The sequence below is a fragment of the Brachybacterium sp. genome, assembly GCF_052095815.1.
Taxonomy (GTDB): Bacteria; Actinomycetota; Actinomycetes; order Actinomycetales; family Dermabacteraceae; genus Brachybacterium.
Genome location: NZ_JBQDLF010000018.1, coordinates 1 through 55,833, shown reverse-complemented (window position 1 = coordinate 55,833; position 55,833 = coordinate 1). Strand labels below are relative to the sequence as shown.

The window sequence follows — 55,833 nt, the reverse complement described above, 5'->3', positions numbered from 1 at the left end:
GCGTACAGCACCCCGCCGGTGACGAGGATGTTCTCGTAGGACTCCCAATCGCGCGGGGTGAGCACCCGGGTGACGGTGCGGGTGCGCAGGTCGATCTCGGTGATCGTGGCGACCAGGAGCTTGCGCTCGGTGGAGGCCTCCGCCCAGGTGTCGCCCGCGGTATACGCGAAGTCGCCGTCCACCACGATGTTGCGCAGGTTCTGGTCGGGCACCAGGTCCCGGCGCACCTCGAACTCGCCGGTCGCGGGGTTGGCGAAGGTGAGCGCCCCGGTGAACAGGCCGTGCTTCGCGGTGGTGGCCACGATGATCTGCCCGCGACGATCGTCCGCCGCCATCGACAGCGGGCGCATCTGCTCATGGTCGATGACGCCCAGCTCCGTCGACTCATGAGTGTCCGGGTGGTAGGCGACCACCTGGGTCGAGGGGTAGATTCCGGCGACGACCGTGCCGTCGGCGAGCTCGGCCAGCGACTTCGGCTCGCCGTCGGCCTCCAGGCGATCCAGCTCCCGGCCGCCGCCGGTGCCACGATCACCGGGGAAGCGCGGCGTGTACGGGTGATGGACGGTCATCGCGAAGTGCCCGCCCACCCAGACGTCCCCGTTGGAGTGCAGCAGCACCGACTGCACCACCTCGGGGTAGCCGAAGTCGGTGGTCGCGGTCGAGGTCACGAGCGCCTCCCCACCGAGCGGGGAGCTCCACACGTGGCCCACACCGCTGACCCCCACCACCGTCTTGTCGTCGATCGCGAAGAAGCCCTGGTTCTCGACGTCCTGCCACGGCTGTCCGAGGTGCTCGAGACCGTCGGCCGTCACCTCGTAGTAGTTCGAGGTGAGCCGGGCCAGGGCGAGCACCCGGCCGTCCGGGGTGACGGTCAGCTTGTCGATGTACCGGTCCGCGGCAGGGATGTCCCGCACCACGCGTTCGCTGCCGTCGGGGCGCAGGGAGAGGACGAACCGTCCGCTGGAGACGTAGATCGTGCCGCCGGAGATCGCCACGTCGAGGATGCCGACGGGGGACTCGGTGAGGTGCTCGGTGAGATCGGCGAGCTCCTCACCGGCGGGGGAGTAGAGCTTCAGCGCACCCGGGGCGGCGGTGCCGGCGACCACGATCTCGTCGTCGGCGGCGACCGCGATGGCGTACTGCGAGGTGCCCACCCGGCCGCAGTCGACCACCTCGCCGGTGGCGAGGGTGACGCGCAGCAGGCGGCAGTCGGGATAGGTGCCGATCCACAGGTGCTCCCCATGCACCCTCATCCCGTAGGTCCAGGTGCCGGCGCCGCCCACCTCGACGAAGGGTTCGGCCGTCCCGGTGGTGGGGTCGTAGCGCCAGACATGGGAGTGCGCGGCCGGGCCGATGTATACGAAGTGATCATCAGCAGCCATCGCATTGCTGCCGGCGGTGGAGGGGATCTCGAGATCCTGCACCGCGATCTGCTCGCCGTTGAAGGGGTCGAAGGTGCCCAGGCGGATGATGCCCGGGGTGGGGTTGTGACGGGAGGCGATGTGGACGTGGCCGTCGAGGTATGCCGCGCCGCGCACGGCCGCGGTGAGCGCTGCGGGGCCGTGGAGGGTGGGACCGGGGAGTGCGGGCTCGGCACGAGCCGGGTCGACGACGGCGGCGGAGGTGGCGGCAGAGGCGGCCAGGGTGCCGCCGCCGATCAGGAGGGCGCGGCGGCTGGGGCGGGGCAGTGTGCGGTCGGACATGAGGAGGACCTCTCGTCAGTGCCGGGCGTCGATGCCCGGCGTGCCTCCGCCACGCTAGATAACGTTTGCTGACTCGTCAATGGGCGACGATCGACTGCCGCAGGAGGGGTCGCGACCTATCCGGGGTCGCGCGGCGGGCCCGGTGCTCGTTGAGGTCCCGTGTCGGTTCGATCTTCGCGGCGGTCATGACTCCCGCCCGTTCTCGATGTCGAGCAGTGCCTGGTCCATGTGGTGCAGCACCCGCAGGGTCGCCTCGAGCTCCGCGCCGGTGAGGTCGCCTCCCACGGAGGCCAGCAGCTCGTGCTCGCGGGCGGTGACGGCATCGATCGACCTCTCTCCCGCGGCGGTCAGGTGCACCAGGTGGGAGCGTTGATGCGCGGGGTTCGCCACCAGCTCGACCAGGCCGGCCTCTCGCGCCTCGTCGACCATGCGCTGGACGTACTGGCGACTGAGCTCCTGGGCGCCCGCCAGCTGCGGCACCGTCCGTTCACCGCTGCGGCGCAGCTGGTCCAATACATTGCGCACTCCGACGGACAGCCCACTGCGTCGGCCGTCCTGCTCCACGATCCGGGCCACCCGGCGGTAGACGGGGCCGAGGGCAAGGTAGACCTCGGCGAGGCGGTCGGCGAGTGCTGCGGGAGGCAGGGGGGCGATCATGTCCCGAGTATGACACCAAGGTTGTCAAGATTGCCCATCTATGACACCTTGGGTGTCATGATTCCTGAGACGATGTTCCTCGACCTCCCGGACCAGCGCATCGCCTACGTCGAGTCCGGACCGTCTGACGCCCTACCCCTCCTGCTTCTCCACGGTGGCGCGGTGGACAAGCGCAGCTGGCATCCCCAGCTCACCGCACACCCCGCGTATCGGGTGCTCGCGATCGACGCCCGTGGTCACGGCGAGTCCTCGGATGCCGAGCAGCCCTACCGCCTCGCCGACGACGTGATCGCCCTGATGGATTCCCTGCAAATCGACCGCGCAGTCCCCATCGGCGTATCGATGGGAGGCGGCACCGCAGTGGATCTCGCCCTCGAGCACCCTCAGCGCATCGCGGCTCTCGTGTGCAGCGGCACCGGCACCAGCGAACCCGTGTTCACCGACCCCTGGGTGCTCCAGACCTTCGCCGACTGGACAGCAGCCGAGCAGGGGAGCGACCTCGAGGCCTGGGTCGAGGTGCTGCAGCGCTTCACCTCCGGTCCGCGGCGCACCCGCGCCGACGTCGACCCTGCGGTGTGGGAGCTGATCGGCACCATGGCCCGGGACACTGTCACCCAGCATCTGCGCGTCGGCCCCGACGGTCTGCCGCTCCCGCCGCTCCCGCCGACACCCGTGACCGATACCTGGGCGCGGCTGTCGCAGATCCAGGTGCCCGTGCTCGCGATCGGCGGTGAGTTCGACAGCGACGACCACCGCGCCATGGGCTCGCGCCTCTCCGAGTCGGTCGGCGGCGAGGGGCGCTACGTCGAGATCGCGGGCAGCGCCCACTACCCGAACCTCGAGAACCCCGACGCTTTCGACGATGCGGTGAGGGAGCTTCTCAGCGACCTCTGAGCTTTCCCTCCTCGACGATCAGCCCGTGCACTTCGGCGAGCTCCGCGACGTCGAAGCGAGCTGCTGCGAGCGCCGGGTCGAGCGCTCGCCGGAAGGCCCGGTACGAGGCGGGCACCACTGCCCCGCGGTCACCCAGCACCCGCCGGGCGTACTCATCGCACAGGAACGCTGGCCGACGGAAGCAGTACAGGCTGATCGCATCTGCCGTCTCCTCGCCGACGCCCTCGACGCCGAGCAGCTCGATACGCAGCTGCTCGTCGCTCCGCCCGCCGGCCGACTCGGCGTGCTCCGTCCACCAGCGGGCGAGCGACTGGACGCGGCGCGGCTTGGTGCGCGGGAAACCTGCGGGCCGGACCAGCTCGCGCACCGTCTCCTCATCGGCCGTGGCGAGCGGCGCGGCCTCCAGGAGCCCCGCCCTGCGCAGCTCCGCGATCGCGGACGCGGCCTGCACCCAGCGGCTGCGCTGGACCAGCACCGCACCGAGCGCGATCTCGAAGGGCTCCTCGCCGGGCCACCACCAGCCCTGCGGGCCGTGCCGTTCGCGGAGCTCGCGGTGGAGTACGCGCAGATCGATCATGCCCGATAGGTTGTCACAGCCTCGGGCGGCACCTGAAGGCGCACCGGCATCCCGGGCTCGAGCCGTCGTGCGGCGACCTCCTGAGGGGGCAGATCCGCGGAGAGGTCCTCGGTACGAACCCGCACCAGATCTCCGCTGGGGGCGAGGGACTTCACCGTGCGGGGAATGCCGCCGGTATCCGCCAGTGTCACCCTTGCGGGACGGAAGGCGGCATGGACCTGACCGCCCGGGTGGTATGCGGCGTGAGCCGGCACTTGGGCGCCGTCCGCGAGCACCACCGCTCGGCCATCCCAGCGGCCGCTGACGAGGTTGAGCCCTGCGAAACGGGCGGTGAAGGCGGTGCGGGGCTGGGTCAGCAGCTCCTGCGTCGATCCCTGCTCGATGACCCGACCCTCCTCGAGCACGGCGATCCGGTCTGCGAGGGTCAGCGCATCGAGCACGTCATGGGTGACGATGATCGCCGTGCGCTCGGCCAGGAAGCGACGCAGCTGCTCGCGCAGCGCCGGGGCGACATCGATGTCGAGCGCCGCCATCGGCTCGTCCAGGAGCAGCAGGCGCGGCTCCGCGGCGAGCGCTCGGGCGATCGCCACCCGCTGCGCCTGTCCACCGGAGAGCTGGGACGGCCGACGGCCCGCGAGCTCGGGGACGCCGAGCTCCGCGAGCCAGCGCTCGGCCTCCTGCCGTGCGCGAGCCCGGCCCACGCCCTGTGAGCGCAGGGCGAACATGATGTTCCCGAGCGCCGTGAGGTGGGGGAACAGCACCGGATCCTGGGAGAGGGTGGTGACCTTCCGGTCATGCGGAGGGACCCAGCGGCGCTCGCCGGTCAGCCCCTGGTCGGTCAGCCCCTGGCCGGTCAGCACCCGACCATCCAGGACGATCTGCCCGCTCGCGGGCCGCAGGGCCCCGGCGATCAGTGACAGCAGGGTGGATTTCCCGGCACCGTTGGGGCCGATGATGGCGAGGGTCTCGCCGTCGGGGACCGTGAGCTCGAGGTCGATCCCGCGCTCAGGGACGGCGGCGCGAACGGAGAGGGTCATGAGGGCACCCGTCGACGAGCCACGGCGATCACCGCGACCGCGACGATCATCAGCACGAAGGAGAGCGCGACTGCAGCTTCCGGGTCGCTCTCCCGCTGCAGATAGATCTCCAGCGGCAACGTGCGCGTGGTTCCCTGCAGGGAGCCGGCGAAGGTGATCGTCGCACCGAACTCGCCGAGCGCACGGGCGAAGGAGAGCACCGTCCCGGAGAGCAGCGCCGGCATCACCAGCGGCAGCGTCACCCGCAGCAGGATCCGGGAGGGCCGCGCCCCGAGCGAGGCCGCCGCGGCCTCGTAGCGGGTGCCGGCGGTGCGCAGCGCACCCTCGAGGCTGATCACCAGGAACGGCAGGGCCACGAAGGTCTGGGCGAGCACCACAGCCGTCGTGGAGAAGGCGATCTGGAGGCCCAGCACCTCGAGATGCTGACCCAGCAGGCCCTGCCTGCCGAAGGTGTACAGCAGCGCGATGCCGCCCACCACCGGGGGCAGCACCAAGGGGATCAGCACCAGCGAACGCAGCAGCGAGAGGCCGCGGAACTCGGAGCGGGCCAGCAGCAGCGACATCGGCACCCCGCACAGCACGCAGAGGGCGGCGCTGGTCGCGGAGGTCTGCAGGCTCAGCCGCAGCGCCGCGAGCGAGGACTCGCTGGTGATCAGCTCCCCGAAGTCCGTCCACTGCACGCGCAGCGCCATCGCCACCAGCGGCAGCAGCACGAACAGCCCGCCGAGCAGGGCCGGGATCAGCATCCAGCGGGGGAGGGAGCTCATGGCCGAGCGAATCCGTATCCGGCCAGGAGCTGCTGGCCGGTCTCGCCGGTGACGAGGTCCACGAACTCCTGGCCCAGTGCGGCGTTCTCCGCGTCCTTCACCGTGGTGATCGGGTAGGTGTTCACGGCGCGTGCGGACTCGGGGAAGGCGATGCCCTCGACGGCGTCTCCCGCCTTCTGCACATCGGTGGCGTAGACCAGCCCGGCATCCGCCTCACCGCTGGTGACCTTGTTCAGCACATCGGTGACGGACTGCTCCTCGCTGACCGGCGCGAACTCGAGCCCGGCCACCTCCTCGACGGTCTCGGTGGCTGCGCCGCAGGGGACCTCAGGCGCGCAGACGACGAGGTTCAGGTCCGCCTCGGTGAGGGACTCCAGTGCGGTGACAGCAGCAGGGTTGCCGGCCGGGACCGCGATCATGAGCGTGTTGGCGGCGAAGGCCACCGGATCGGCGCCCTGGAGGCCCGAGGCGACGAGCTTGTCCATGGTCGCGGTGTCCGCCGAGGCGAAGACGTCCGCCGGAGCGCCCTGCCGGATCTGCTCCACCAGGGTCGAGGAGCCTGCGACGTTGAACTGCACGCTCACCCCCTCGTGCTCCGAGGCGAATTGATCGCCGAGCTCCTCGAAGGGCTCCTGGAGCGACGCGGCGGCGAAGACCTGCAGCGTGACGGTCTCCGCGGTGCTGGGTGTGCTGGTGGTGCTCTCAGTGCTCCCGCAGCCGGCGACCAGCAGGACGATCCCGGCCGCCGCAGCGGTGAGACGGGCGAGGCTCTTCACGACGCCTCGATCACGACCTGGGTGGCCTTCACGACGGCGGTCGCGATCTTCCCCGGCTCGAGCTGCAGCTCCCGTGCGGCTTCGCTGCTCATCAGGGAGACCACGCGGAAGGGGCCGCACTGCAGCTCGACCTGCGCCATCACGGTGTCCATGACGACATTCGTCACCAGGCCCACGAAGCGGTTGCGGGCGGAGGAGGTCGATGCCCCATGCAGCTCCGGCGTCACCGCCAGCTCGCGGGCGAGCCGCGCGACCTCGGTGCCCTCGAGGACCTTCCGTCCCGCATCATCGGAGCCCGCCACGAGGGATCCCTTCTCGATCCAGCGCCGGACGGTGTCCTCGCTGACACCGAGGAAGGTCGCGGCCTCTCGAACTCGCATCTGCGTCATGACGTCGATGATACAGCCGCAGCTGCGGGACTTCTGCGCCTCAGGTGGCCAGCAGCACCCCGGCCAGTGCGAGGGACGCGACCAGCAGGGTGGACAGAGCGGCGAGGGCGAGCGGGCGCGGGCCCACCTGGAGCAGGTGACGTACCTTCACGCCGGTGCCGAGTGCGAACATCGCTGCGGCGAGCAGGGTCGTCTGCAGCAGCGCGCCGATCTCGAGGATGCTCCCGGGCAGCGGGACGACGGAGCGCAGGAGCACCATCGCCAGGAATCCGAGCACGAACAGGGGCACCAGCGGCGGGCGCTTCCCGTCGGCCGCGCCCTCGCGCCGCTGCTGCAGGCTGAGCACGGCCATCACCGGCGCGAGCATCAGCACCCGGGCGAGCTTGACGACCACGGCGACGGTCAGCGCCGCGCCGCCCAGCGTCCCACCAGCGGCGACCACCTGCGCGACTTCATGGATCGATGCGCCCGCCCAGAGCCCGGCGGTCACCGAGTCCAGCTGCAGCAGCCGGGCCGCAGCAGGGACCACCGCGATCATCAGGGTCCCGCACAGCACCACCAGGGCGACCGCGGTGATGGTGCGCTCCTCATGCTCCTCCTCGGGGTCGGTGACGCCCGCAGCGGCCGCCACCGCAGCTGCTCCGCAGATCGAGAAGCCACAGGCCACCAGGATCGTCAGCCCCTTGTCGACCCCGAGCCCCCGGCCGATCAGGAGGGTCCCGAAGATCCCGCCGGAGACCACGATCGCGACCACCAGCAGCATCGGGACGCCGAGGTCAAGCAGATCGCCGAGCACCACCTGCAGGCCCAGCAGCACGATGCCCACCCGCAGCAGCTTCTTCGCCGCGAAGGACAGCCCCGGGGTGAGGCTCCGCGGCAGGGTGGTGAGATTCGCGGCGAGGATCCCGGCAGCGATCGCGATCACCAGTGCGCTGATACCCGGCAGCATCCTCGACACCAGGATCGACGCCGCCGCCACCACGAGGGCCAGCACGACCCCCGGCCAAGGGGAGAGTCGTGGGACCGGGGGAGCGGAGAGGGTGCTGAGGGACATGGGCTGAACCGTCCCATCCCGCGCCGCGAGCCGGTAGAGGGCAGTTCGCGACCCCGGCATATGATTCTGATATGCCTGATGCCCTCCCGAACCTGCAGGCCCTTGCGCTGTTCCTCGCCGTCGTCGACGAGGGCGGGCTCGGAGCAGGGGCCCGCCGGCTGGAGATGCACCAGCCCAACGCCAGCCGCATGATCGCTCAGCTCGAGGCGCAGGCCGGCACGGCGCTGCTGGACCGCGGCCCTCGCGGATCCCGTCCCACCTCGGCAGGGCTGCTCTATGCGGCCCACGCCCGGGAGCTGCTCGACGCGGCGGAGGAGTTCTCGGCCTGGCTGCGCCACAGCCGCGACGAGGACGCCCGCGAACTCCGAGTGGGCGTGAGCATGACGATCGCCGAGCACCTGATGCCGGCCTGGCTCACCGAGCTGCGTCGCCTGAGCCCGCGCGTGCGGGTGGACCTGGAGGTGCTGAACTCCACCCAGGTGCTCGCCGGCATCCACGACGGCCACCTGCAGCTGGGCTTCGTGGAGACTCCTCATGTTCCGCGCGGCGTGAATGCGATGACCCTGCGCGAGGACGAGCTGGTGGTGGTCGTCGCCCCCGATCATCGCTGGGCGCTCAGCGCAGAGCCGCTCGAGCCGGCGGAGCTCGCACAGACCCCGCTGGTGGTGCGCGAGGGCGGCTCCGGCACGCGGGACGCCTTCGAAGAGCTGCTGCCGGGCGCCTCTCGGACCCCGCCGGTGCAGGAGCTCGGCAGCAACGCCGCGGTGCGGATCGCGGTGGCCTCCGGAGCGGGACCGGCGGTGCTGAGCATGCTCGCGGTGAGGTCCTCCCTCGAGGCCGGTCAGCTGCACCGGGTGCCGCTGGCGGGCACGCGGCTGCGCCGCCTGCTCACGGCGGTGTGGAGCGGTCCCCGGCGGCTCAGCGGACCGGCCGCAGAGCTGGTCGAGGTCGCCTCCGCCCCCACGCGGGCGCTGCGGTGAGCGCGGCGGGTAGGTTCGGGGCATGCCGATCCTCACCAACACTGCCGAGCAGCCCGATGAGCCCCGCCGGGGCCCGGTCTGGTCCATCGCCGAGCCCGAGCGTGAACTGGACTCGAATCTGATCCGCCTGCCCGCCGGGGACAGCATCCCCGCCCACGTCGGGGCCGAGGTGGACACCCTCATCCATGTGGTGCGCGGCGACGGGACCCTGCTCACCGACGACGGTGAGGCGCCGCTGCGCCCGGGCGACGTCGCGCTGCTGCCGCGGCGAACCGTACGCGGCTTCCGCGCCGGCGCGGCGGGACTGGAGTACCTGACCGTCCACCGCCGTCGTCAGGCGCTGCGCATCCAGAGCCGCCCGGGCGCCGTCTGAGACATTCTCGCGAGCGCGCCCCGTCCGCCTCACCCCGCCGCAGAGGGCAGACTGGACCCATGGCAGATTCTCAGGATTCCCGCGTCGCCGTCTACCTGGACTTCGACAACATCGTCATGTCCTGGTACGACCGAGTGCATGGACGGCAGGCGTACAGCCGTGACCGTCAGCGCATCGCTGAGGATCCCACCGAGCCCGAGATCGCCGAGCGTCTCGCCAAGGCGACGGTCGACGTCGGCGCCGTGATCGACTACGCCGCCTCCTTCGGCTCGCTCATGCTCACCCGCGCCTACGCGGACTGGTCCTCCCCGGTCAACGCGATCTACCGCACCCAGCTGGTGGCCCGCGCCGTCGACCTCGTCCAGCTCTTCCCCGCCGCGGCCTATGCGAAGAACGGCGCGGACATCCGCCTGGCCGTGGACACGGTCGAGGACCTCTACCTGATGCCCGACCTCACTCACGTGGTGATCGTCGCTGGCGACTCCGACTACGTCCCGCTCGCCCAGCGCTGCCGGCGCCTGGGTCGCTATGTGATCGCGATGGGAGTGGCCGGTTCCACCGCGAAGTCACTGGCCGCAGCTTGCGACGAGTTCGAGTCCTACGAGAACCTGCCCGGGGTGGAGCGGCCGGCCGCACCGCAGCGCTCGCGGTCGCGGCGCGGGGGCGGGGTCGCCGCCTCGCAGAGCCCCGCCGACGGCGCCGGCAGCAGCGCCGACAGCGCCGACAGTGCCGGCGGCAGCGCCACTGCCAGCGGCAGCGGCAACCAGCGCACCCGATCCCGGCGCTCCGCCGACGCCGACGCCAAGGCCCGCGCCGCCGAGGCCGCCGCGGAGGAGGCCGCTGAAGCCGCCGAGGAAGCCGAGGACGACGAGCCCGGCGAGGATCCGCGCGAGGCCGCGACCCAGCTGCTCCAGCGCGCCCTCCAGCTCGGCGACCGCGGGGACAGCGACTGGCTGCACGCCTCGGCGGTGAAGTCCCATATGCGTCGCATGGACTCCTCCTTCAGCGAGAAGGCGATCGGCTTCAAGTCCTTCAACGACTTCCTCAAGGGCAATGCGGAGATCGCCGAGCTCGAGGAGAGCGGGCACGAGCGGCTGGTCCGGGCGAAGGACTGAGCCCTCCGCTGCGGCGTTTCGGTGACACGCGCCACGTCAACGGGGGATACTGGAGGTCCCCGACGAAGGAGGCACTCCCATGAACCTGCTGCTGTGGATTCTCGCCTTCGCGCTCGCCGCAGTCTTCCTCGGTGCGGGCGTCGCGAAGCTCGTCGACACGCGTGACCGGCAGATCGGCCGCACGCCCTATGTCGAGGACTTCCCGCAGATCGTGATCCGCGGGATCGGGGTGCTCGAGATCCTCGGCGCCCTGGGGCTGATCATTCCGGCGCTGACCGGGATCGCCACGGTGCTGGTCCCGCTGGCGGCGGCGGGCCTGGCGATCACGATGGTCTTCGCCGCGCTCGTGCACATCCGCCGCGGTGACGGTCCTCGCGCCGCACTGCCCTCGATCGTGCTCGCCCTCTGCTCGGTGTTCGTGGCCTGGTCGCGATTCGGCCCGTACCCGCTGTAGCCCGCTGCGCACCCGCTGCAGAGGTGACAGGCGGGCCGGGGGTGGGGTTGTCCGCGTGGCCGTTCACGAGGAGGATCGACCGATGACCCCTGATGACGTCATCCCCTGGCTCCTGGACACCGACCCGACTCTGCGCTGGCAGGTCGAGCGCGATCTGCTCGATGCCCCGGAGGAGACGTGGCAGGCCACCCGCTCCCGCATCCCCCAGGAGGGATTCGGCGCCGCGCTGCTCGCCCACCAGGACCCGGAGACCGGCATGTGGGCCGGCGGCGCGTTCTTCCCCGCTGGCTTCCTCGAGGACCCCGGGAACCAGGACCTGCCCGGCCAGCCGTGGACCGCGACCACCTGGTCGCTCACCACCCTGCGCGAGTGGGGCATGGACGCCGCACCCCTGAGGGCACGGGACACCGCCGCGAAGCTGTCCCGGAGCGCGCGATGGGAGTACGACCCGGCCCTGCCGTACTGGGGCGGGGAAGTGGACGTCTGCATCAATGCGATGACCCTCGCCAACGGTCTCTGGCTGGGCGCCGACGTCGAGGCGCTCGTGACCTGGTTCCTCGAGCACCAGATGGACGAGGGCGGATGGAACTGCGAGTGGGAGGACGGCTCGAGACGCGCGAGCTTCCACTCCACCCTCAACGCCCTGCGGGCCCTGCTGCTCCACGAGCAGGCCACCGGCGGCACCGAGGCGACCCGCGCGGCGCGGGCGGCGGGGGAGGAGTACCTGCTCGAGCGGAACCTGGCCCGGCGGCGCACCACGGGTGAGCTGGTCGGCCCCTGGGTGGACCACTTCCTGTATCCGCCGCGGCATATCTACTCCGCCCTGCGCGCCCTGGAGCACTTCCGGCTCGCCGAGCGGCGCGATCCGCGGATGCTGGAGGCGGCAGAGCTGGTCCAGGATGCTCAGCAGCCCGACGGCACCTGGCTGCAGCAGCACGCGCTCCCCGGAGCGGTGTGGTTCGAGGTCGACGTGCCCGTCGGCGATCCCTCGCCCTGGCTGACCCTGCAGGGGCTGCGGGTGCTGCGGTGGTGGAACGACGCCTGAGCGCCCCGGTCACGGTTGTCACGGTTCAGTCACGGGGGACGCCATGCCGGGCGGGGAGGTAGGTGCCGCGGCGGGACGCTGTTAGGTTGCAGAGATCCGGTGGTGCCCCACGTCACATGTGATGGCCCCCGTCCACGACGCCGTGACCCGCGCGGCGCCTCCCTCACCCCCAGGAGGATCCGATGTTCGATGCCGCATTCACCCCCAGACGCCGCGCCGTGCTGCTGTCGATGGCCGGTGTTCCCGTGCTGCTGACCGCCTGCGCCAAGACCACCGAGGACGGCGGCGGCTCCGGCGGCTCCGACGGCGGAGGCGGTGCCGACACCCTGACCGTCGGCACCACCGACAAGGTCACCGCACTGGACCCCGCGGCCGCCTACGACAACGGCTCCTCCACGGTGTGGACCCAGTGCTACTCCTACCTCCTGAACACCTCGATCGGCTCGGAGGACGGCAGGCCCGAGCCCGACCTCGCGGAGACCGCGGAGTTCACCAGCGACACGGTCTTCACCGTGAAGCTCCAGGAAGGCCTCACCTTCGCCAACGGCAACGAGCTGACCACCGAGGACGTCAAGCACAGCTTCGACCGTCAGCTCGCGATCGCAGACCCCAACGGCCCCTCGAGCCTGCTGGGAAACCTCGAGAAGGTCGAGATCATCGACGATCTCACCGTCGAGTTCCATCTCAAGGAACCCAATGACCAGACCTTCCCGTATGTGCTGACCAGCCCCGTGGGGCCGATCGTCGATGCCGAGGTGTTCCCCGCCGACGCCGCGCTGCCGGACAACGAGATCGTCGCCGCCGAAGCCTTCTCCGGCCCGTACAAGATCACCAGCTGGAAGATCAACGAGCTGGTCACCTTCGAGGCCTTCGCGGACTACAAGGGCCTGTTCGGCGCCCCCGCCACCTCGAGCGTGGTGATGTCGTACTACGCGGACCAGAACAACATGAAGCTGGACATCCAGGAGGGCAACATCGACTGCGTGTGGCGCTCGCTGTCCGCCACCGACATCGCCGATCTCCAGAGCGATGACGCGGTCGCCGTGCATGAGGGGCCCGGCGGCGAGATCCGCTACATCGTGTTCAACATGAACACCAACCCGTACGGTGAGGCGACCGAGGATCCGGACCCCGACAAGGCGAGAGCGGTGCGCCAGGCCGCAGCGGACCTGCTGGACCGCGCGGCGATCTCCGAGTCCGTCTACAACGGCACCTATACCCCGCTGTACTCGTACATCCCCGAGGGGCTGCCGGGCTCCGGCACCCAGTTCCAGGACCTCTACGGCGACGGTGCCGGCGGCCCCGATCCCGAGCGTGCCCGGAAGCGGCTCGAGGATGCGGGCGTCGAGATCCCGGTGCAGCTGAGCCTGCAGTACAACCCGGACCACTACGGCGCCTCCTCCGGTGACGAGTACGCCGCGGTGAAGGGGCAGCTGGAGGACGACGGGCTGTTCGCGGTAGACCTCAAGTCCACCGAGTGGGTCCAGTACTCCAAGGACCGCGTCGCGGACGTCTACCCGGCGTACCAGCTGGGCTGGTTCCCGGACTACTCGGATGCGGACAACTATCTCTCGCCGTTCTTCGCCACGGAGAACTTCCTGGCCAACCACTTCACGAACCCTGAGGTGGACGGGCTGATCTCGCAGCAGCGCGGCACCCAGGACCCGGCGGAGCGCGAGGAGCTGTTTGTGCAGATCCAGGATCTCGTGGCCGAGGAGATCTCCACCCTGCCGCTGCTGCAGGGCGCGCAGATCGCGGTCTCCACCGCGGAGGTCCAGGGCGTCACCCTGGACTCCTCGTTCAAGTTCCGCATCTCGCCGATCTCGAAGTGACCACCGCCCTCGAGCCCGAGGCCGAGAGCGCCTCCCGACGCCCGCGCCCGCGAGGGTCGGGGGGCGGCCTCGGCCGCTACATCCTGGTCCGCTTCCTCCTGATCATCCCCACCATCTTCATCCTGATGACGATGGTGTTCTTCCTGATGAGGATCACCGGGGATCCGCTCACGGCGGCCCTGGGCGGACGCCTCACCCCCGCACAGCTCGCCGAGCGACGCGCTGCTGCCGGATATGACCGGCCGCTGATCGTGCAGTACTTCGACTATCTCGGCGGGGTGCTGCGCGGAGACTTCGGCACCACCTATTCCGACAACACCCCGGTCTCCGAGGTGCTGACCACCTATGGGGCGGCCACCCTTGAGCTGGTCATGTACGCCCTCGTGGTGGCGCTGCTGCTGGGCGTGCCGCTGGGGATGGTCGCGGCCCGCACCCGGGACCGCTGGCCCGACGCGGTGCTGCGGATCATCGCGATCCTCGGCTATGCCACTCCCGTGTTCTTCGTGGGTCTGCTGCTGAAGCTCGTGTTCTCCGTGGGACTGGGCTGGCTGCCGGTGGCCGGGAGGCTGTCCACCGGCGGGCAGATCACCATGAGCAAGATCCTGAACCCCACTCCGCTCTACCTGCTGGACGCGCTGCGACTGGGTGACATGGAGCTGCTGGGCGATGTGGTCCGGCACGCGATCCTGCCGGCCGTGGCGCTGGGCATCCTCACCGGCGGCATCTTCCTGCGCCTGGTGCGCACGAACATGATCGGCACTCAGGAGATGCAGTACATCGAATCGGCACGCTCCCGCGGCGTGGCCGAGAGCCGGCTCACCACCCGGCATGCGCTGCGACCGGCGCTGATACCCATCATCACCGTGATGGGCATGCAGGTCGCGCTGATGCTCGGCGGTGCGGTGCTCACCGAGACCACCTTCGAGTGGAACGGCCTGGGCTACATGCTCGCCGAGTACATGAAGGCCCGCGACTACGTCGCCGTGCAGGGCATCGTCATGCTGCTCGCCGTGATCGTCGCGATCTCGAACTTCGTGGTCGACGTGATCGCCGCACTCATCGACCCCCGAGTGAGGTACTGAGATGAGTGGGGAACTGAGATGAGTGAGGAACTGCGATGACCCTCTCGAACCCCGAACCCGTCGGCGCCGGCGACCCCGGCGCATCAGCTCTGGCCGCCGAGGCCGCCGCTGTCACCGCCCGTCGCAGCACCCCCTGGTACCTGCGCCTGCCGATCATCAGCCACCTGCGCAGCAGCGTCGGCCTGCAGCGCGGCATGCTGCTCACCGGCGTCGTGCTGGTCGGCATCCTGCTGCTGACCGCCCTGCTGGCCCCTGTGCTCGCGCCCTACGGCTTCGCCGAGACCTCCGCGGACGGCACCGGCTTCGGCACCCAGCAGCCGCCGTCGGCCGCCCATCCGCTGGGCACCACCGTCACCGGTTTCGATGTGCTCTCCCGGGTGATCTGGGGGACCCGTACCGCCGTCGCGGTGATGGCCTGCGCGGTCGCCGCCTCGCTGTTCATCGGGGTCGCACTGGGGCTGCTCTCGGGATATGTCGGAGGGTGGCTGGACCGGCTGCTGGTGATGGTGGCCGACGCCGTCTACGCCTTCCCCTCCCTGCTGCTCGCGATCGTGATGTCCATCGTGATCTCCGGCGGGCAGTCCAACGCGTGGGGCGGGATCGCGGCCGCCGCGATCTCGATCACCGTGGTGTTCATCCCGCAGTACTTCCGGGTGATCCGCGCCGAGGTGGTTCGGCTGAAGGCCGAACCCTTCGTGGAAGCCGCGAAGGTGGTGGGCACCGGACACCGCCGCATCATGGGCACGCACCTGCTGCGCAACTCCACCCGCACCCTCCCGCTGATCTTCACGCTCAACGCCTCCGAGTCGATCCTCACCCTCGCCGCGCTGGGATTCCTGGGCTTCGGCATCGAGCCGACCAGCGCCTCCGAGTGGGGCTATGACCTGAACCGCGCGATGTCGGATGCGACCAGCGGGATCTGGTGGACCGGCATGTTCCCGGGCCTCGCGATCGCCCTGGCCGTGCTCGGCGTGACCCTCGTGGGCGAGTCCATCAACGACCTCAACGACCCGCGCCTGCGCACCCGTCGCAGGCGCCGCAAGCAGCGCAGGAATGTGCAGAAGCAGGTGAGGGCATGACCGCGACGCAGAACGAGGATCCGCGCCTGGCGATCCGCGATCTCGACGTCCACTTCGCCACCGATGCCGGTGACGTCCACGCGGTGGACGGGGTGAGCCTCGAGGTCGCCCCGGGGGAAATCCTCGCGATCGTCGGCGAGTCCGGGTCCGGGAAGTCCGTGACCGCGCGCGCCGTGCTGGGACTGCTCCCGGAGACGGCGGAGTCCTCCGGTGCGGTGATCGTCTCCGGCACCGATCTGGTGGGGCTGTCCGCGGCGCGCATGCGCGCCCTGCGCGGCGAGGACGTCTCGATGATCTTCCAGGAGCCCTCGAGCGCCCTGAACCCGGTCTTCCCCATCTGGTGGCAGCTCGGCGAGGGACTGCGCGCGCACCGAGAGAAGATCACCAAGAAGGAGATCCGTGCCGAGGCGGTGCGCGCCCTCGAATCGGTGGGGATCCCCGACGCCGCCGAGCGCATCGACCGCTACCCCCATGAGTTCTCCGGCGGGCAGAAGCAGCGCATCATGATCGCGATGGCGCTCGCACTGGGCGCCGAGCTGATCGTGGCGGATGAGCCCACCACGGCGCTGGATGTCACCGTGCAGGCCGAGATCCTCGGCCTGCTGCGCGACATCCGGGAGAGCCACGGGACCTCGATCATCGTCATCACCCACAACATGGGCGTGGTCGCGGATCTCGCCGACTCCGTCGCCGTGATGCACCACGGGAAGATCATCGAACGGGCCGGGGTCAAGGAGCTGTTCGCGAACCCCCGCGAGGAGTACACGCAGAAGCTGCTCGCCGCGGTGCCGCACCTGGGCCGGAACTCGGCCTGGACCGCGCTGAGCACCGAGCAGCAGCAGACGATCGAGGCCGCGGAGCCGGTGGTGGTCGCGAAGGACCTCGTCATCGAGTATCCGGGACGGATGGGCAAGCCCGCCTTCCGCGCGGTCAAGGGCGTGGACTTCCAGATCCGCGCCGGTGAGGTGTACGGCCTGGTGGGGGAGTCCGGCTCCGGCAAGACCACCATCGGCCGCGCGATCGCGGGACTCGAACGCACCAGCGGCGGCAGCCTGAGCGTGCTGGGCCACGAGATGAACGGGATGCGGGAGAAGGCCTTCAAGCCCCTGCGCCGGCGGATCGGGTTCGTCTTCCAGGACCCGGCGACCTCCTTCAACCCGCACCTGACCATCGAGCAGTGCATCGCCGAACCGCTGATCGTGCACGAGCAGCAGCTGAGCCCGGCGGAGCGCGGCAAGCGGGTGCGCTCCCTGCTGGAGGCGGTCGAGCTGCCCGGCGCCTACGCCGAGCGATACCCCCATGAGCTCTCCGGCGGTCAGCGCCAGCGCATCTCCCTGGCCCGCGCCCTGGTGCTCGATCCCGAGCTGCTGATCGCCGACGAGCCGACCAGCGCCCTGGACGTCTCCGTGCAGGCGACGGTGCTGGACCTGTTCCGCGAGCTGCAGTCGAGGCTGGGCTTCGCCGCGCTGTTCATCAGCCACGACCTCGCGGTGGTGGACTCCCTCGCCCACCGCATCGGGGTGCTCTTCCGCGGAGACCTGGTCGAGGACGGCCACGGACCGGATGTGCTGCAGAGGCCCACCCACGAGTACACGCGCAAGCTCATCGCCTCGCTGCCGGTGCCCGATCCGATCGAGCAGGAGAAGCGGCGCGAGGCCTTCCAGGCGCAGTGGGGGCGGGGCACGCTCGGATGATTCCGGGCACGCTCGGGTGAGCTCGCGGTCGGGCTGCGGGTTCAGCCGGTCCGGAACCGCGGCACGGCCCCGCCGACGATGACTTCCACGATCGGCACGTCGGGGCCCGCCCAGTCGCGGCCCTGCAGACGGGTACGGTCCACCCACTCCCACCGGTCATGATCGGTGCTGCTGACGGGCTCCATCGCCTCCAGACGCGCCCAATAGCAGTCCAGGTGGAGGTCGCGGTCACCGGCGTCAGCCTCACCACGGCCGATCAGCCACCCGATCTCCACCTCGACGCCCATCTCCTCCCGCACCTCCCGGCGCAGGGCCTGCTGCGGGGATTCGCCCGGCTCGACCTTCCCGCCGGGGAACTCCCAGAGGCCTGCCGCGCTCCTGCCCGGTGCGCGACGGGCGGCGAGGATCTGGTCGCCACGCACGATCACCGCACCGACCACGCGCAGCGGCGCGGGAGCGCCGGGATGCTCCTCGTCCGTGCGCGAGTCATACCAGGGCTCGGGCTCCTCGGCGAAGCCGACGTCGCCGGACTGCCAGGCGTGCCCGCAGTCCTGGCACTCCCGGTCCGGGCCCAGGCCCGTGCATCCTTCCCAGATCACCCATGACGGGGAGGACTCGTAGGCCTCGAGCATCGGCATGCCGATCTCGTGGTGGAGCACCTGGTCGGTGCCGCAGCGCGGGCAGGTGCCGCGCACCCATTCGTAGCTCATGGGGACAGTCTCCCGCGGAGGTGCGACGTTCGGAGCCCAGCCCGTTCAACCAGCCCGTTCAACCCGCTCGTTCAGTCCGCCGCAGGCCCCGTCAGCGCGCCCAGCACGTCCTCCCCGTACTCGGCGAGCTTCTTCGCGCCGACGCCGCTGACCGCTCCGAGCTGAGAGACCGACTCCGGGCGGGCGTCGATGATCCCCACCAGGGTGGCGTCGGAGAACACCATGTAGGGCGGGATCTGCTTCGCCGTGGCCACGGCGGTGCGCCAGGTGCGCAGCGCCTCGAAGCGTTCCCGCTGCGCCGGCTCGAGGCTGTCGGCCGCACGGGAGGCGCCGGCAGTGCGTCGGCCGCCTCCGCGTGCGGGGCGCTTCGGGGTGCGGTCCACCGCGAGCTCGACGGAGACCTCGCTGCGCAGCACCGGGCCGGCCTGGGGCCCGGGGACCAGCACCCCGTACTCGCCCTCGGCCTCCACGATGCCGCGGGCCAGGAGCTGGCGGATGACTGTGCGCCATTCCTTCTCGCTGAGCTCGCCGCCGATGCCCCAGACACTCAGCTCCTGGTGGCGGGACTGGCCGGAGCGCTCGTTCTCCCGTCCCAGCAGCACTTCGACGACCTGCCCGGAGCCGAACTTCTGGCCCCGCTCACGGTCCAGCCGGATCAGTGCCGAGAGCAGCTTCTGCGCGGCGACGGTGGCGTCCCAGGTCTGCGGCGGGTTCAGGCAGGTGTCGCAGTTCCCGCAGGCCTCGAAATCCGCCTCCTGGCCGAAGTAGCTCAACAACTGCACGCGGCGACAGGAGACCGTCTCGCACAGGGCGAGCATCGCGTCCAGGTGGGAACGGGCATTGCGCTTGAAGAGCTCGCTGCTCTCTCCGGTGTCGATGAACTTGCGCTGGCTGACGACATCGCCCAGGCCGTAGGCCATCCAGGCGGTGGAGGGCTGCCCGTCGCGGCCCGCACGGCCGGTCTCCTGGTAGTAGCCCTCGATCGACTTGGGCAGGTCGAGATGGGCGACGAAGCGGACGTCGGGCTTGTCGATGCCCATCCCGAAGGCGATGGTCGCCACGATGATCAGGCCATCGGCGCGCAGGAACCGCTCCTGGTGGTCCTGGCGCACCGCCGCATCGAGACCCGCGTGATACGGCAGCGCCGGGATGCCCCGCGCGACCAGCGCCTCGGCGGTCTGCTCCACGCTCTTGCGGGACAGGCAGTACACGATGCCGGATTCGCCTTCGTGCTCGGTGGTGATCAGCCGCAGCAGCTGCTCGCGGGGCGAGGCCTTGGGCTCGATGCGGTACTGGATGTTGGGACGGTCGAAGCTGGAGACGAAGTGCTCCGCCTCCTGCATCTGCAGCCGCTCGGTGAGCTCGCGATGGGTGGCCTCGGTGGCGGTCGCGGTCAGCGCGATCCGCGGCACGGTGGGGAAGGCCTGGGCGAGCACCGACAGTCCCAGGTAGTCGGGACGGAAATCGTGCCCCCACTGCGAGACGCAGTGCGCTTCGTCGATCGCGAACAAAGCCAGCCGGGCTCGGTGCAGCAGCTCCTGGGTGCGGGGGAGGACCAGTCGCTCGGGCGCCATGTACAGCAGGTCCAGCTCACCGGCCAGCAGCTGCTGCTCGACCGCCTGCGCCTCATGGAAGTCCAGGGTCGAGTTCAGGTAGGCGGCGCGGAGTCCGACGGCCTCGAGCGCCGCGACCTGGTCGCTCATCAGCGCGATCAGCGGCGAGACCACGATGCCGGTTCCCTCGCGCAGCAGTGAGGGGATCTGGTAGCACAGCGACTTGCCGCCACCGGTGGGCATCAGCACCACCGCGTCCCCACCGCGGGCGACCTGCTCGATGATCGCGGCCTGATCGCCGCGGAAGGAGTCATAGCCGAAGACGGTCGAGAGGATCTCCAGCGCTGCGTCCCCCTGCCCGGCTTCACCCTCACGGAGTGCGGAGAGCGGATCGGCGGCGCGCGAAGAGGTCATGACCGCCACTGTATTCGGGTGGGCCGCGGGGCGGTGACCCAGGCGCAGCGCCTGTGGACAGCCGCACCTCCTGAACGCTGACCAGGTACGTCCGCGCAACGGCTTGCTCAGGCGTCTTCTTCCCACGCCCCTGAATCCACCGGCTTGCCGATCGCGAAGGACACGAGCACGCCCACCAGCGACAGCATCACCGGAAGCAGCATCGCGTCCGCCATGGCAGAGGCGAAGGGCTCCAGCAGGAGCGGTGGCAGGTCTGCGCTCGAGGAGCCACCTCCGGAGGACATCGCCGCCCCAGGATCACCCCCGACAACTTCGCTGAAGCGCACGGTGATGCGGTCGCTCATGACGGTCGCGATCCCCGCCGCTCCCAGCACCGAACCGACCTGGCGGGTCTCGTTGTACACCCCGGATCCCGCTCCGGCCTGCGACGGAGGCAAGTTGCGGGTCGCCGTCAGCGACAACGGCCCCCAGATCAGCGCGTTGCCGAGACCCACCAGCAGGAAGGGCATGGGGTGCTGGCACGGCTGATCTCGGCCAGACTGCATGCAGCTCGCTCGGATCGACGAATATGGAGCGTATGGCGTCACCACCGCCACCTGTCTGAGCGTCGAGGAGGTGTGGGATCGATGGATATCGCTGAGACCACGAATGATGTGCATGAGCATCGAGAGGGTCTGCAGGGCGAGGAACTCGAAGACCGCACGACCGGCTTCACCTCCTCACCGCAGTGCCGGGTGTTGGGGCGTCTCCGCTCGGACCTGTTCCGGATCCAGGAGATCCAGGCGGTGCTTCATCGTCTGACCTCTCCGGACGAGGAGCTCGCACAACCGGTGCCCGAGGCGGAGCAGCGAGGGCTGGGACGAGTGGCAGCGGTGTTCGACGCGAATCGTTCAGCGTCCTCCCGTCTCTACGCGATGCTCGGAGACCTCCTCGCCGAGCAGGGAGTGCTCGTCTCCGAGCGGCTGACCCTGGTCGCGATGATCTTCCTCCCGCTCACGCTCATGACCGGCTTCTTCGGCATGAATTTCGCCTGGATGCAGGACTACACCGAAAGCTTCGGAGCATTCCTCGCCCTCGGGACCGTGCTCCCGGTGCTGTCTGCGCTGCTCACGCTCGCAGTTGTCCGTCACCTGACCCGCTCCACCTGAGCGCACGCACGGGCGTGGGAATCGCGCCACGCCATGACCCGATTCGTTCTATGGTGGTTCACGCCACAACCGCTGAGGGCCCCGTCACCTGCACAGAGCAGTGCAGACCGGCCCCACTTCCCCCTGAGGAGCACCCCCGGTGTCCAGCGCGCCCGAAACCCGCAGCACCAGGAAGGAGGGCACGGCGATCTCACGCGCCATGCGCCCTCTGAACCATGTGGTGGAGCGATTCATCCCCTCCGCCCTGGTGTTCTCGATCGTCCTGACCTTCATCGTGGCGATCCTGGGCCTGATCCTCACCGATACCGGGCCGGCCGATCTCGTCGTGCACTGGGGCGACGGACTGGCCGGGCTGCTGGCCTTCATGACCCAGATGGCGCTGATCCTGCTGCTGGGTCACATCCTGGCGAACACCGGGCCGGTGCGGAAGCTCCTGGCCTTCCTCGCCTCGATCCCGAAGACCGAGCTGAGCGCCTACGTCTTCGTCTTCGTCGTGGCTGCCGCGGCGTCGTTGATCACCTGGGGCCTGGGCCTCGTGGTCGGCGGCCTGCTGGCTCGTGAGGTGGCCTACCAGAGCCGCGAGCGCGGGCTCAAGCTGCACTTCCCGATGCTGGTGGCCGCGGGCTTCGGCGGCTTCGTCGTGTGGCACATGGGCTACTCGGCCTCCGGCCCCCTCACCGCTGCGACCGAGGGCTCGTTCCTCGCGGAGTCCCTCGGCGGGCAGACGGTCCCCATGTCCGAGACCGTCTTCTCCGGATGGAACATGATCGCCGCGGTGGTCACGATCCTCTTCGTCGCCGTCGCGCTGTTCCTGGTTGCGCCCCGCAAGGGCGACACGATCACGGAGCTGTCGATCGACGCGCGCGAGGTGGCGGAGGACGGTCAGGAGGAGATCGTGACCCCGGCCGACCGGCTCGACGCGAGCCGCCTGGTGACCGGGCTGACCGGGCTCGCCCTGGTGGCCTATCTGGTGCTGCACTTCACCCGCGGAGGCACGCTGACCCTGGACACCGTGAACTGGTCCTTCCTGGCCCTGATCCTGCTGCTGGTGAAGAACCCCTTCGAGCTGATCCACCTCACCAAGAACGCCGCCTCCAACGTGGGCGAGATCCTGCTGCAGTTCCCGCTCTACGCCGGGATCCTGGGGATGATGGTCGGCTCCGGGCTGGTGCAGGTCTTCTCCGATGCCTTCGTCTCGATCTCCAACACCACCACCTTCGGGCTGTTCGCCTTCCTCTCGGCGGGCCTGGTGAACTTCTTCGTCCCCTCCGGCGGGGGGCAGTTCGCGGTCCAGGGCCCGATCATGCTCAATGCTGGCGCCGAGCTCGGTGTGGACCCGGCGATCACCATCATGGCGGTCTCCTACGGCGACCAGTGGACCAACATGATCCAGCCGTTCTGGGCGATCCCCCTGCTGGCCATCGCCGGGCTGAAGATGCGCGACATCCTCGGCTACACCACGATCGTGCTCATCGCCTCCGGCATCGTGTTCGGCGGGACGCTGCTGATCGTCTCGCTCTGAGCCTCCGGGGGCAGCTCGTCGACGAACGGCGGCTGCGCCCCGGCCCGGCCGACGGTGATCGCCGCACAGCGCATCGCCGTGCGCGCCCAGGCCTCGGCCTGCTGCCGGGACACCGTCCCCGCGAGCAGCTCGCGCTGGCCGCCGGCGGCCAGCAGCGCGAAGAGCAGACCCGACATGAACGAGTCTCCGGCACCGATCGTGTCGATCACCGCCGCCGTCGGCGCTGGCAGCTCGCTGCGCCAGTCCGGGCCCGAGAGGGCGCAGCCGTCCGCCCCGCGGGTCACCACGACCAGGTGCACCCCGAGGCGGTGCAGGTGGGCGGAGGCCTCCTCGACGGTGGCTCCGGGATACACCCAGGCGAGGTCCTCGTCGCTCAGCTTCACCAGATGCGCGCGGGCCGCGAAGCCCTCGAGCTGCGCGTGCACCTGCTCCCGAGGCAGGCCGAGGCCGGGGCGCACGTTCGGGTCGATGCTGATCACGATCCCCGGCCCCGCCGCCGCGAGTGCTGCGAGGACCTGGCTCGCCCCCGGTTCGAGGACCATCGCGAGCGAACCGGTGTGCAGGACCCGGACGGGCCCAGCCGTGAACGGGCCGGGCTCCCAGTCGACCTCGAAGAGGTAGCCGGCAGACCCGTCGGCGGCGAGCTGCGCCTCGGCGGTCGAGGTCGCCCGCGCCAGCGGCGTCGGACGCACACGGACCCCGGCGGTCGCGAGATGCGACCGCAGCAGATCGCCGTGCGCGTCCGCGCCGAGAGCGGTCAGCAGCTCGGTCGGGACTCCGAGCCGGGACAGGCCGACGGCGATATTGGCCGGACTTCCTCCGGGATGGGCACGGGCCTCGCCATCTGCGGTGCGGACGAGGTCCACCAGCGCCTCGCCGACCACCAGCACCTGCCCGGCCCGATCTCCTCCCGGCTGGCTCATTCGGCGGGTTCCAGGCTGACGGTGACCTCCGAGCCCCCGGGGAAGATCTGCTGGGAGACCACGGCGCGGCCCCCGTCCAGCTCGAGGTCGATGCAGGACCGGTCCACGATCAGGTCGTAGGACACGCGGTCGCTCGGGACCCGGGGAGCATACGGATGCGAGAGCGAGTGGTCCGGGGCGAACGGTGCCGCATGAGCAGCGCTGCGGTCCAGGACGACGCGGCCCTGCGCATCCATCGAGAGGACGAGGGTCTGGGCCTGCGAGGAGCCGTCGGCGAACCGCAGCACCAGCTGCTGCGGATCGAGGGCCGACAGAGTCCCGCGGACACGGAACGGCTCCTCGGCGTCCAGCATCGTCGACTCGCTGGAGCCGTCGGCGGCACCGTCGCCGAGCTCGAGCGTGCGGATCTCCGACGGCACCACGAGGTGCTGGATCACCTCGAGCGAGCCGTCGACCGTCGCCGCGAGGTGCAGCGTCCGCGGCAGGGTCATCGCCGAGCGCCAGGGATCGGTGGGGGTCTGCGTCGCGTACGCCCAATTGTTCATCCAGCCCAGCAGCACAGGGTCCCCCTCCACGCCGGAGAAGGAGACCGCCGCATAGCAGTCGGGTCCCAGATCCAGAGGGCGCGGCGATCCCTCGGAGGAGAAGCGGCGACCGTCGAAGTCGCCGATCAGCAGATAGGTGCCCGATCCGCCGGCAGGCCCCCCGGGGTTGGTGCTGAGCACGAGCACCCAGGCCTCCTGCCCGGGCCGTGCCCCGGGGCCCGAGACGGGCACCCGCAGCAGATCGGGGCACTCCCAGATCCCGCCGTCCACCTCGGGATGCGCGAACGTCGAGGAGGGCTCCCAGGTGAGCAGATCCGAGGAGGTGAACAGGTGGACGCGGTAGTCGACGGCCTCGACCGTGACCATCACCCAGCGTTCGGTCTCGGGGTGGAAGAACACCTTGGGATCGCGGAAGTTCTTGGAGTCGCGGTCCAGGATGGGGTTGCCCTCGTAATACGTCCACACCGTGCCGCCGTCGGTCGAGTAGGCGATGGACTGGGCCTGGATCCCGGCGCGGGTGGGATGGGACTCCGAGTACGCACTGGTGTAGAAGGCGACCAGAGGCCCCGGCTCGCCCGGTGCGGCCAGCCCGGAGCTGTTGGCGGCGTCGTGGACGACGCTGCCGGAGAAGATCATCTCGTTCTCCGAGCAGGGCAGCGCGACCGGCAGATGCGTCCACGTCGCGAGGTCGTCGGAGACCGCGTGGCCCCAGGAGAGATTCCCCCAGAGGCTGCCGTGGGGGTTGTTCTGATAGAACGCGTGCCAGCGGCCGTCGTACCGGATCAGACCGTTGGGGTCGTTCATCCAGGTGGCTTCTGGGGTCAGATGGAAACGAGGACGGAACAGCTCGGTACGAGATGCGGACAGGGCGGTGGGAGTCATGATCTCTCAGTCGTCAGGAGTGGATGGGGGAGTGCTGGCGCCGGCGGCGCGGGGCACGGGGTCAGGAGTTCTCGGTGAAGCGGTCGTGGGCGGTCTGGTAGACCTCGACGATCTCGGGCAGTCCCATCGTCTCGAGCTGGGTCACGTAGCCGTCCCACTCGTCCTCGATGCCGCCCTTGACGATCCAGGTGGCGATCTTCTCGTTCACGAGCGTGGTGACGTCGGCCTCGAGCGTGCTGATCCGGTTCAGCTCCTCGACCGAGAGCATCACCGGCGGGTACTGCTCGTTCGCACGGTGCGGCTCGAAGTGCTCGGCGATCTGCTCCTGGCGGACCGCGGCCCGGGGTTCGGCGAGCACGACGTTCGCGAAGTCGTCGGCGGTGACCATGAGCGGTCCGCCCGGGGCGACCTTGACGCGTCGCTCCTGCTCGGTCTGGCCGCCCTCCACGGGGATCTGCTCGAGCATGCCCTCGCCGTTCATCTCCTGCGAGGCGCCGATCGGCCCCCAGTTCGTCTGGGCGCTCATGACCGGGTCGAAGAGCATGTCGACCCAGCGCATGGTCGCCGCGGCGTACTCATTGGTGCGCGTGATCGCGAAGGCTCCGCGATTGATCTCCTGGTTGTTCGCGACGCAGGCCCGGATGACGCCGTCGGGACCGGGGAACAGCGGGACCAGCTCATAGCTGTCGGCACGCTCCGGGCCGACCACCTCGGGTGCCTCCCAGAAGTAGAACGAGCCCAGCGCCTTCGGCTCCAGCTTGCCCTTGGCGACCATCTTCACGTAGTCCTGGGAGAAGGCCTCCTGGTCGATCAGCCCCTCGGTGAACCACGTGTGAAGCACGGCGATCGCGTCGCGGTAGCCGTCCTTGTTCGCGGTGAACTGGACCTCGCCGTCCTCCACGATGCGGTGATCGGGGGTGACGACCTGACCGCCGATGGCGGCGATGAGATCGCCGAGCGAGCTGCTTCCCATGAAGGACAGGGGGAGCGCCCCGGGCCCGGACTCCTTGAAGGCGAGCAGCGCCTCGTGGTACTCGTCGACGGTGGTGGGCATCGACAGACCGAGCTCATCCAGCCATCCGGTGTCGATGAAGAGCATCGAGGGGAAGGCCACCAGGCCCATCTCCTCGACCTTCGGGAGCGTGTAGATGTTGCCGTCGGAGGCGGTCATGGCGGCCCGGATGTCGGGCCGCTCCTCGAGCCGGGCCCGGAGGATCGGGGCGTGCTCCTCGATGAGATCGTTGAGAGCGAGCAGCGTGCCGTTGGCGCCGTACTTCGCGACCTCGGCATCGGACAGGCCCGAGTTGAACAGCGCATCGGGCAGCTCACCGCTGGCCAGGAGGAGGTTCTTCTTCTCGGCCCAGACCTCGTCCGGCTCGTTGTCCCAGGAGATGGTGATGCCGGAGTCAGAAGCCCAGGTCTTCACGAGCTCCATGGACTCGTAATCGGGGGCGAGCGCGGACTTCGCTCCGCCGAACCGGAGCGTGAGCTCCTCCTCGACGATCGGCAGGCCGGAGTCGGTGAGCCCGACCTCGGCGGACAGGTCCTCGGTCTCCTTCGCGGAGGGCCGCCCGCAGGCGGCGAGGCCGGCGGTCAGGGAGAGAGCGGTGGCGCCAAGCGTGAACCGGCGGCGGGAGAGCAGGGAACGGGTCAGCAGGGGTTGGGTCAGCATGGTGAGACTCCTTCGTCACGGATTGCCGTGCAGTTGTTCGTATAACCGGGGGGACTGCAGAGGAGGGGCAAGGGTGGCCGGCGGGGGATCGGTCAGCTCTTCAGGGCGCCGAGGGTGGCGCCCTTGACGAAGTAGCGCTGGAGGAAGGGGAAGGCGATGAGCAGCGGGATCGTGGAGACGACGATCATCGAGTACTTCAGCAGCTCGCCCATCTTCTGGGCCGCGGCGGTGGAGTCCATCGATGCCATGTCCATGCCGGAGGCGGAGGCCTGCGACTGGATGAGCACGTTGCGCAGGATCAGCTGGAGGGGGTACTTCGACTCGTCGCTGAGGTAGATCATCGCGTCGAAGAAGGCGTTCCAGTTCGCCACGATGTGGATCATCGCCATGAGCACGACGAGCGGCTTCGACAGGGGCAGTGCGATGCCGAAGAAGAAGCGGAAGTCGGAGGCGCCGTCCAGCTGGGAGGCCTCCCTCAGCTCGGGGGAGAGGTTCTGCTCGAAGAAGGTGCGGGCGATGATGAGGTTCCAGACGCCCACCGCGCCGGGCAGCACCACGGCCCACATGGTGTCGAGCATCCCGAGCTCCTTGACCACGAGATAGCGCGCGATCATGCCGCCGTCGAAGAACATCGTGATCACGAACAGGATCATGAACAGGTTCCGGCCGGGCATGTCCTTGCGGGCCAGGGCGTAGGCCCCGAAGAGGATCATCGTCACGCTGATCACGGTGCCGACCACGGTGTAGACCACCGAGTTCAGGAAGCCGCGCACGATGGTCGAGGTGCCGAAGATCGTGAGGTACCCGTCGAAGGTGATGCCCTTGGGGAGCAGGACGACCTTGCTCTGCTGGACCAGGTTCGGGTCCGAGATCGAGGCGATGACGATGAAGTACAGCGGATAGACGATCACGAGCATCGTGATCGCGATGAGCCCGTAGGTGACGACCGCGAAGAGCGGGTCGGCGAGGCGCTGCGCAAGGCTCTGGCGACGGGGTGCGAGGTCGGGGAGCGTGCCCCGAAGAGTATTGGTCGGTGTTGTCATCGGTATCACCACAGGCTCGACTGGTTGGCCTTCTTCGCGACCCAGTTGAAGGTCACCAGAAGGAGGAGGTTCAGGACGGAGTTGAACAGCCCGATGGCCGCCGAGTAGCTGAACTGGGCGCCCTGCAGGCCGACCTTGTACACATAGGTGTTGATGACTTCGGAGGTGGGCAGGTTCAGGTCGGTCTGCATCAGGTAGACCTTCTCGAAGCCGAGGTTGAAGATGTTGCCGACGGCGAGGATGAACAGGATCGTGATCACCGGGAGGATCCCGGGGATGTCGATGTGCCGGATCCGCTGGAAGCGGTTCGCCCCGTCCATGCGCGCGGCCTCATGGAGCGAGGGATCGATCGCGGTGAGAGCGGCGAGGTAGATGATCATCGAGAAGCCGGCGTTCTGCCACACGTCGGAGCCGATGTAGAGCGGGCGGAACCACTCCGGGGCGCCCATGAAGAAGATCGGCTGGCCGCCGAAGGTCGTGATCAGATGGTTGACCAGGCCCGAGCTCGGCGAGAAGAGGAGGTGGATCATGCCCACGACCACCACCACCGAGATGAATGAGGGCGAGTACAGGACGGTCTGCGTGAGCCGCTTGAAGCGTTCGCTGGGCAGCTGGTTCACGATCAGGGCCAGGATGATCGGCACCGGGAACGCGACAAGCAGGCCCACGGTGTTGATCGTCAGCGTGTTCGCGACGATGCGCTCGAACTGGAAGCTCGTGACGAAGGCCTCGAAGTGCTCCAGACCGACCCAGGGGCTCCAGAAGAAGCCGTCGACCGGGTTGTACTCGCGGAATGCGATCTGCGCGCCGTACATCGGCCAGTACTTGAACACGATCAGGTAGAGGACGGCCGGCGCGAGTAGTACGTATAACTGCCAGCTGTGGAGGATCCTTCGCAGGCGGGTCTGGCGCGAGGTGGATCTGCGGGACGGCGGGTGCGAGAGCTCCGGCGGCACGGGTGCCTGAGAGGTCGGAGGCCCGACGGCGGTGTCGGTGGTCATGCGTCAGCGTCCTTTCGGTGGAGCGACGGATCCGCGATGGATCACGGGGCAGGGGATGGCGTGGGTCGCGGCCGGGGCGGTCGGATCCAGGACGAGCGCGGCGGCACGCTCGCCCATCGCGATGAAGGGGAGCGCCACGGTGGTGAGCCCCGGGTGGAAGTAGTCCCGCAGGATGTCCTGGTCGTCGAAGCCGACGATCGAGACGTTCTCGGGGATGCTCAGGCCGAGGTCATAGATCGCCTGATAGGCGCCCAGGGCCGTACGGTCGTTGCCGCAGAAGATCGCGGTGGCGGGATCGTCCAGGCCGAGCAGGGCGTGCGCGCCATCGTGGCCGCTGCTGTGGTTGCCTTCGCCGGCGAAGAGGAGGTCCGGATCCGGGACGATGCCGGCCTCGGTCAGGGCGCGCTCGTAGCCGCGGCGTCGATCGCGGGCCGCGGGGATCCCCTCCCGGGGGAAGATGTTGATCATGCCGATGCGGGTGTGGCCCGCATCGATCAGGACCTGCGTCGCGTCGTAGCCGCCCTGCTCGTCATCGGGGATGACGCTGGGGATGCGGCCCGCGAGGTCGCGGGCGTTGAGGGCGACGGCGCGGGTCTCGAGCGCCGCGTCGGGGACGTCGAGCTCGCGGTGGTACATCGCCGTGTACAGGAGACCGCGCACCTGGTGGGACAGCATCGTGTCGATCGCGGCGGCTTCGAGCGCGGCGTCCCCTCCGGTGTCGACGGTCATCAGGGTGCTGCCCTCCTCCCAGACACGATCCTGGGCGCCCTTGATCATCTGGCCCGAGAAGGGGGAGGTGGCCACGTCGTCGCCGACCAGGCCGACGATCTCGGAGACGCCGGTCTTCAGCGTCTTCGCCTGGAGGTTCGTGCGGTAGCCGAGCGCGGCGGAGGCCTCGCGGATGCGCTCGGCCGTGGTCTCGGAAGCGCGCCCCGCATAGCGTCCGCTGAGCACGAGGGAGACGACGGCCTGGGACACTCCGGCCTTCGCGGCCACGTCGTGCATGGTGGGGCGCTGCGCCATGCCGTGCTCCTCGTCGTCCGGTCGCTGGGCGGTCCGCCCGACGACGCGTTATTCGTATGACGTAGAGAGTGCGGGGTGCGGCTCGGTCTTGTCAAGAGGTTCGCGGCAATCAATCGAGCCGGGTTTTTCGCTCGGCGCGCGCGGCATGCGCAGCGGCCGGGAGCCGCGCGCAGAGGTGCTCCGCACCTCCTGCTCCCTGGTTATTCTGACCCCGGGGACGCCGCCGGGGTGGCTGCGCGAGCACGAGGGGGACGAGATGGACGAGCAGGACGAGCAGGAGCGGCCTGATGAGGCCAAGATGCCGCCCAAGGCCACGGGAGCGCGGTTCTGGGGTCCGGTGGTGGGGTTCGGCGTCGTGTGTCTGGCGCTGGTGCTCGTGGAGGTGTTCGTGGTGATCGGTGGGATGCGCCGCGACGCCGTGGCGAGGGTGGAGGCCTCCCACTCGGAGGCCGCGGCCGACGAGAGCCGGTCAGCGGCCGCGGAGAGGGAGAGCGAGGAGGCCGTCGAGGCAACAGCGTCCGCCCAGGCCGCCGAGACGGCGAAGGCCGCGGCGGCCTTCCCGATGGAGGTCACCGGAGTCGAGCGGGCGGGCGTGCTCTACGCCGGGACGGACTACGAGATCACGGCCGAGGGAGAGTTCGTGGTCGTCGAGATCGCGCTGACGAACAACAGCACCGAGGTGCTGTCGCCTCTGAGCACCTACGAGCTCATCGACGCCGACACAGTGATCCACTCTCGCCAGAAGCCGTCCGGTCTGCTCTCCACGGACCCGGCGAAGGAGCCCACCATGAGAGAGCTCGCCCCCGGCGAGAACGCGGTGTACCAGCTGATCTTCGACGTTCCGAAGGGGACCGAGGCCGCCTCGGTGAAGCTCACGCCGGTTCTCCCCAGGCAGTCCTCCCCGCGGTCTACGCGCCGGTCGAGGAGTGACGCCGGGGCCCGGCGACCTTCCTCCGTCTACCTGCCGCGGATCCTCTGCAGCACATCGCCGCCGCCGGCATCCCAGATCTCGCCCTGATCCCCGACCACCACCAGCAGTGACCGCGGCCGTGAGAGCCCCACGTACAGCAGTTGCGGGGCACGCTCGGCCGAGCCGAAGCCATTGATGGCGAGCACCACCACGGGCCGCTCAAGGCCCTTGAAGTTCAGCACGTGCCCGTAGAAGACATCCGTCGCAGCGAAGAACTCGTCCCAGTAGCCGTCATAGCCGTACTGCTCCACCTGTTCCTTCTGGACCGGGTGACGACTGCGGGTGGTGAGCAGGGCGATCTGGCCGGGCTTCCAGCCCTCGTCCATGAGCTGCTCGACGACATCGTCGGCGGCGGCGACCGCCTCCGCGGAGAGGGACTCCACGTAGCGGACCGGGGCTCCGTCGTCCATCCGCGGGTTCTGCGTGAGCGGGGTGAGCGGCGCGAAGGTGCGGGCGATCGACTTGGTGTTGCGCAGGTTATCGTCCAGCGGGAAGGGATTCAGGGTGATCGGGGCGCGGCCCTCCCGATCGAACACGCTCTGGTGCTCGTCGGTGAACACGAATAGCACCCCCTCCCCGGGATCCCGCAGGCATGGCTGCAGCCCGTCCCACCAGACATCTGCGAAGTCCTGCGCCTCATCGACCACGATCGCGTCGAACAGCTCCTCCGGATCCTGGACGGCGGCGAGCTCGGCGAGACGGCGGGGGAGATGCTCCTCGTAGTAGGTGACGGGATCGCCGTCGAACTGCTCCTCGGTCTCCGCTCCCCAGCGCACCGGGAGGTCGTGGAAGAGCCCGACGTAGGCGGGTCGCTCCTCCTCAGGCCACGTGGCGGCGAGCAGCTGGAAGTGCCGAGCCAGGCCGCGGGAGTAGCACAGCAGGGCTGTGCGGAAGCCGTCGCGGGCCAGGGTGCGGGCCTTGATCATCGCCAGGTGGGTCTTGCCCGAACCGGCCCCGCCGATGATCTGCGCCCGGTGCTGGAAGCGCAGCAGCGCGATCGCCCTCTCCTGCTCACTGGTTCGCGCATTGCCTGCGTCCGCGATCTCGCGGGCCAGCAGCTGATGGTTCTCGATCGCGCGATGGGTCCGACGCAGCCGCTTCACCGCGTAGGCGCACTGCTGCGCATCCAGCGGCGGGTACACCCCACGGGTCTGGGCGTTCAGGGCATGCACGATCCGGTCCGCGAGGCGGGGCAGGTCGGTGCTGTCCAGGGTGATGCCGCGCGGTGCCTCGGGGACGTCCCAGTCGCTCGGCAGCTCGGTGTAGGGCAGGACAGCCAGGTGCACGGCGCGGCCGATGTTCCGGGATGCTCCCGCGTTGAGGTACTCGATGAGGTGATGCTTCGCCTTCTGCGCCTGATCGATCGGGGACTTCTTCAGCTCCCGCTGCCCGCTGCGGTCACCCTGATACCAGCGCCCGTCCCGCAGAGAGACCCGCCCGCCCTTGACCTCGATCACCGCCAGGCCGAAGCCCGGCCACAGCACCAGAAGATCCGCCTCGATCTCCTCGCCTCCCGCGGTGAGGCGCTGCCCGGCGATCAGCACGGCGTCGTCCGGCAGCTGAACGCTCAGGTGATCCCACACCGTCTGCTCGGCTGCGGAGGCGAAGTCGGGCTGCGCGGGGTGGGTGATCGGCATGGCGCTCCTCAGAGTCTGGCCGGCGTCGTCGCTGGCGGGGCCAGGCTACCGAGACAGGAGGGATTCCTCAGCGCCAGGTCCTGCTCAGTCACAGGTGTCGCACACTCCGGTCGAGGGAAGCGCGTAGAAGCAGCTCGGGCAGAAGGTGAGCCGCTCCTCGCCCTTGGACGACGTGGCCGAGCGGGGGCGGAAGGAGGACAGCGCCAGTCCATGCCAGTCCGGCTCGGGGCGCTCCTCGGGTGCGAGCCCCTTGCGGAACTCGACATATCCCGGGTAGAGGTACATCACCGAGCGTCCCTCGGCATCCTGTGCGGTGACGCTGCCATTGGATGAGGTGCGGTAGAAGGTCACCGCTTCCACCCGGTCGAAGTTCTCGCCGATCAGGCGGATGTCTCCGACGGACCAGTCTGGATTCCAGCCCAATGCTTCAGTGCGGGTCATCCGGCGGCGGTGGGAGATATCCGTAGTCATCTGCCCAGTAGAGCACGGAGTCCCAGGGGCGGTCGACGGGGCAGGTCATGGCCGCGCGCCGGATATCCCCGATCCGGCGCGCAGACCGAGAAATTCTCTCACGCCAGGTCACCCCTCTTCGCCGCTCCATCAGGGGCGCCGAGGAATATCTCTCAGCCGCGGGCCGCGAGGAACTCGGCCACCGCAGCGCTGACCGCGACATTCATCTCCTGGTCGGAGAGGGTCGCCGTCCCGTCTCCGGACTGCGCACCGTAGTCGCCGAAGCTCGCATGGCTCGCGCCGTCGACCTCGACCATGGTCGCAGTGCTCGGTAGGCGGTCACGGTGCGCGAGGATGTCCGCCGGAGTCGAGAGCCCATCCTCGCCGCCCGCGAGGCTCAGCACGGGCAGCTGAGCAGTGGAGAGGTCGTCGGCGCAGTACGCCGCGAACAGCACCAGAGCGTCGGCCTCGAGGGCGAGCTGGCAGGCGCGCACCCCGCCGAGCGAGTGACCGCCCACGAGCCAGGTCTCGACCTCGGGCGCGGCACCGGTGAAGAGATCCAGGTCGCGGCGATCCAGCAGGGCCAAGTTCAGCGTGGGCTTCACGATCACCACGGTCATGCCCTGCGCAGTGACCAGATCCGCCAGGCGCGCGACATATGCCTCAGGCTCGACCTTCGCCCCGGGGTAGAAGACGAGCCCGGTGCGGGCGGGGCCGGACTCCGCTGGCTGCAGGAGCAGCGAGGTGTCGGTCTCGGCGAGCGAGAGGCGAGGGTCCTCGACGACGCTGCGCAGCGGTGCTGACTCTGCGGACATGACGCCGATTCGGCTCCATGCCACGATGCCCACCACCGCGAGCAGCACCAGCACGAGCACGGCGACCAGGGATCGCAGCAACCAGCGGCGAGCAGAGCGGGCGGACATCATGGGAGCACGGTAGTCCGTGCAGCGCCCGCCTCTCGGCCCACCTGGTGCGAACCCGCTGGGTACGCTGGATCGACTCGCCGCCTGATCGAGGCGCGGCCACTCGTAGAAGGCAGCTCCATGACACTCGCCGACCTGCTCAGCGCCCTCGACTCCGGCGAGACGGTGCCTGCGAACTCCCCCTTGCACGCCGTGATGCACGAGACCAGCCAGGAAGCGCTGCGGGTCACCGGCGAGCTCAACGGCAGCTACCACGCACCGGCGCGCGTGCGGGAGCTGCTCACCGAGCTCACCGGTCGCCAGGTCGACGAGAGCGTCACCCTCTTCCCACCCTTCACCTCCGACTTCGGCAAGAACATCCGCCTGGGCAAGCGCGTGTTCCTCAACGCCGGCTGCCGCTTTCAGGATCAGGGCGGGCTCGAGATCGGTGACGACTGCCTCATCGGTCACAACACCGTGATCGCCACGTTGAACCATGACCTCGCCCCCAGCCGCCGCGGGGACCTGCACCCCTCCCCGGTGGTGATCGGTAAGAACGTCTGGGTCGGCGCGAACGTCACGATCCTGCCCGGCGTCACCATCGGGGATGACGCGGTGATCGCGGCGGCGTCGGTCGTCACCAAGGACGTGCCGGCACGAGCCCTCGTGGTCGGCTCCCCGGCGCGGGTGCTGAGGACCGTCGTGGGCTGAGTCCTCGACGGTGACACCGTCCACGGCTGAGGAGAGGGCTATCGTCGGCACCCACCGCGCCCGATCGATCGTGAGGAGACGACATGGCTCCCTGGCTGCTCGCCCTGCTGGCAGGGCTGATCGTCGGCGGTGCGCTGCTGCTCGGCAGCGCGATCGCCTGGTTCGTGAAGGTCCCGCCGGCGATCGTCGCAGGGATCATGGCCTTCGGCGCCGGGGTGCTGATCTCCGCGCTCACCTTCGAGCTGGTCTCAGACGCGATGGACCAGGGCGGGCTGCTCGCCACAGCCGGCGGCTTCCTCGCCGGCGCTCTGATCTACGTGGGACTGAACATCGTGCTGGCCCGCTATGGCGCCCGGCACCGCAAGCGCAGCGGTGAGCAGCAGACCTCCGAGGACGAGCAGTCCGGCAGCGGGGGAGCAATCGCGATCGGCGCCCTTCTGGATGGGATCCCCGAGTCCATGGTGCTCGGGCTCAGCGTGCTCGCCGGCCCGGGACTGAGCATCCCGATGTTCGCCGCGGTGTTCATCTCCAACGTGCCGGAGGGGCTCTCCAGCAGCGCCGGCTGGAAGCGTGCCGGGCGCAGCCGCAGGTACGTGTTCGGGATCTGGGGTGCGATCGCGCTGGCCTCCGGGCTCGCCTCGCTCGCCGGCTTCCTGCTGCTGGACGGGGCACCTCCCGCGACCCTCGCGGTGGTGAACGCGCTCGCCACCGGAGCGATCCTCGCCATGATCACCGACACCATGATCCCCGAGGCCTTCGCGAAGGACTCGCTGTACACCGGGCTGCTCGGGACCCTCGGCTTCCTCGCGGCGCTGATGCTGCACGCGATGGGGTGAGCGGCCGGTCTGCTCAGCGCTTGTGGTAGAGCGCCTTGTGCAGGAACCGCGGCTCGGAGGTCACCGAGATCCCGAGGTTGCGGAAGATGTCCTCGTCCACCGTGCCCAGGATCGTGGTGGTGTGCACATCACAGCCGGCCAGGCTGCGCAGCTGGTCGATCGCACGGCGGGCGTTCTCGTCGCTCGAGGCGGAGACCGACAGCGCGATCAGCACCTCGTCGGTGTGCAGGCGGGGGTTCCGGGAGCCCAGATGCTCCGTCTTCAGAGTCTGGATCGGCTCGATCGAGGAGGGGGAGAGCAGCTGCACGGAGTCCTCGAGCCCGGCCAGGTGCTTGAGCGCGTTCAGCAGCATCGCCGCCGAGCAGCCCAGCAGGGGGGAGGTCTTGCCGGCGACGATTGTGCCGTCGGCCAGCTGGATCGCGGCGCCCGGCTCTCCGGTGCGGGCCTCGACCGCGAGGGCGGGCTCCACCACGGCGCGGTCGCTGAGCGAGCAGCCCGCCTTGGACATGATCATCCCGATCCGCTGGGAGACGACGTCTTCCTCGTCGTTGATCCGCTCATGCATGAGCGCCTTGTAATAGCGGCGGATGATCTCCTGGCGCGACGCCTCGCGGCACACCGCGTCATCCACGATGCAGTCGCCGGCGAGGTTCACCCCCATATCGGTGGGGGAGGCGTAGGGAGAGTCGCCCGTCAGCCGCTCCAGCAGTGTGCGCAGCAGCGGGAACACCTCGACGTCCCGGTTGTAGCTGGTGACCTGCTTGCCATAGGTCGCGAGATGGAAGGGGTCGATGAGGTTCAGATCATCAAGATCTGCCGTCGCTGACTCATAGGCGAGGTTCACCGGATGCTCGAGCGGCAGGTTCCAGATCGGGAAGGTCTCGAACTTCGCATATCCCGAGCTGATCCCGCTCTGATGGTCGTGGTAGATCTGCGAGAGGCAGGTGGCGAGCTTGCCGGAGCCCGGCCCCGGCGCCGTCACCACGATCAGGTCCCGGGTGGTGTGCGAGTACTCGTTCGCCCCGAGGCCCTGCGCGGAGACGATCCGCTCGGTGTCCTGCGGGTAGCCGGGGATCACGGTGTGCCGGGCGACGTTCAGGCCCAGCCGCTGCAGCCGCTCGATGAAGGCATGCGCGACGTGGTTGGAGTCCTCCAGCTGGGTGAGCACCACGTTCTCCACCAGGAAGCCATGCTCGCGGAACACATCGATGAGGCGCAGCATGTCGTCCTCGTAGGAGATGCCCAGATCTGCGCGGACCTTCTGCCGCTCGAGGTCCTTGGCGTTCAGGCACACCAGGATCTCCAGCTCATCCTTCAGCCGATGCAGCATCGCGATCTTGTTGTCCGGCGTGAAGCCTGGCAGCACTCTCGCGGCGTGGTGGTCATCGAAGAGCTTGCCGCCCATCTCCAGGTACAGCTTTCCGCCGATCTCCTCGCGGCGCTGCTGGATGTGCCGCGACTGCAGCTCGATGTACTTCTCGCGATCGAAGCCGATCGCGGCAGCGGCGGACGGGGAGCTGGGACGAACATCCGGAACGGTCACCCCGGCACGCTAGCACCGTCCCGCTGCGAAGATGCGGGGGCGCCTCGATGTGGCTCCGGGAGCGCGCGGGAGTCGATCGGAGCAGAGTCGCACTTCGGGCGCGATTCGGACGGGATACGAATCGACAGTCGTTCAGGAGAGCTGCCGGCGGTGATGCGCCATGGGGCTTGCATGGCCTGCGAACGTCGGACATGATTTCGGGCACCCGACGTTCCGCTCATAGTTGATTCGAATCGATGAGTCTTCTCAGATATGAGACGACGAAGTCAGACCTCACCGTCGGAGCTGTCACGGGATGACCCACGACTCCCCTCACCCCACCCAAGGACACCCATGCCCATGAATACCAGCCCCCTGCGCGTCACCGTCTGGGGCGAGAACCGCCACGAGCAGCGCGACCCGCGCGTTCGAGAGCACTATCCCGAAGGGATGCACGCCGCGATCCGCGACGGCATCGTCGAGAACCTCGGCGACGAGGTGACCACCCGCTTCGCCCTCCTGGACGATCCTGAGCATGGGCTCAGCGAAGAGGTCCTCGCGGCGACCGACGTCCTCACCTGGTGGGGCCACATGGCCCACCACGAGGTCTCCGACGAGGTCGCCGAGCGGGTCCAGAAGCATGTGCTGGCCGGCATGGGCCTCGTGGTCCTGCACTCCGGCCACTGGTCCAAGCCGTTCATCCGGCTGATGGGCACCACCTGCACGCTGCGCTGGCGCAACGAGGCCGACCGTGAGCTGGTCTGGACCGTGAACCCCTCACATCCGATCGCCGAGGGCGTACCGCACCCGATCGTCATCCCCGAGCAGGAGATGTACGGGGAGCACTTCGACATCCCGGTGCCCGATGAGCTGGTCTTCGTCTCCTCCTTCAGCGGGGGAGAGGTGTTCCGCTCCGGCTGCACCTTCCGGCGAGGCAAGGGCAAGATCTTCTACTTCAGCCCCGGTGACCAGGACTATCCCGTCTATCAGCACCAGGCGGTCCGGCGCGTGATCGCCAACAGCGTGCAGTGGGCCCGGCCGGCGGTCGCCGACCGCCAAGTGCCCTTCCTGGACCGGTATGAGACCGAATGGTTCACCACCGGCGCCGTCGGCCAGGGCGTGGGCGACGCCGCAGCAGCAGGGAAGAGCGCATGAGCACGCACACCGCCGCAACAGCACCAACCCCCGTCCCGGTCGTCGTGATCGGCGCCGGCGGCATGGGCCGAGCGTGGATCAGCACGGTGTTGCGCAGCGACGCGGCCCGGCTGGTCGGGGTGGCTGACCTGCTCGAGGGAGCCGCGGAACGCGCGGTCTCCGAGGTGGTGCCCGAGGAGCAGCAGGCCGGGATCGTCACCGGGACCGACGCCCTCGAGGTCGCCCGGCGCTCCGGCGCGGAGGCGGTCATCGACGTGACGATCCCGGCCGCCCACCACGCCGTCACCGCGGACGCCCTGCACGCCGGATTCCCGGTGCTGGGGGAGAAGCCGTGCGCTGCGACCCTCGCCGAGGCGGTCTCGCTCGCCGGCCATGCGGAGGCCACCGGGCAGCTGTTCATGGTCTCCCAGTCCCGGCGCAACAACCCCCACCTGCACGAGGCGCGGCGCCTGGCCGACGAGCTCGGCGGTGCCGGCATCGTGGACACCCGCTTCTACAAGGCGCCCCGCTTCGGCGGCTTCCGCGACGAGATGGATCACCCGCTGATCGTGGACATGGCGATCCACGCCTTCGACGCCGGTCGGGTGCTGGTCGACGGCAATCCGCTCGCCGTCACCGCCGCCTCCTACAACCCTTCCTGGAGCTGGTACGCCGGAGACACCGCCGCCACGGTGACCATCACCTACGACAGCGGGACCGTGCACACCTTCGCCGGCTCCTGGGCCGCTCCGGGGGCCGAGACCAGCTGGAACGGCGAGTGGCGGATCAGCTGCGAGCTCGGGAGCGTGCTCTGGGACGGCGAGACCGTGCCTGCCGCCCACCGGGCCGAGAAGGAAGCCGCAGAGGTCGTCCTCGGCCGCACTCCTGCACCGGATGCCCGCTGGGAGTTGGCAGACTCCCTCGCGCGGTTCTGCGCGGCGCTGCGCGGCGGGCCGATGCCGGACTCCGAGGTGCACGGGAATGTATGGACCCAGGCGATCGTCGAAGCGGCGGTCCGCGCGGCCGACACCGGCACCCGAGTGCAGCTCGCGGACCTGCTCGAGGAGGCGCTCGCCGCCGCTCGGATCCTGGATTCCGAAGACGGGCGCAGCTCAGCTCTGCAGTCATGGAAGACTGGCAGCGCGGGGCTGAGCATCGGGTGAGCACATCCGGGGAGGGAGACCGGGCGTGGCGGTGAGGAAGACAGCGGCGAGGGCGAAAGCCCCGACGAGCCAGGACGTCGCTCGGCTCGCCGGCGTCTCCCAATCCACCGTGAGCTATGTGCTCACCGGCTCCCGCCCGATCTCCGAGGAGACCCGTGTCCGGGTCGAGGACGCGATCGCCAAGCTCGGATATCACCCCAACTCCGGCGCTCGCACCCTGCGCTCCCGGCGCAGCGGCGTGATCGGCCTGATGGTCCCCGAGACCGGGGCTGACGATGGAGTGCTGATGGTCTTCATCGCGGCGATCGCCCGCGAGGCCCGCCGACACGGCTACGACATCCTGCTGGTCACTGCGCAGGAGGGAGCGGCAGGGATTCGGCGGGTGGTCCGCACCGGGGTGTGCGAGGGCCTGATCCTGATGGAGCTGGACCGGTTCGACGAGCGCGTCGCCCCGGTGATCGACTCCGGGCTGCCCTTCGTGACGATCGGCAAGCCCGAGGAATTCCCCCAGGGATCCGTCGTGGACCTCGACTTCGAGATGCTGGGACAGATGGTCGTGGAGCGGACCCTCGAGGAGGGCTGTGATCGGCTGCTGCTGTTCGGCGCGCCGGACCGCAGACGGTCACGCAATGACGTCTCCCGCTTCCTGGCCGGGGTCGAGGACGCCGCAGAGGAGGCGCAGCTCGAGGTGGTGCTCGACGCCGGAGAGCTCGCCGACGTACCGGACAGGGCGCTGCGGATCACCCTCCCCAACCAGCGCACCGCCCTGTTCGGCATCACCGGGGTGCGGCAGGTGCTGTTCGCGATGGCCGCCGCCGGCGCACTGGTGGACGAGACGCGACTGCTCATCGGGCTCAGCGGCGAGTATCTGGCAGATATCAGTCCGCTGCTGGCCGCGGTGCCGCAGATCGATCCTCGCCGCGTGGAGATCAGCGAGCTCGCCGTCGGAGAGCTGGTGCGCCTGCTCCAGATCGACGGCGCCGGGCCACGGATCACACTGGTGGAGCCGCGCTGGCTCGAAGGCTGATCAAGCGCTGAGCGGCATCGCACCGGACCGCCACATCAACGTCGTCACCGCCCACGCCGGCAGGACGATGCCGAACACCGGCACCAGCCCGGGAACGGTCTGGGCCACCCAGATCGTGGCGGCGAGCAGGACTGCGGTGAACAGTGCGATCGATGGCCGGCGCAGCAGCAGCACCAGACCCATCCGCAGCACCCGGCCGATGGGGTCGGCGAAGTGGGCGGCCAGCGGCCACACCACGGAGCTCAGCAGCACCAGCACCACCGTCAGCACCACCACCAGCCCGCTCACCAGCGGAGCGATGGACCCCAGCGCGACGCCGGTCAGCACTGCGCGGTCCAGGGCGAGCAGCAGCCATCCCAGCAGCAGCACCCCACCCAGGCGGTGGGCCCGCCAGAACTCCGTGCGCCAGGCACCCCAGAACTCCTTCCAGAGCCGGGGCCTGGGGCGCGGACGTTCCCCGGCCTCCTCCGCGATCTGCTCGAGCCGGTCCTCCCGCAGCACGGTGCACAGCGCTGCCGTCGCCGGCAGCGCGCCGAACACCACCGCACCGGCCAGGGTGCCGAGCACCCAGAGCAGCTGCAGCAGGAACAGCCGCAGCGCCAGCTCCCCGAGCACCAGGTGCCAGCGCACCAGCTGAGGCATCAGCCTCCCCGGTCGCGCCGGTGTCGCGATGCTCATCCCTTCACCGACCCGATCAGCACGCCCTTCTCGAAGTACTTCTGCAGGAAGGGGTACAGGATGATGACGGGCAGCGTAGAGACGATGATGACCCCGTACTTGATCTGATCCGCGTAGCGCTGCCCGTAGGCGCCGCCGGAGCCGCCAGCGCCCCCGGCGCCCCCGGAGAAGGCCTGGTTGGACAGCAGGATGTCTCGCAGCACGATCTGGAGCGGCTGTTTGTCGTAGTCCCGCACGAAGATCAGCCCGGTGAAGAAGTCGTTCCAGTGCTGCACCAGGTAGTACAGGCCGATCAGGGAGATCAGTGCTTTGGACAGCGGCAGCGCAATGGTGGTGAAGAAGCGGAAGTAGTCCACGCCGTCGATCATGGCGGCCTCGAAGAGCTCCTCGGGCAGGGAATTCTCGAAGAAGGCCCGCGCGATGATCAGGTTGAACACATTCAGCGCCGAGGGGAGGATGAACACCAGCCAGTTGTCCAGCAGGCCCAGGTCCCGGTACAGCAGGTAGGTCGGGATCAGACCGCCGTTGAAGAACATGGTGAAGGCGAAGATCAGCATGAGCGGGCGCCGGGGCCGGAACTCACGCCGCGAGAGCGCATAGGCCGCAGGGAGGGTCACCACCAGGTTCAGCGCTGTGCCGACCACGCTGTAGACCAGTGTGTTGCGGTAGCCGACCCAGATCCGTGTGTCCTCGAAGATCTGCTGGTACCCGAAGAAGCTGATGTTCTTGGGCAGGAAGGAGACCCTCCCGGTTGCCACTGCCGTCGGATCGCTGATGGAGGCGATCATGACGAAGTACAGCGGGTAGAGCGTCGCGAACAGGACCGTCGCGCAGATCAGGGCGATCACGACGGTGAAGACCATGTCATTGCCCGTCAGGCGCCGGCCCAGACGGCGCGGGGAGCTGCGGGCGGCAGCGCGTTCAGTCGTCTCAGTCGTCTCGGTGGTCATGGGGCCCCTCACCACAGGCTCGTGTCGGAGGCGCGCTTGGAGATCTGGTTGGCGATCACCAGGAACGCGAAGTTGATGATGGTGTTGAACAGCCCGATCGCCGTGGAGTAGCTGAACTGGCTGGAGAGGATGCCGATCTTGTAGGTGTAGGTCGCGATGACCTCCGAGACCGGGAGGTTCAGCGTGTTCTGCATCAGGAACACCTTCTCGAAGCCGGTGTTCAGCACACCGCCCATGTTCAGGATCAGCAGGATGATCATCGTGGGCACCAGGGCCGGGATGTCGACATTGCGGATGATCTGCAGCCGTGAGGCGCCGTCGATGCGTGCCGCCTCGTACAGCTGGGTGTTCACCCCGGCCAGCGCCGCGAGATAGATGATGCTGTTCCAGCCGGTGTGCTGCCAGATGTCCGAGAGCACGTACACGGGGACGAAGGCGCTGGTGCTCCCGAGGAAGTTGACGTCCTCCAGGCCGAAGAAGGCGAGGAAGCGGGTGATCAGGCCGGTGCTGGGGGAGAGGAACACCTGCAGCATCCCCACGATCACCACGATCGAGATGAAGTGCGGCAGGTAGGTCACCGTCTGCACGATCCTTCTCAGCCGCGAGTGGAGGATCTGGTTGATCACCAGCGCCAGCGCGATCGGCGTGAGGAAGCCCAGCACCAGCGTGGCCAAGCTGATCATGACCGTGTTGCGCATGAGGTCACCGAACAGCGGGCTCTCGAAGAACTGGATGAAGTACTTCAGCCCCACCCACTCTCCACCGGTGAGCCCCTTGGCGAAGTCGAATTCACGGAATGCCAGCTGGATCCCGTACATCGGCACATAGGCGAACACGATGAGGAACCCCAGCGCGGGCGCCAGCATCACCCACAACTGCCAGTACCGGCCCAGGTGGCGACGCACCTTCGAGCGCGCTCGGGACTTTCTCTCCGCGGAGGACGGGGCGCCGTCGGGCCGCTGCCTGCGCGGGCCGGCCGACTCCGACACCGCATCCATGGTGGTCCGGGCGCTCACGACGTGGACTTCATGTAGTCGTCGTAGTACTTCTGCCGCGTCGCGATGTTCTCGGCCACGCCGGTCTCCTCGATCGTGGCCACGTACTCGTCCCAGCCCTCGTCGATGCCGCCTGAGGTGACCCACTCGGCGAATCGGGTCATCGCGGTGTTCATCAGCGTGGTGTCCACCAAGCTCATGGCATTGAGGTCCTCCTTGCTCATCTTGATGAACAGGCCCGGGTAGACGTCGGCCTCGAGATCCATGTTGTCGATCGCAGGCTGCAGCGGCACGGACTCGTCCACCGCTTCCTGGAGGTCGGTGGGCAGCTCGACCTCGATCGTGTCCCGGATCCACAGGGGCCCGTTGTCGGCGAGGGTCGAGGTCCACTTCCAGGTCGACGGGTCCGTGCCATCAGCCGCAGGCAGCACCTTGTAGGAGTTCTCACCGGTCTTCTCGATGTTCGGGCCGATGTCCCCGAACAGGACCTGGATCGAGATCTCCTGGTCGTAGAAGGTGTCGATGACCTTGAGCGCGGCATCCTTGTTCTTGGAGTTCGCGGAGAGCGCCACCTGGTTGCCCGGGAAATTCTCGCCGTACTGGTCGAAGCTCCAGGTGACCGGTTCGGACTGGCCTGCCGCGTGCTCGAGCACCCCGATCGCCTCGTACTGCTCGTAGATCTCGGGTCCGAACCTGTCCGAGCGGGTCCAGCCCCAGGTGAAGCCGACGCTCGCCACGCCATCACCGGGGCCACGGGCCACCGACTGATACGCGGAGTAGTCCTGGGTCATCACCTCGCTGGAGAGCAGTCCGGCTTCCTGGCAGCGGGCGAGGAAGGTGACCACCTCGCGGTAGCGATCATCCGTGAGGAAGTTGCCGACCACACCGTCCTGCAGGTAGTAGCCCTGGCCACCGCCGCCGGCGAGGGGAAGGCCCATGCTGCCCAGCAGCAGGATCGACTGGAAGTAGCCGAAGCCGCCGGTGCCCACCGGGCTCCAGTCCATCGGCAGCACCTCGGCGCCGGTGCCGGTCGGATCGCCCTCCTTGAAGGCGACGAGCACGTCGAACAGCTCATCCCAGGTGGTGGGCATCTCGAGGCCGAGCGTGTCCAACCACTGCGCGTTGATGTACTGGTGCTGCACGGTGGGCGGCCAGAACCGCTTGTATCCCGGTACCGACCAGATCTCGCCGGTGGGCTGGGTGGCCAGTGCCTTCAGCTCCGGCTTCTCCTCCAGCATGGCGGTCACATTGGGGAGGGCGTCGAGAGACTCGGCGAGATTCGCGAAGAGTGAGCCGTAGGTGGCGAGATCTGTGTCGTTGATGGCCTGGGTGCCGACGACCAGATCCGGGATGTCGCCGGCGGCGAGCATCGTGGACTTCTTCTGGTCCCAGTCCGCGGAGACCTCCTCCCACACGATCGGCATCCCGGCGGCTTCCTCGAGGGCGGCGGTCCAGCCCATCTCGGCCATGGGCTTGGTCAGGGCGTGCTTGACGACGAGGATCCGCAGCTCACCCTCCTTGCTGCTGGCATTCCCGCCGCAGGCGCTCAGACCGAGCGTGCTGCCGACGGCAGCGGTGGCGGCGAGCCCGCCGAGGACGGTGCGCCGACGGGGGCCGCGACGGGCAGGGGTGGGGCGGTGGATCGACATCTTTGTCTCCTGAAGGGGTGGGGTGGGGTGGGATGGATGGGACGGAGGGGTTCAGTGCTCGCGCGGGAGCCAGATGCGCATGGCGCCGGACCCGCGATTGCCCCAGCGGGAGAAGGGCGTCGTGGCGACGGTGATCTGCTTCTCGCCGGGGCGGGGCAGGTGCGCGCCGTCGGCGGAGCGGTAGAGCTCCCCGCCGTCGGGCCGGTGCAGCAGCGAGATCTCGAGGCTCCCGTCATCCCTCGCGCTCGCCGTCGCCTCGGCGGGGACGACGAGGTCATCGACCCCGATCCCGTTCGGCAGATCGACCTGCTCGAGGCAGTGGACGATCGGTCCTCGCTCGAGAGCCACGCAGCCACGGGTGGCATCCACGCGGGGGTGCGAGGTCGTCCAGCGCGGGGGCATATCCAGGGTGAGCGTCATGCCGTCGACGTCCTCGAGGGCGAGCTCGAGTCGCTGGGCCGAGAGCTCCTCGTCGCGCAGAGGGCGCTGAACCCCGTCGGCCGAGGAGACCGAGCCGCTGCGCACCCAGCCCGGGATCCGCACCCCGAGGCGCGCGCCAGCGGCGGCGGTCAGCGGCGACAGGCGCAGGCCGAGGACGCCGGAGGCGGGATAGTCGGTCTCCACGTGGAGGGTGCCGGTACCCAGCTCGGCAGGGAGGGTGATGGACATGTCAGTGAGCTGGAGCAACTCGAGGCTCGGCCCCGCGTCCCCTGAGCGCCAGGCGGCGACATAGGCTCCGAGCTGGGCGATGGTGCGGGCGATGTTCGGCGGGCAGCAGGCGCAGGAGTACCACGGGCGTCGTTCGGCCGGTGCGTTCTCCTCGTCGAACCGGTCCGGCCTGCGCTGCAGCGGATTCGAGTAGAAGAAGCGGGTGCCGGTCGCGTCCAGGGAGGCGGCCAGCGCGTTGTGGATCTCCCGCTCGATGACGTCTCCGTGGCGGGGATCGTCGCCGGAGAGCATCATGCGCCAGGTCCAGTGGAGATCCGCGATGGTCGCGCAGGTCTCCGCGTAGGCACGGTCCGAGGGCAGCTCGTGGTCGTTGCCGAAGGACTCATCGCGGTGACGCGACCCGAAGGCCCCCGAGAGGTACATCTTGCGGGTGTGGACCCGATCCCACTGCTCGTCCATGACCTCACCCAGTGCGGCTTCGCCGGTCTCGAGGAAGAGGTCGCTCACGCCCGCGTTCAGGTACAGCTGACGCACTGCGTGACCGGTGGGATCCACGGCCTCCCGTACCGGCAGATGGTCCTGGAAGTAGTGGGAGCCGAAGCCCCCGCCGGGGAGGATGTCGCGTCCGCGCTGATCCACCAGGTGCTGGGCGAGTTCCAGATGGCGCTGCTCACCGGTGTGGCGGTACAGCTCCACCAGGGCGGTCTCGATCTCGGGGTGACCCGGGATGCCGTCCTCGCGGCCGGGCCCGAAGCGACGGTCCACCAGGTCCACGAAGCGCACCGCGAGGTCGAGCAGCTCGGTGCGCTCGGTGGTGCGGGCCAGCGCGATCCCCGCCTGCAGCCAATGGCCGAGCACATACAGCTCGTGCGTCCAGTGCAGCTCCGAGAACTTCTTCTCCGGCTGCACGCCCTGGATCCAGGTGTGCAGGTAGCCGCTGGGCTCCTGGGTCCGGGCGATCAGCGCGATCATCTCGTCGAGCCAGGCGTTGTGCGCGGTGGTGCCGGAGCGGCCGATCTCCCAGGCGACGGCTTCGATGACCTTGTAGAGGTCCGAGTCGGCGAAGACGAAGCCGCGATGCTTCGCGCCGGATTCCCCGACCAGCCGCCGGAAGTTGTCGATCACCCCGGAGCTCTCGAGCTGCTCGATGCAGTGGGGGATGGTGGCGGAGGCGTTCAGCTCCTGCCAGGCGCCGAGGCTGCCTCGCGGGTGCAGCACCACCTCGGAGAGATCCAGCGGGCGGAGCCCCTCATGGCGTTCGGCACGAGGGAGGGCGGGCGCCGGACGACGGGTGGAGCGCGGGGGAAGGACAGGCAACGGAGGACTCCTCATCGAGATGTGATGCAGGCCATCCTGAACGCGAGATTAAGCGATGTCAATAGGAGACACAACGTTGAAAAGAGATCCTGTCCGGTCGGTATCCGCTCCTCGGGGTCGCGGGCCCCGGAGGGCGGGGTCAGTCGCCGGTGGATGCGCGGACGATCAGCTCGAGCGGTGCGCTTTCGCGCCGGGCCGGACCGCTCTCGCCCTCCAACCGTGCGAGCAGCATCGCGACCGCCCGCTGCGCCATCTCCGGCACCCCCGGGTCCACCGAGGTCAGAGGAGGGGTGGTGAAGGCGGCTTCCTCCGTGTTGTCGAAGCCGGTGAAGGCGACGTCCTGCGGGATCCGGAGGCCGGCGAGCGAGGCGGCGCGCATCGCGCCGACGGCGGCCGCGTCATTGATGCACATGACCGCATCGAACGGGGCGCCGGAGCGCAGCAGGCCGACCATCGCCTCCAGCCCGGTCTCGCGGCGGTCCCAGTCCGTGCCCTGGATGGCCAGGGCATCGTCGACCTCGAGGCCACGCTCCGTGTGGGCCTCGAGATATCCGAGATAGCGGAGCCCTTCGTGGGAGGGCAGCCAGGGGTCGGCCACATAGGCGATCCGTCGCCGGCCGCGATCGATCAGATGCCTGGTCGCCGTGAGGAACCCTTCCTGCTCTGCCATCACCACGGCATCGATCCCCGGGGTGGGCGCGCCTCCCACCTGGACCGTCGGCAGCGCGGGGGCTGCGCCGGCGAGAAGCTCCCCGGAGAGGAAATGCGGGCAGATGATCACGCCGGCGACATCCTGGGTGGTGCGGCCCAGCACTGCATCCCGTTCCGCCGCGGCATCGAGGGCGAGCCGCAGGGTGGTGCTCAGGCCGCGCTCCTCGAGTGCGAGGATCAGCGCCTCGGCCATCCTCGCGAAGTACGGCTGGACCAGATTGGGCACCATGATCGCGATGCGCTCGGCCGTGCCCAGTGCCAGTCCGCGCCCTGCGGCCGAGGGCACATAACCCAGCTCGCGCGCAACGCGATGCACCGTCTCCCGAGTCCTCGCGGAGACCCGGATCGTCCCGTCGGTGCGCTCCGGTGCACGCAGCACATGGGAGACGGTCGCCGTGGAGACCCCCGCGGCCGCGGCGACATCGGCGAGGGTCACCTGCGTCATCTCGACCCCCAGTGCTCGACATGGCTGGCCCCGAGGGTCGACTCCGCACGGAGCAGGGTGGTCGGCACCACGGCACGCTGCGGCGCGCTGCGATCCCCGGCGGTGCGCCGGGAGATCAGCTCGATGGCGCGTCGGGCGATCTCGGGCAGGTCGAGGTCGACAGTGGTCAGGGAGGGGGTGGAGAACCGTCCGTCGTCGATGTTGCCGTAACCGGTCAGAGCGACCTGGGCTGGGACCTCGAGCGCCCTGTCATGCAGCAGCGACAGAGCGCCGATCGCGAGCTCGTCATCGGCGCAGACCAGTGCCCGGGCCCAGGGATGCCGCTCCAGGGCGAGTGCTGCCAGCGCCCGACCGGCCGCGCGATCGGCGACGTGGGTGGAGCGAGATCCGGGACGGGCCTCGGGGCGGAGCACGGGCGCGTCGGGAAAGGAACGGGCGAGCTCGTCGAGGAAGGTGTCGGGCAGCTCCGCCTCGCGGCCCAGCAGCACCACGTCATGATGATGGATCCGCTGCAGGTGCCGGGTGAGGGCTGATGCTGCGCCCGCATCATCGCTGTCGATCGAGTCCAGCACGGCGGGATCCTCAGGATCCGACGCCGTGCACAGGCCGACGACCGGACGCTCCGGGGTGAATGCTGGGGGCTCGCAGCCCCGGGGGAGCGGACCGATATGGACCACCGCGTCGAAGAGGGCGCCCCGGGAGGCGAACGTCTGCGCGATGCGTTCGCTCCGCCCGCGGGAGGGCTCGATGGAGACGCGCAGCCCCTGCCGCTCGGCCTCGATGACCAATGCCTGGGCCAGACGCGCCGTGATCGGTGCCTTGAGATCCACCAGGGACAGGCCGATCAGCCCCGTACGACCGGTGCGCAGGGAGCGCGCATGCGCATTGGGCGTCCAGTCGAGCTCCTCGATCGCCCGACGGACCCGTTCGCGGACCGCATCGCTGATGCTCGGATGGTGATTCACGACGCGGGAGACGGTCTTCGTCGACACGCCTGCTCGAGCCGCGACCTCCTTCATCGTGGGCGCCATGGTCCTCCTTGATCGCCGTGCACATGGCGCACGAGCTCACGGCGAGGATACCGCGCGACCTCGGACGGGACGGGCGGCACGGGTGAGGTGCGAGGGTCGGGTGTCCTCAGCATTCGAGGAGGCGTGACTGCTTCCACACGACTCCAATCCTTAGGGGTGCTTGGGTAGCGCATAAGATGAGCGCATGTCCGATGCGCAGCAGTCCTTCGACGCCCACCAGATCCTCGACGCGGTCCTCACCGGAGCCCCCGAGGCGAGCGGGGCGCTCGTGACCGTGCGCCCGGAGGTCCTCGCCCAGACCCGCAGCGCGTATGACGCGCTCTACCGCGCACCGCAGGCGCTCCCCGCTTCCGTGCTGCACGCGCTGGCCGCAGTCACCGCGGACTGGCAGGGCAGCGGCGTGCTCGCGGACTGGCACCGGACCCAGGGCGCCTCCCCGGAGCTGACCGCCGCCGACCCGCTCTCCAGCGATCCTGCGCTCGCCGCGCTGCGCGACCAGGTGGATCTGCTCTCGATCTCCCCGGCGCTCGCCACCCTCGCCGACCAGCAGCAGCTCACGGCCGTCGGCCACGATTCCCGCACCGTGGTGCTGATCAGCCAGCTGGTCGCCTTCGAGAGCTACCTCCAGCGATTGGTCGCCGGCCTCGCCGCCCTGCACGGACTCGACCTGCCGACCGCCGACGCCCCGACGCGCACCCCGCGCTCCCGCGGCCGCGCCGCGCAGCATGGCGGCACCACCTCCACCGGACGCACCCGCCCCGCGGCGTTCACCCGCGACCAGCTCCAGTGGGAGCCGTGGATCGAGGTGCCCGCCGAGGACGAGCTGACGGACGAGCAGCGCGACTCCTTCGCCTCCAAGGCGAGCGTGAACAGCGTCTACTTCCGGATGCTCTCCCTGACCCCCGGCATCACGCGAGCTCGCAGCGAGCTCGACAACGCGATCTTCCTTCCCCGCGACGGACTGCCCAAGGCCGAGCGCGAACTCGCCGCCGCCGTGACCAGCAAGGTCAACGACTGCATCTACTGCGCCTCCGTGCATGCGCGGAAGGCCGCCGGCTTCTCCAAGCGCGAGGAGGATGTCGACGCCCTGCTCGCTGTCGCCCTCGAGCGCGACGGCGACTGGATCGCTGCGCAGCTCTCCCCGCTGGCCGACGGCCAGGACGACCGCTGGAGCGCGATCATCGACGCGGCCGCCGAGCTGTCCCGCCCCCGCCCCACCCTGGGCGCCCCGCGGATCAGCGATCTGCGCGAGCTGGGCCTGAGCGATGCGGAGATCACCGACCTGGTCACCGCCGCCGGTTTCTTCGCCTGGGCGAACCGCCTCATGCTCAGCCTCGGCGATCCCTCGCTGGTCGACTCCGCACTCCCCGTCTCCGCCTGACACACTGAAGAAGGACCCATGACCACCGCCTCCCTCCGTCGCCGCACCCTCCTCGGCACCGCTCTCGTCTCCCTGCCCGTCCTCGGCCTCGCCGCCTGCGGCGAGGTCACCGTCGAGGGACAGTCCGACGCCTCCGAGCAGCTCACCGTCGTCGACGACCAGGACCGCGAGGTGGTCCTGCCCGGCCCCGCGCAGACCGCCGTCGTCGTCAACAGCTATTCCAACGAGTTCGTCCGGGCCATCGGTGCCGGCGATCGCGTCGTCGGCGTGGACCGCGCCTCCCTGGACCGCCTGCCCTATCTCGAGCTCGCCGAGGACCAGGTGATCGCCGAGGGGCTGGACCAGCTCAACTACGAGGCCATCGCCGAGCTCCGGCCCGACGTCGTGATCCTCCCGCGCAACGCCGTCTGGCAGGAGGCGCTCGAGCAGCTCTCCGCCTTCGACATCCCCGTCCTCATCGCCACCGCCTGGGACACCGAGGTGGTCGACGAGACCCTCGCCCTGCTCGGTCAGGTCTTCGGGCTCGAGGAGGGCGCCCAGGCGGTCCTCGACTTCCGTGCCGAGATCGCGGGCATCCTGGAGGAGCGTCTGACGGACGTGGAGCCGGTCCCGGTGTACTTCGAGACGGTCGAGCCGTACCTGACCACCCTGCCCGGCTCCGGCTTCCACGCCATGATCGAAGCGGCCGGCGGCTCCAACATCTTCGATGACGCCTCCGGGGGCGACGCCCAGGAGGAGCTGACGGTCGATCCCACCGAGGTGGTGCTGCGGGACCCGCAGTTCGTGATGCACGAGTTCGAGCCCTCTGCCGAACCCGTCGACCGCTTCGACGCGCTGCGCGAGGACCTCGCCGGCCGTCCCGGCTGGGCGGGACTGAGCGCGATCGCCGAGGGACGCGTCGCGATCGCCAACGGCTGGGCGACCAGCGCGCTGGGGAAGTCGATCGGCGCGCTCTACCTCGGCGCCTGGCTGCATCCCGAGGAGATGGACGGCGTCGTGCCCGATGACTACCTCACCCGCTGGGTGACCGAGTTCCAGGACACCGAACTGACCGACCCGGCCGCCTATGTGCAGGGACCGCAGGCATGACCGCGACGCTGCAGAAGCAGCCCCCGCAGGTGCCCGCACCCGCCCCGGCGCCGACGGATCCCGCGCGAGGCAGGGAGCTGCGCAAGTCGCTCGTCCTCGCCGTCGGCGTGGTGGTCTCCGTTCTCGCCCTGATCGCCGCGGTCACCATCGGCACCGCCGGGGTGGGCTTCGGCGATGTGCTCCGCTCGCTCCAGGTGAGCATCGTCGGCGGCACCATCAGCGCCGACTTCGCCTCCACCTATGCCGTCATCACCCAGCTGCGGCTGCCGCGGGTGCTGCTCGCCTTCGCCGCGGGGGCCGCGCTGTCGGTCTCCGGCGTGCTCATGCAGGGACTGCTGCGGAACCCGCTGGTCAGCCCGTTCACCCTCGGCGTCTCCCCGGCCGCGGCCTTCGGCGCGGCGCTGGTCATCACCCTGGCCGGCACCAACCAGTTGCCGGTGTGGGCGACGATCGCCGGTGCGATGATCATGGCGCTGACGGTCTCCGCCGTCGTGCTCGGCATCGCCACCGCCCGCCGGATGGCCGTGGCCACCCTGCTGCTGCTCGGCATCGCGATGACCCAGATCTTCGAAGCGCTCACCTCGGCCCTGCAGTTCACCGCGAACGAGAACACCCTGCAGGCCATCATCCGCTGGACCTTCGGCTCGGTGAACGACGCCACCTGGAACGACGTGCTGATCGTCGGCACGTTCACCGTGATCGCAATCCCGGTGACGCTGTTCTTCTCCCGGGATCTCAACGCGATCGCCTTCGCGGGGGACGATGCCGCTCGCAGCTTCGGCGTCAACGTCGGCCCGGTGCGGATCGGACTGATCGCGCTGTCGGTCGTGCTCGCTGCGGTGGTGGTCTCCTTCTGCGGGATCATCGGCTTCGTGGGCCTCGTCGGCCCGCATATCGCGCGTCTCGCGATCGGTGCCGACCACCGCCACCTGCTGCCCTTCGCCGCTCTCTCCGGCGGGCTGCTGCTGCTGGTCGCCGACGCGGTGGGCCGCACCGTCATCGCCCCGGCGGTCGTGCCCGTCGGTATCGTGGTGGCCTTCATCGGCGGCCCCGTGTTCATCTATCTCATCCTCACGCGAAGGAACACCCTGAAGTGAGTCTCTCCGTCACCGACCTGTCCTTCTCCTACGGCACCCGCAGGATCCTCGAGGACATCTCCTTCGACGTCTCCGCCGGGACGTTCTGCGCCCTGCTGGGCCCCAACGGCTCCGGCAAGTCCACGATGGTCAAGGCTCTCGCCGGGGTGCACCGCGCGAAGACCGGCCGCATCGCCGTGGAAGGTTGCGACATCGCGAGCCTCGGTCGCCGCGAGCTCGCCCGGCTCGTGGCCTATGTGCCGCAGGCGGGCGATGCCCCCTTCGATCTCACCGTGCGCGAGGCTGTGATGCTGGGCCGCACCCCGCACTTCGGGATCGCCCCCGGCGTCGCGGACCGGGCGAAGGTCGAGGACGCGATCGTGCGGATGGGCCTGAGCGACATCGCCGAGCAGTCGATGTCCGAGCTCTCCGGCGGGCAGGCTCAGCGCGCGATGATCGCTCGTGCCCTTGCCCAGGATCCCCGCGTGCTGCTGCTCGATGAGCCGACCTCTGCCCTGGACCTGCGCTATCAGATCGAGACTCTGCAGCTGGTGCGTCGGATCACCCGCGAGGAGGGCATCAGCGCCCTGATCGCGATCCACGACCTCAACCACGCCGCGCGCTACTGCGATCAGGTGATCGTTCTGCACGGCGGCCATCTGGTCGCCGACGGTGCACCGGCGCAGGCACTGCAGGGCCCGATCCTGCGTTCCGTCTACGAGGTCGACGTCGAGGTGTCCGAGCGGGATGACGCCGTCGAGGTGCGCCCCCGGGTCGACGCGGCCGGATTCACCCGCACCGGCAGCCGACTCGACGAGCCGGACGTCGAGAACGCCGAGGACCCTGAGGACGCGGTGCGCCCGGACCTGGTCCCCGCCGCCCTCCGATGAGCACCGCCCTGCCGGACCGCTTCGATGCGGTGATCGTCGGCGGCGGGCCACGCGGAGTGGCCACCGTGCTGCGCACGGCAGCCCGCGTCGCCACCTCCGGCGCCGGGCCCGCGCGCCTCGCAGTCGTCGACGCGATGGCCGTCGGCCCCGGAGCGACCTGGCTGATTGACCAGCCCGCCCAGTACCTGAACAACACCCAGGCCGACGCCACGACGGTCCATCCCGACGACTCCACCCGGATGAGCGGGCCCGCCGCACCCGGGCCTGACCTGGTGGACTGGGCCCGCCGCGTCCGCGCCGAAGGCGGCCATCCGGCGGGGGAGTGGGTTCTCACCGAGGCCTCAGAGCTCACCGGGGCGACCTTCCCGACCCGGCGCCTGCAGGGCGTGTACTTCCGCGACCAGCTCGACGCCGCGATCGCCACCGGCGCGGTCGAGGTGACCGAGGTGGTGGGCCTCGCGGTCGACCTCGAGCAGCTGGGGGAGGAGACCGTCGTGGTCCTCCGTGACGGACGCCGACTGGCCGCGCCCACCGTGGTGCTCGCCCAGGGCATGGTCCAGTCGCAGCGCAGCCACGATGTCACCGCTCTGGTCGACTTCGCCGATCGCTTCGCGCTGCGCTACGTCGAGCCCGGCATGCCCGCCGAACGCACGTACACCGGTCTGCCGGCGGGCGAGCCCGTGCTGGTGCGGGGCCTGGGAGCGAACTTCTTCGACGTGATCGGGCAGCTCGCCGCCGAATGGGGCGGCGAGTTCACCCTGGTGGACGGCGATGCCCGCGGACGCCTTCGCTACCATCCCAGCGGGCTCGAACCGCAGCTGGTGGTCGGGTCGCGGCGCGGCGTCCCCTACCGATCCAAGCCCGACGGCGGCCGCTCGGTGCGTCCCTTCGTGCCGCGATGGGCGAGCGCGGAGTGGTTCGATGCACTGACGACGCGATCCGACGTGGACTTCCGCAGCGAGGTCTGGCCGGTGCTCGCCCGGGAGTTCGCCCGTGTCTACCTCGAGGCCCTCACTGAGGTCGCTCCCGACGCGATGACCGGGGAGTGGCTGCCGGGTCTGGACGTCGCCGACACGCAGGACGAGGTCGATGCTGTGCTCTCGGGGGTGGTCACAGATCCGCGATGGGCCTGGACCCTCGACGAGCTGCACCGCCCCACCCACGGCGAACCGGTCGGGGAGAAGGGCTGGTCGCAGCTGGTGCGTCGGCTGATCGCCGACGAGCTGGGCTCGATGTCCGATCCCTGGCGGCACCCGCGCGCCGCGGTCAACGGCGCCATGGGGGCGCTGCGCCGCAGCATCGGCCGCCTCACCAGGCACGGCGTCTTCACCGGCGAATCTCTCGCCCGTGACGTGCTGGGCTGGTTCGACGGGGACTCCCTCGCCCTGGCCTCCGGACCGCCCGCCGAACGGGTTCGCCTCGTGCTCGCGCTGATCGAAGCCGGGGTGGTCGAGCTGATCGGTCCCGAGCTGGTGACCGAGGCCGACGAGACCGCCGGGCTCTTCCGCGCCGCCTCACCGATCACCGGCCGCGTGGTCACCTCCTCCGTGCTGCTGGAGACCAGGATGTCCAAGGGGAGGATCCCGCAGACCAGCGATCCGCTGCTCCGCTCCCTGCTCGATTCGGGCCGTGCCCGCGTCCATGCCGTGGACGGGGTGCAGACCCACAGCATGGAGGCCACCCGCGCCGAGATCTCCGAAGACGCGCTCGGCGGCCACAACCTCGTCGCGGCCGACGGCACGGTGGATGAGTCCGTGGTCGTGCTCGGGATCCCCGCAGCGTCCACCCAGCCGGGATCCGCGATCGGCGCGACCCCCGGCGTGGCGTCACCGCTGCTGGCCGGCGCGGACGTCGCGGCCAAGCAGATCCTGGTGAGGGCGCGGGTGGGGAGCGTCGCGCAGGCGACGTGAGCTGCCGCTGCCGCTGACCAGGATCGGTCAGCTGGAGTGGCAGGCGTGCGTGCGTACGCGGGAGGAACGGAAGGTGTGCCTGCCGAGACGGCGGGCGCCCGCTGGGCCGGGAGTGCCTGCTGGGCCGGGGCTGCCTGCCGAGTTGGTGGGGCGCCTGCTGAGCTGGCGGGACGGGGGTCCGGCATGTCTCGCCGGGCCCTGTCGGGCTGCGGCGGACGTCTCTTGCCACGTCTGGGGCTCGACGCCCTGCCATCCCGCCGCCAATCTGCCCGGACAACTGGTCGTATGCCTGACTAATCCCGATGTTTGGCACATCCCGACGCTTGGTATGTCGAGAGACCTGGAATGTCCAGATGCCTGAAATGTTCAGGCGCCGGACATATCTCGCAGTGCCGATGGGCCTGGCGGCAGCGCACGGGCCCTCCCCAGAGCGAGTTATCCACATTTCGTTGGCGCTTCTTGACAAATCGGCATCCATTCTAAAATGCGCCTTCCGCTGCGTCATTAAATATTCGCGTGGTCCGCAGTGTCGTATCTGTGCTGGTCAGCTCATCGGTCCTCACGGCGGGCGACGGTCATGGATCTGACCTGGGTCGTCACTGTGCCACGACATCTTTCCCGACGACCGTTCCTCCACACCTATGGGTTATCCACAGGTTCATCCCCATTTCGTGCTGACCCTTCAGTAGGTAGGGCTTGGGAATTAGTATTGGGGAATATTGCAGACGTGGTTCGTGGGGTTTCTG

At 69.4% G+C, this 55,833-nt stretch carries 51 protein-coding genes (1 of these 51 only partly in view); 23 read left to right on the top strand and 28 right to left on the bottom strand.

The window, feature by feature from the left end; genetic code table 11:
• Both ACTH43_RS09190 and ACTH43_RS09185 read right to left on the bottom strand, forming a co-directional pair.
• Positions 1–1,703: the 5' portion of a YncE family protein gene (locus ACTH43_RS09190; protein ID WP_441444606.1), read on the bottom strand. The gene continues 295 nt to the left of window position 1, outside the view; only the first 1,703 of its 1,998 coding nucleotides appear in the window; it begins with the start codon at positions 1,701–1,703; the stop codon falls past the left edge of the window.
• A 183-nt stretch (positions 1,704–1,886) separates the two neighbouring features.
• On the bottom strand, positions 1,887–2,360 hold the full coding sequence (locus ACTH43_RS09185) for a MarR family winged helix-turn-helix transcriptional regulator (protein ID WP_441444605.1): 474 nt from the start codon (positions 2,358–2,360) through the stop codon (positions 1,887–1,889).
• A gap of 57 nt (positions 2,361–2,417) precedes the next feature.
• Between ACTH43_RS09185 and ACTH43_RS09180 the strand changes: the two genes are divergently transcribed.
• Positions 2,418–3,254: an alpha/beta fold hydrolase gene (locus ACTH43_RS09180; protein WP_441444604.1), complete on the top strand. Its 837-nt coding sequence runs from the start codon at positions 2,418–2,420 to the stop codon at positions 3,252–3,254.
• Here the strand turns inward: ACTH43_RS09180 and ACTH43_RS09175 are convergent.
• The 6 genes from ACTH43_RS09175 to ACTH43_RS09150 are packed head-to-tail and all read right to left on the bottom strand — an operon-like array spanning position 3,241 to position 7,854.
• Positions 3,241–3,831: an endonuclease III domain-containing protein gene (locus ACTH43_RS09175; RefSeq protein WP_441444603.1), complete on the bottom strand. Its 591-nt coding sequence runs from the start codon at positions 3,829–3,831 to the stop codon at positions 3,241–3,243. The genes ACTH43_RS09180 and ACTH43_RS09175 overlap by 14 nt on opposite strands.
• A complete protein-coding gene (locus ACTH43_RS09170; protein WP_441444602.1) occupies positions 3,828–4,868 on the bottom strand; it encodes a sulfate/molybdate ABC transporter ATP-binding protein in 1,041 nt (346 codons plus the stop codon). Before ACTH43_RS09170 ends, ACTH43_RS09175 begins: the two co-directional genes overlap by 4 nt.
• Complete coding sequence (locus tag ACTH43_RS09165) at positions 4,865–5,635, bottom strand: ABC transporter permease (protein ID WP_441444601.1); 771 nt, start codon at positions 5,633–5,635, stop codon at positions 4,865–4,867. Before ACTH43_RS09165 ends, ACTH43_RS09170 begins: the two co-directional genes overlap by 4 nt.
• Positions 5,632–6,411, bottom strand: a complete 780-nt coding sequence (modA, locus tag ACTH43_RS09160; protein ID WP_441444600.1) for a molybdate ABC transporter substrate-binding protein — start codon at positions 6,409–6,411, stop codon at positions 5,632–5,634. The genes ACTH43_RS09165 and modA overlap by 4 nt, the downstream gene beginning before the upstream one ends.
• Positions 6,408–6,800, bottom strand: coding sequence for a TOBE domain-containing protein (locus ACTH43_RS09155; RefSeq protein WP_441444599.1), 393 nt, complete (start codon positions 6,798–6,800; stop codon positions 6,408–6,410). The genes modA and ACTH43_RS09155 overlap by 4 nt, the downstream gene beginning before the upstream one ends.
• 40 nt (positions 6,801–6,840) lie before the next feature.
• Complete coding sequence (locus ACTH43_RS09150; RefSeq protein WP_441444598.1) at positions 6,841–7,854, bottom strand: YeiH family protein; 1,014 nt, start codon at positions 7,852–7,854, stop codon at positions 6,841–6,843.
• Positions 7,855–7,925: 71 nt separating this feature from the next.
• Here ACTH43_RS09150 and ACTH43_RS09145 point away from each other — a divergent pair, with 71 nt between their 5' ends.
• From ACTH43_RS09145 to ACTH43_RS09105, 9 genes are all read left to right on the top strand, one after another.
• Positions 7,926–8,834 (top strand): LysR substrate-binding domain-containing protein, encoded by a 909-nt coding sequence (locus ACTH43_RS09145; RefSeq protein ID WP_441444597.1) that lies wholly within the window; start codon positions 7,926–7,928, stop codon positions 8,832–8,834.
• Positions 8,835–8,856: 22 nt separating this feature from the next.
• Positions 8,857–9,207 carry a cupin domain-containing protein gene (locus ACTH43_RS09140; protein ID WP_441444596.1) on the top strand — a complete coding sequence of 117 codons (351 nt, stop codon included), beginning with the start codon at positions 8,857–8,859 and terminating at the stop codon, positions 9,205–9,207.
• A 59-nt stretch (positions 9,208–9,266) separates the two neighbouring features.
• A complete protein-coding gene (locus ACTH43_RS09135; protein ID WP_441444595.1) occupies positions 9,267–10,322 on the top strand; it encodes an NYN domain-containing protein in 1,056 nt (351 codons plus the stop codon).
• Between the two features lie 79 nt (positions 10,323–10,401).
• Entirely contained in the window at positions 10,402–10,776 is a 375-nt protein-coding gene (locus ACTH43_RS09130) for a DoxX family protein (RefSeq protein WP_441444594.1), read from the top strand.
• 82 nt (positions 10,777–10,858) lie between these two features.
• On the top strand, positions 10,859–11,821 hold the full coding sequence (locus ACTH43_RS09125; protein ID WP_441444593.1) for a squalene cyclase: 963 nt from the start codon (positions 10,859–10,861) through the stop codon (positions 11,819–11,821).
• Positions 11,822–12,003: 182 nt separating this feature from the next.
• Complete coding sequence (locus tag ACTH43_RS09120) at positions 12,004–13,653, top strand: ABC transporter substrate-binding protein (protein ID WP_441444592.1); 1,650 nt, start codon at positions 12,004–12,006, stop codon at positions 13,651–13,653.
• The gene (locus tag ACTH43_RS09115) at positions 13,650–14,735 is read left to right on the top strand and encodes an ABC transporter permease (RefSeq protein ID WP_441444591.1); all 1,086 of its coding nucleotides are present in this window, start codon (positions 13,650–13,652) and stop codon (positions 14,733–14,735) included. Before ACTH43_RS09120 ends, ACTH43_RS09115 begins: the two co-directional genes overlap by 4 nt.
• Before the next feature lie 35 nt (positions 14,736–14,770).
• Positions 14,771–15,814, top strand: coding sequence for an ABC transporter permease (locus tag ACTH43_RS09110; protein ID WP_441444590.1), 1,044 nt, complete (start codon positions 14,771–14,773; stop codon positions 15,812–15,814).
• Positions 15,811–17,508: an ABC transporter ATP-binding protein gene (locus tag ACTH43_RS09105; RefSeq protein ID WP_441444589.1), complete on the top strand. Its 1,698-nt coding sequence runs from the start codon at positions 15,811–15,813 to the stop codon at positions 17,506–17,508. The genes ACTH43_RS09110 and ACTH43_RS09105 overlap by 4 nt, the downstream gene beginning before the upstream one ends.
• Before the next feature lie 41 nt (positions 17,509–17,549).
• Here ACTH43_RS09105 and ACTH43_RS09100 read toward each other — a convergent pair whose 3' ends face one another.
• The 3 genes from ACTH43_RS09100 to ACTH43_RS09090 form a co-directional block, all read right to left on the bottom strand.
• On the bottom strand, positions 17,550–18,218 hold the full coding sequence (locus tag ACTH43_RS09100) for a (deoxy)nucleoside triphosphate pyrophosphohydrolase (protein ID WP_441444588.1): 669 nt from the start codon (positions 18,216–18,218) through the stop codon (positions 17,550–17,552).
• Between the two features lie 71 nt (positions 18,219–18,289).
• A complete protein-coding gene (gene recQ / locus ACTH43_RS09095) occupies positions 18,290–20,185 on the bottom strand; it encodes a DNA helicase RecQ (protein WP_441444587.1) in 1,896 nt (631 codons plus the stop codon).
• Between the two features lie 107 nt (positions 20,186–20,292).
• Positions 20,293–20,694, bottom strand: coding sequence for a hypothetical protein (locus tag ACTH43_RS09090; protein WP_441444586.1), 402 nt, complete (start codon positions 20,692–20,694; stop codon positions 20,293–20,295).
• 117 nt (positions 20,695–20,811) lie between these two features.
• Here ACTH43_RS09090 and ACTH43_RS09085 point away from each other — a divergent pair, with 117 nt between their 5' ends.
• Positions 20,812–21,333, top strand: a complete 522-nt coding sequence (locus ACTH43_RS09085) for a CorA family divalent cation transporter (RefSeq protein WP_441444585.1) — start codon at positions 20,812–20,814, stop codon at positions 21,331–21,333.
• A 199-nt stretch (positions 21,334–21,532) separates the two neighbouring features.
• Positions 21,533–22,855, top strand: a complete 1,323-nt coding sequence (locus ACTH43_RS09080) for a short-chain fatty acid transporter (protein ID WP_441444615.1) — start codon at positions 21,533–21,535, stop codon at positions 22,853–22,855.
• Here ACTH43_RS09080 and ACTH43_RS09075 read toward each other — a convergent pair.
• The 6 genes from ACTH43_RS09075 to ACTH43_RS09050 form a co-directional block, all read right to left on the bottom strand.
• Positions 22,786–23,778 (bottom strand): carbohydrate kinase family protein, encoded by a 993-nt coding sequence (locus tag ACTH43_RS09075; RefSeq protein ID WP_441444584.1) that lies wholly within the window; start codon positions 23,776–23,778, stop codon positions 22,786–22,788. The genes ACTH43_RS09080 and ACTH43_RS09075 overlap by 70 nt on opposite strands.
• Positions 23,775–25,205 (bottom strand): GH32 C-terminal domain-containing protein, encoded by a 1,431-nt coding sequence (locus ACTH43_RS09070; RefSeq protein WP_441444583.1) that lies wholly within the window; start codon positions 25,203–25,205, stop codon positions 23,775–23,777. The genes ACTH43_RS09075 and ACTH43_RS09070 overlap by 4 nt, the downstream gene beginning before the upstream one ends.
• Before the next feature lie 61 nt (positions 25,206–25,266).
• On the bottom strand, positions 25,267–26,877 hold the full coding sequence (locus tag ACTH43_RS09065) for an extracellular solute-binding protein (protein ID WP_441444582.1): 1,611 nt from the start codon (positions 26,875–26,877) through the stop codon (positions 25,267–25,269).
• Positions 26,878–26,969: 92 nt separating this feature from the next.
• Positions 26,970–27,920, bottom strand: coding sequence for a carbohydrate ABC transporter permease (locus ACTH43_RS09060; protein ID WP_441444581.1), 951 nt, complete (start codon positions 27,918–27,920; stop codon positions 26,970–26,972).
• Between the two features lie 5 nt (positions 27,921–27,925).
• Positions 27,926–28,921 carry an ABC transporter permease gene (locus tag ACTH43_RS09055; protein ID WP_441444580.1) on the bottom strand — a complete coding sequence of 332 codons (996 nt, stop codon included), beginning with the start codon at positions 28,919–28,921 and terminating at the stop codon, positions 27,926–27,928.
• 3 nt (positions 28,922–28,924) lie between these two features.
• Complete coding sequence (locus tag ACTH43_RS09050; protein WP_441444579.1) at positions 28,925–29,944, bottom strand: LacI family DNA-binding transcriptional regulator; 1,020 nt, start codon at positions 29,942–29,944, stop codon at positions 28,925–28,927.
• A 256-nt stretch (positions 29,945–30,200) separates the two neighbouring features.
• Here ACTH43_RS09050 and ACTH43_RS09045 point away from each other — a divergent pair, with 256 nt between their 5' ends.
• The gene (locus tag ACTH43_RS09045; RefSeq protein ID WP_441444578.1) at positions 30,201–30,962 is read left to right on the top strand and encodes a hypothetical protein; all 762 of its coding nucleotides are present in this window, start codon (positions 30,201–30,203) and stop codon (positions 30,960–30,962) included.
• On the opposite strand, the gene ACTH43_RS09040 is transcribed toward ACTH43_RS09045, so the two are convergent.
• The 3 genes from ACTH43_RS09040 to ACTH43_RS09030 all read right to left on the bottom strand — a co-directional run bounded on the left by ACTH43_RS09040 (position 30,902) and on the right by ACTH43_RS09030 (position 33,927).
• Positions 30,902–32,551, bottom strand: a complete 1,650-nt coding sequence (locus tag ACTH43_RS09040) for an NERD domain-containing protein (protein WP_441444577.1) — start codon at positions 32,549–32,551, stop codon at positions 30,902–30,904. The genes ACTH43_RS09045 and ACTH43_RS09040 overlap by 61 nt on opposite strands.
• Before the next feature lie 84 nt (positions 32,552–32,635).
• Entirely contained in the window at positions 32,636–33,022 is a 387-nt protein-coding gene (locus ACTH43_RS09035) for a hypothetical protein (RefSeq protein WP_441444576.1), read from the bottom strand.
• A 152-nt stretch (positions 33,023–33,174) separates the two neighbouring features.
• A complete protein-coding gene (locus tag ACTH43_RS09030) occupies positions 33,175–33,927 on the bottom strand; it encodes an alpha/beta hydrolase (RefSeq protein ID WP_441444575.1) in 753 nt (250 codons plus the stop codon).
• A gap of 117 nt (positions 33,928–34,044) precedes the next feature.
• Here ACTH43_RS09030 and ACTH43_RS09025 point away from each other — a divergent pair, with 117 nt between their 5' ends.
• Both ACTH43_RS09025 and ACTH43_RS09020 read left to right on the top strand, forming a co-directional pair.
• Positions 34,045–34,614, top strand: a complete 570-nt coding sequence (locus tag ACTH43_RS09025; protein ID WP_441444574.1) for a DapH/DapD/GlmU-related protein — start codon at positions 34,045–34,047, stop codon at positions 34,612–34,614.
• Between the two features lie 83 nt (positions 34,615–34,697).
• Positions 34,698–35,450 carry a ZIP family metal transporter gene (locus tag ACTH43_RS09020; RefSeq protein ID WP_441444573.1) on the top strand — a complete coding sequence of 251 codons (753 nt, stop codon included), beginning with the start codon at positions 34,698–34,700 and terminating at the stop codon, positions 35,448–35,450.
• Positions 35,451–35,463: 13 nt separating this feature from the next.
• On the opposite strand, the gene ACTH43_RS09015 is transcribed toward ACTH43_RS09020, so the two are convergent.
• The gene (locus ACTH43_RS09015) at positions 35,464–36,993 is read right to left on the bottom strand and encodes a DUF1846 domain-containing protein (RefSeq protein WP_441444572.1); all 1,530 of its coding nucleotides are present in this window, start codon (positions 36,991–36,993) and stop codon (positions 35,464–35,466) included.
• Between the two features lie 333 nt (positions 36,994–37,326).
• Between ACTH43_RS09015 and ACTH43_RS09010 the strand changes: the two genes are divergently transcribed.
• Genes ACTH43_RS09010 through ACTH43_RS09000 form a run of 3 tightly spaced genes read left to right on the top strand, consistent with a single transcriptional unit; the run spans position 37,327 to position 40,296 of the window.
• Positions 37,327–38,127 (top strand): ThuA domain-containing protein, encoded by an 801-nt coding sequence (locus tag ACTH43_RS09010; protein ID WP_441444571.1) that lies wholly within the window; start codon positions 37,327–37,329, stop codon positions 38,125–38,127.
• Entirely contained in the window at positions 38,124–39,269 is a 1,146-nt protein-coding gene (locus tag ACTH43_RS09005) for a Gfo/Idh/MocA family protein (RefSeq protein ID WP_345079526.1), read from the top strand. The genes ACTH43_RS09010 and ACTH43_RS09005 overlap by 4 nt, the downstream gene beginning before the upstream one ends.
• Positions 39,270–39,294: 25 nt before the next feature.
• The gene (locus tag ACTH43_RS09000) at positions 39,295–40,296 is read left to right on the top strand and encodes a LacI family DNA-binding transcriptional regulator (RefSeq protein WP_441444570.1); all 1,002 of its coding nucleotides are present in this window, start codon (positions 39,295–39,297) and stop codon (positions 40,294–40,296) included.
• On the opposite strand, the gene ACTH43_RS08995 is transcribed toward ACTH43_RS09000, so the two are convergent.
• The 7 genes from ACTH43_RS08995 to ACTH43_RS08965 all read right to left on the bottom strand — a co-directional run bounded on the left by ACTH43_RS08995 (position 40,297) and on the right by ACTH43_RS08965 (position 48,741).
• Entirely contained in the window at positions 40,297–40,938 is a 642-nt protein-coding gene (locus ACTH43_RS08995; protein WP_441444569.1) for a YesL family protein, read from the bottom strand. It lies immediately after the preceding gene.
• A 32-nt stretch (positions 40,939–40,970) separates the two neighbouring features.
• Positions 40,971–41,924, bottom strand: a complete 954-nt coding sequence (locus ACTH43_RS08990) for a carbohydrate ABC transporter permease (RefSeq protein WP_441444568.1) — start codon at positions 41,922–41,924, stop codon at positions 40,971–40,973.
• A gap of 8 nt (positions 41,925–41,932) precedes the next feature.
• Complete coding sequence (locus ACTH43_RS08985; protein ID WP_441444567.1) at positions 41,933–42,940, bottom strand: ABC transporter permease; 1,008 nt, start codon at positions 42,938–42,940, stop codon at positions 41,933–41,935.
• On the bottom strand, positions 42,937–44,568 hold the full coding sequence (locus tag ACTH43_RS08980; RefSeq protein ID WP_441444566.1) for an extracellular solute-binding protein: 1,632 nt from the start codon (positions 44,566–44,568) through the stop codon (positions 42,937–42,939). Before ACTH43_RS08980 ends, ACTH43_RS08985 begins: the two co-directional genes overlap by 4 nt.
• 51 nt (positions 44,569–44,619) lie before the next feature.
• The gene (locus ACTH43_RS08975) at positions 44,620–46,554 is read right to left on the bottom strand and encodes a glycoside hydrolase family 127 protein (RefSeq protein ID WP_441444565.1); all 1,935 of its coding nucleotides are present in this window, start codon (positions 46,552–46,554) and stop codon (positions 44,620–44,622) included.
• A 139-nt stretch (positions 46,555–46,693) separates the two neighbouring features.
• Entirely contained in the window at positions 46,694–47,710 is a 1,017-nt protein-coding gene (locus tag ACTH43_RS08970) for a LacI family DNA-binding transcriptional regulator (RefSeq protein WP_441444564.1), read from the bottom strand.
• Positions 47,707–48,741, bottom strand: coding sequence for a LacI family DNA-binding transcriptional regulator (locus ACTH43_RS08965; protein WP_441444563.1), 1,035 nt, complete (start codon positions 48,739–48,741; stop codon positions 47,707–47,709). The genes ACTH43_RS08970 and ACTH43_RS08965 overlap by 4 nt, the downstream gene beginning before the upstream one ends.
• Positions 48,742–48,925: 184 nt before the next feature.
• Between ACTH43_RS08965 and ACTH43_RS08960 the strand changes: the two genes are divergently transcribed.
• The 5 genes from ACTH43_RS08960 to ACTH43_RS08940 are packed head-to-tail and all read left to right on the top strand — an operon-like array spanning position 48,926 to position 55,087.
• Positions 48,926–50,122, top strand: a complete 1,197-nt coding sequence (locus tag ACTH43_RS08960) for a peroxidase-related enzyme (RefSeq protein WP_441444562.1) — start codon at positions 48,926–48,928, stop codon at positions 50,120–50,122.
• 18 nt (positions 50,123–50,140) lie between these two features.
• Positions 50,141–51,211 carry an ABC transporter substrate-binding protein gene (locus ACTH43_RS08955; RefSeq protein ID WP_441444561.1) on the top strand — a complete coding sequence of 357 codons (1,071 nt, stop codon included), beginning with the start codon at positions 50,141–50,143 and terminating at the stop codon, positions 51,209–51,211.
• Positions 51,208–52,308 (top strand): FecCD family ABC transporter permease, encoded by a 1,101-nt coding sequence (locus ACTH43_RS08950; RefSeq protein ID WP_441444560.1) that lies wholly within the window; start codon positions 51,208–51,210, stop codon positions 52,306–52,308. The genes ACTH43_RS08955 and ACTH43_RS08950 overlap by 4 nt, the downstream gene beginning before the upstream one ends.
• Positions 52,305–53,177 (top strand): ABC transporter ATP-binding protein, encoded by an 873-nt coding sequence (locus ACTH43_RS08945; protein ID WP_441444559.1) that lies wholly within the window; start codon positions 52,305–52,307, stop codon positions 53,175–53,177. Before ACTH43_RS08950 ends, ACTH43_RS08945 begins: the two co-directional genes overlap by 4 nt.
• Positions 53,174–55,087, top strand: coding sequence for an FAD/NAD(P)-binding protein (locus ACTH43_RS08940; RefSeq protein ID WP_441444558.1), 1,914 nt, complete (start codon positions 53,174–53,176; stop codon positions 55,085–55,087). Before ACTH43_RS08945 ends, ACTH43_RS08940 begins: the two co-directional genes overlap by 4 nt.
• Positions 55,088–55,833 lie beyond the last annotated feature (746 nt).

Bases quoted from the DNA above. Each gene is read 5' to 3' on its own strand.
- ACTH43_RS09185 (WP_441444605.1), bottom strand. From the start codon at position 2,360: ATGATCGCCCCCCTGCCTCCCGCAGCACTCGCCGACCGCCTCGCCGAG.
- ACTH43_RS09180 (WP_441444604.1), top strand. From the start codon at position 2,418: ATGATTCCTGAGACGATGTTCCTCGACCTCCCGGACCAGCGCATCGCC.
- ACTH43_RS09175 (WP_441444603.1), bottom strand. From the start codon at position 3,831: ATGATCGATCTGCGCGTACTCCACCGCGAGCTCCGCGAACGGCACGGC.
- ACTH43_RS09170 (WP_441444602.1), bottom strand. From the start codon at position 4,868: ATGACCCTCTCCGTTCGCGCCGCCGTCCCTGAGCGCGGGATCGACCTC.
- ACTH43_RS09165 (WP_441444601.1), bottom strand. From the start codon at position 5,635: ATGAGCTCCCTCCCCCGCTGGATGCTGATCCCGGCCCTGCTCGGCGGG.
- ACTH43_RS09155 (WP_441444599.1), bottom strand. From the start codon at position 6,800: ATGACGCAGATGCGAGTTCGAGAGGCCGCGACCTTCCTCGGTGTCAGC.
- ACTH43_RS09150 (WP_441444598.1), bottom strand. From the start codon at position 7,854: ATGTCCCTCAGCACCCTCTCCGCTCCCCCGGTCCCACGACTCTCCCCT.
- ACTH43_RS09145 (WP_441444597.1), top strand. From the start codon at position 7,926: ATGCCTGATGCCCTCCCGAACCTGCAGGCCCTTGCGCTGTTCCTCGCC.
- ACTH43_RS09140 (WP_441444596.1), top strand. From the start codon at position 8,857: ATGCCGATCCTCACCAACACTGCCGAGCAGCCCGATGAGCCCCGCCGG.
- ACTH43_RS09135 (WP_441444595.1), top strand. From the start codon at position 9,267: ATGGCAGATTCTCAGGATTCCCGCGTCGCCGTCTACCTGGACTTCGAC.
- ACTH43_RS09130 (WP_441444594.1), top strand. From the start codon at position 10,402: ATGAACCTGCTGCTGTGGATTCTCGCCTTCGCGCTCGCCGCAGTCTTC.
- ACTH43_RS09125 (WP_441444593.1), top strand. From the start codon at position 10,859: ATGACCCCTGATGACGTCATCCCCTGGCTCCTGGACACCGACCCGACT.
- ACTH43_RS09120 (WP_441444592.1), top strand. From the start codon at position 12,004: ATGTTCGATGCCGCATTCACCCCCAGACGCCGCGCCGTGCTGCTGTCG.
- ACTH43_RS09110 (WP_441444590.1), top strand. From the start codon at position 14,771: ATGACCCTCTCGAACCCCGAACCCGTCGGCGCCGGCGACCCCGGCGCA.
- ACTH43_RS09105 (WP_441444589.1), top strand. From the start codon at position 15,811: ATGACCGCGACGCAGAACGAGGATCCGCGCCTGGCGATCCGCGATCTC.
- ACTH43_RS09100 (WP_441444588.1), bottom strand. From the start codon at position 18,218: ATGAGCTACGAATGGGTGCGCGGCACCTGCCCGCGCTGCGGCACCGAC.
- recQ (WP_441444587.1), bottom strand. From the start codon at position 20,185: ATGACCTCTTCGCGCGCCGCCGATCCGCTCTCCGCACTCCGTGAGGGT.
- ACTH43_RS09090 (WP_441444586.1), bottom strand. From the start codon at position 20,694: ATGCCCTTCCTGCTGGTGGGTCTCGGCAACGCGCTGATCTGGGGGCCG.
- ACTH43_RS09085 (WP_441444585.1), top strand. From the start codon at position 20,812: ATGGATATCGCTGAGACCACGAATGATGTGCATGAGCATCGAGAGGGT.
- ACTH43_RS09080 (WP_441444615.1), top strand. From the start codon at position 21,533: ATGCGCCCTCTGAACCATGTGGTGGAGCGATTCATCCCCTCCGCCCTG.
- ACTH43_RS09075 (WP_441444584.1), bottom strand. From the start codon at position 23,778: ATGAGCCAGCCGGGAGGAGATCGGGCCGGGCAGGTGCTGGTGGTCGGC.
- ACTH43_RS09070 (WP_441444583.1), bottom strand. From the start codon at position 25,205: ATGACTCCCACCGCCCTGTCCGCATCTCGTACCGAGCTGTTCCGTCCT.
- ACTH43_RS09065 (WP_441444582.1), bottom strand. From the start codon at position 26,877: ATGCTGACCCAACCCCTGCTGACCCGTTCCCTGCTCTCCCGCCGCCGG.
- ACTH43_RS09060 (WP_441444581.1), bottom strand. From the start codon at position 27,920: ATGACAACACCGACCAATACTCTTCGGGGCACGCTCCCCGACCTCGCA.
- ACTH43_RS09055 (WP_441444580.1), bottom strand. From the start codon at position 28,921: ATGACCACCGACACCGCCGTCGGGCCTCCGACCTCTCAGGCACCCGTG.
- ACTH43_RS09050 (WP_441444579.1), bottom strand. From the start codon at position 29,944: ATGGCGCAGCGCCCCACCATGCACGACGTGGCCGCGAAGGCCGGAGTG.
- ACTH43_RS09045 (WP_441444578.1), top strand. From the start codon at position 30,201: ATGGACGAGCAGGACGAGCAGGAGCGGCCTGATGAGGCCAAGATGCCG.
- ACTH43_RS09040 (WP_441444577.1), bottom strand. From the start codon at position 32,551: ATGCCGATCACCCACCCCGCGCAGCCCGACTTCGCCTCCGCAGCCGAG.
- ACTH43_RS09035 (WP_441444576.1), bottom strand. From the start codon at position 33,022: ATGACTACGGATATCTCCCACCGCCGCCGGATGACCCGCACTGAAGCA.
- ACTH43_RS09030 (WP_441444575.1), bottom strand. From the start codon at position 33,927: ATGATGTCCGCCCGCTCTGCTCGCCGCTGGTTGCTGCGATCCCTGGTC.
- ACTH43_RS09025 (WP_441444574.1), top strand. From the start codon at position 34,045: ATGACACTCGCCGACCTGCTCAGCGCCCTCGACTCCGGCGAGACGGTG.
- ACTH43_RS09020 (WP_441444573.1), top strand. From the start codon at position 34,698: ATGGCTCCCTGGCTGCTCGCCCTGCTGGCAGGGCTGATCGTCGGCGGT.
- ACTH43_RS09010 (WP_441444571.1), top strand. From the start codon at position 37,327: ATGCCCATGAATACCAGCCCCCTGCGCGTCACCGTCTGGGGCGAGAAC.
- ACTH43_RS09005 (WP_345079526.1), top strand. From the start codon at position 38,124: ATGAGCACGCACACCGCCGCAACAGCACCAACCCCCGTCCCGGTCGTC.
- ACTH43_RS08995 (WP_441444569.1), bottom strand. From the start codon at position 40,938: ATGCCTCAGCTGGTGCGCTGGCACCTGGTGCTCGGGGAGCTGGCGCTG.
- ACTH43_RS08990 (WP_441444568.1), bottom strand. From the start codon at position 41,924: ATGACCACCGAGACGACTGAGACGACTGAACGCGCTGCCGCCCGCAGC.
- ACTH43_RS08980 (WP_441444566.1), bottom strand. From the start codon at position 44,568: ATGTCGATCCACCGCCCCACCCCTGCCCGTCGCGGCCCCCGTCGGCGC.
- ACTH43_RS08970 (WP_441444564.1), bottom strand. From the start codon at position 47,710: ATGACGCAGGTGACCCTCGCCGATGTCGCCGCGGCCGCGGGGGTCTCC.
- ACTH43_RS08965 (WP_441444563.1), bottom strand. From the start codon at position 48,741: ATGGCGCCCACGATGAAGGAGGTCGCGGCTCGAGCAGGCGTGTCGACG.
- ACTH43_RS08960 (WP_441444562.1), top strand. From the start codon at position 48,926: ATGTCCGATGCGCAGCAGTCCTTCGACGCCCACCAGATCCTCGACGCG.
- ACTH43_RS08955 (WP_441444561.1), top strand. From the start codon at position 50,141: ATGACCACCGCCTCCCTCCGTCGCCGCACCCTCCTCGGCACCGCTCTC.
- ACTH43_RS08950 (WP_441444560.1), top strand. From the start codon at position 51,208: ATGACCGCGACGCTGCAGAAGCAGCCCCCGCAGGTGCCCGCACCCGCC.
- ACTH43_RS08940 (WP_441444558.1), top strand. From the start codon at position 53,174: ATGAGCACCGCCCTGCCGGACCGCTTCGATGCGGTGATCGTCGGCGGC.